This is a genomic window from Neisseria sp. HMSC069H12 (genome assembly GCF_001812735.1).
Taxonomy (GTDB): domain Bacteria; phylum Pseudomonadota; class Gammaproteobacteria; order Burkholderiales; family Neisseriaceae; genus Neisseria; species Neisseria subflava.
Map to the genome: position 1 here is coordinate 57,219 of NZ_KV810287.1, position 57,671 is coordinate 114,889.

A 57,671-nucleotide genomic window follows, 5' to 3' on the forward strand; every position below is an offset into this window, starting at 1 on the left:
TTTGATGTGTTGCATTGTGTGTGGCCATAACGCACCCTTAATCTGCATAGTTCTATAAATCCCTGATGAAGCCGAATAACTATTGACCCAAGTCAAAGTCGGCATATCATTATCAGGCATTCTACCAAACTATCGAAATTTTGACTAAAATTTTCCCTAATTTCCCTACTTTATACTACAAGCCCGACCATGAAAATCATCCCCATCTCAAATAACACCAACACAAACAACGAATTACCGGAATTTGACCGTGAATTGATTGCCAGTTTGCCATCAAGCGGCCCTCGTTATACCTCCTATCCGACTGCCGACCGCTTCCATGAAGGCTTTAAAGAAGCCGAATATATCCAAGCTTTAAGCCTGCGCAATACGGGAGCGCTTAACAAACCCCTTTCGCTCTACATCCACATTCCCTTCTGCAATACCATCTGCTACTACTGCGGCTGCAACAAAATCATTACCAAAGACAAAAGCCGTGCCGATGCCTATATCCAGTATCTGGAAAAAGAAATGGAATTGCTGGCACCGCATTTGGGCGGAAGACACCAGCTCGCGCAGCTCCACTTCGGCGGCGGCACGCCCACATTCCTGAGCGACGACCAACTCGAACGCGTCTTCGACATGATTCGTAAATACTTCCAGCTGATTCCCAACGGCGAATACTCCATCGAAATCGACCCGCGCAAAGTCAGCCGCAAAACTGTCCTCAAACTGGGCAAACTTGGTTTCAACCGCATGAGTGTCGGTATTCAAGACTTTGACCCTAAAGTGCAGGAAGCCGTCAACCGTATTCAAAGCTACGAAGAAACCAAAGAAGTGATTGATGCCGCGCGTGAAGCCGGATTTAAATCAGTCAGCGTCGATTTAATTTACGGCCTGCCGCACCAAAACACCGAAAGCATCAAAACCACCATCGACACGGTCTTGTCCCTCGATCCCGACCGCCTCGCCCTTTACCACTACGCCCACCTGCCGCATATCTTCAAACCGCAACGCCGTATCGACACCAATGTCGTACCCGGCAGCGAAGAAAAACTCGATATGCTGCAATATTGCGTTCAAACCCTGACCGAGCGCGGCTATGTCTTCATCGGTATGGACCACTTTGCCAAACCTGACGACGAACTCTCCATCGCCCTCAAAGAAGGCTTCCTGCAACGCAACTTCCAAGGCTATTCAACCTATGCCGACTGCGATTTGGTAGCGATCGGCGTGTCCTCTATCGGCAAAATCGGCAGCACCTACTCCCAAAACGAGCGCGACATCGATGCCTATTACGCCGCACTCGATGCCGGACATCTGCCGATTATGCGCGGCTACCAACTTAATCAAGACGACATCCTGCGCCGCAACATCATTCAGGATTTAATGTGCCGCTTCTCGCTTGATTATCAAATCTATGAAAGCGTGTTCGGCATTCCGTTTAGCCGCTATTTTGCAGCCGAACTGGAAGATATGAAGCAACTGGAAACCCTCGGCCTGGTCCGTCTCAAACCGCACAGCCTGACCGTTACGCCGAAGGGCCGTTTCCTGATCCGCAACATCGCCATGGTGTTCGACTACCATCTGCGCCATAAAGAAACCAAAGCCAAATACTCGCAAACTGTGTAAACAGGAATGGACAAGGTCGTCTGAAAATTTTCAGACGACCTTTGTTTTTATTTTCAATACTTTCGGGTAACATAAAACCATATTTCCCGCTTTATCAGGATTCAAAGTTAATTTGTATAGGCGCGTATCCTATGATTACCGAGCAGCAAAACGATATCCTCAGCATCAATCAAGTGCAGCTTCTCCTTGCTGAAAAACGCACGGCACTTGCTATCATGCGTACGGGCATTGCCGTTTTCGCACTCCCTTTGTCTATTTTCAGTGCGCTGATTGCGACATCGAAATGGTACGAAGCCGTTGATGTTTGGCCTTTGCTCGCACTGGTCAGTCTGATGAACATCAGTTTGATTATTTTCTCGGTCTATCTGATTACCCGCTCACTCCGTAGAATGCATCAATACGACCGAATGATTGCCGATATCAAATACAACAATCAGTCTTTGCGTAAACTGATTAAGTCATAAAGTGCAAATAGTTGGAGCTAGGCATAAGGTCGTCTGAAAATCAAAATATAGAGGAACTCCAGATTTGTATTAAAACATGATTCTGCCAAACATACCGTAATTGATCTTGGAGACCTTACTGTCCACTTTGCTCCCTCGTTTGGAATCGATACGATACCATTGCAGTACAAGATATAATCTGCGATATATTTATGGTTTCTCTTAGGTTTTTTATGCCCAGGGTGGCAGATATAAACTTATTGAAATGATCAACTCAATTGAATATTGGTAGGAACCCTGCTGGATACACCGATCGTGTTTAGGCGGAAGCGAAAGCAGTCTGAAATTTTGGTTTGTCCGGTCTCTTATCTCAAACGCTTTTAAAATATGGAACAACCCGATTTTTTCCCCATCCCCAGTCCCTGTATAGGTGTCTGCGAAGCCAATGCCAAAGGTTATTGCAAAGGCTGTCTGCGCAGTCGGGAAGAGCACTTGTACTGGCTCCAGATGACCGACAGCCAAAAGCATCAAGTCATGCACCTTCTGTCCCTCAGGAAGGCCAAAATCCGCAACCGCAAACTGGAAAAACCTGAAACGGGCGAACATCCGGTTCAAAACCTGCTCGATTTCTAAATTGCCCTTACCTACCGCACACTACAATAAGGAAAAATATGAAAAAACTGCTTGCCTGCCTGCTTGTACCATTGACCGCCCTTGCCTTGGGTGCCTGCAAACCCGCCGCAACTTCAACCGACAACAAACCTGCCGAACTTAACTGGCAGCAGCCTAAACTGACCAGCAATGTTTGGAAAATCAGCAAAGAAGGCCAACCCAATTCCTACCTGCTCGGCACCATCCACATGGGGCAAACCAATCAAACCTTGTCTTCCGATGCAGTCAAACTATTGCAATCCACCGACCAACTGACGACAGAAGTTGACCCACTGCCGGACAGCAGTCCGGAAACGAAAAAAATGTATCAAAAATACTTCAAAGAAGTCATGAGTACCGAACCGCTCAGCCGCAAGCTTGGCAAAACAGATTTCCGTCTTTTACAAGAAATCTATTCGCAAAATGAAGAAAGCCGACCCATCGCCCAAATTGCCGACAAACTCCATCCGTGGGCGGCATTAGTCTTTGCCGGCAGTACATTTCCCAAAGGGTATAGTTCAGAAACCGGTGCAGATATGTTGCTGACCAACGCGGCAGTCGGCATCAATAAGCCACGTGGTTCATTGGAAAGTTTGGACGATGTTACCGCGATCTTCAAAGCCCAGCCTGAAGAAACCATGCTCAACTTTCTGAAAGCAAGTATTAAAACCAATAAAGAAGAAACCGAAGATGTCAAAAAACTCCATCAAGCCTATTCAGACGGCCGCTTTGAAGAACTCATTCCACTTTTGGAAGAAACCGAACAACGCACCCTCAAACTTGTTGATGCCAAATACGCCAAAGCCATGTCCGATTGGCTGAAAAACGATCTCCTGATCCGCCGCAACTTGGCATGGTTGCCTAAAATCCGCAAACAATCCGCCAAACAAAGCACCCTCTTTGCTGTCGGCATTGCCCATTTACCCAGCGAAAAAGGCTTAATCGAACTATTGCGTCAAGAAGGCTATCAAGTAACGCCCGAACCCAAAGTCCTGATTTGGCAATAAACCCCAATTAAACGACAAGGCCGTCTGAAGTCTTTCTTTCAGACGGCCTTTATTTAATCTCTATTAAATGAAGCAGTAAGCAATGTTGAGCGCAAAACTCAATCGCCCAATGCCGCTACCATTACCGCTTTAATCGTGTGCATCCGGTTTTCTGCCTGATCAAACACGATGCTGGCTTCGCTTTCAAAGACTTCTTCCGTTACTTCCACACCATTCAGGCCGAATGTCTCATAAATCCATTCGCCGACCTTGGTTTCGCGATTATGGAAAGCAGGCAGGCAATGCATAAACTTGACTTGCGGATTTTCCGCCACCGCCATCAATTCGGGGGTAACGCGGTAATCTTTCAGCAAATCGATACGCTCTTGCCAAGCCTCTTTAGGCTCGCCCATGCTGACCCACACATCGGTATGGATAAAATCCACGCCTTTCACGGCTTTCTGCGCATTCTCCGTCAACAGAATCCGTCCGCCGGTCTCTTTGGCAACAGCCTGCACCGTCTCGATAATGTTTTCAGACGGCCACAAACTTTTCGGTGCACCGATACGCACGTCCATGCCTAGTTTCGCAGCCAACACCAGCAACGAATTGGCCATGTTGTAACGCGCATCGCCTACATAGGCAAACGCAATTTGGTTCAAAGGCTTGTCGCTATGTTCGCGCATCGTTAGCGCATCGGCGAGCATTTGGGTTGGGTGGAACTCGTTGGTCAAACCATTGAACACAGGCACGCCTGCATATTTGGCCATCTCTTCCACCATATCCTGCCCAAAACCGCGATATTCGATACCGTCAAACATCCGCCCTAAAACACGCGCCGTATCCTTAATGCTTTCCTTATGCCCGATTTGGCTGGCAGAAGGCTCCAGATAAGTTACCCCTGCCCCTTGGTCACGTGCGGCCACTTCAAACGCGCAACGGGTGCGGGTTGATGTTTTCTCGAAAATCAGGGCAATGTTTTTTCCCTGCATCCGCTGCACCTCGCGCCCTGCTTTTTTAGCGGCTTTCAATTCGGCGGCAAGGTCGAGATAGGCAGTAATTTCTTCCGGCGTAAAATCCAAAAGTTTTAAAAAATGGCGGTTTTTCAGGCTCATGTCTTATTTCTCTTTTTCTAGTGTGGGCATTGCCCAACATTTTTCTCCATGCAGATTTCGTCAGGCTTCCACCGACCTTCTGCTGCTCAATTTTTTTTAACGTGCGAAGCCTGCTCGAAGCATGACCCCTTATCCTCTATCAAAACTCAAAATAAGGCCGTCTGAACTTCGCCTCGCTCCAAGGCAAGCAACGATTGTTTGCGGTTCAAACCGCCTGCGTAGCCGGTCAGTTTACCGTCGCTGCCAATAACGCGGTGGCAGGGAATCAGGATAGACACCTTATTCTGTCCGTTTGCAGCGGCAACGGCGCGAATGGCTTTGGGATTACCCAACTGCTGCGCCTGCTCCTTGTAGCTGCGCGTTTCGCCGTAAGGAATGGTCAGCAGCGCATTCCACACCTGCTGCTGAAAAGCTGTACCTATCGTTTCCAAAGGTGTCACAAAAACTTTCAGACGGCCTTGAAAGTATAAATCCAATTCTTGACGCAAAAGTTGCGTTTGCTCATTTTCTTGGAAAATAAACTGCCCGCGTAAAGCTTTTTGGACAGCCATGATTTCCTGTCCCATATGTTTCTGCCCGACAAATTCCAGCAGACACAAACCCTTACTGCCGAACACCGCCAACATCTCGCCCAACGGCGTAGCAACCGCGGCCGCAGTCAGCTCGTTCGGACTATCAGGATAACGCGTTTCCAACAGTCGGATAGCACGGCGGATACGGACATATTCTTCAGGCGTACAACCGATACAGTCAATAAAATCCTGCTCAAGCTGCTTGGCTTCGTGTTCCGTAAACTGCTCGTGCAGCAAGGCTTCGAGGTCTGTGGAAAAATCGGTTTCCAGCCGCTCGCGGATTTCATTCCACTTTGATGGAAGCGCATTTAAAGAAGGCAGGGTAATCATATTTTGCCTTGTCCAATTATCGATAACTTAAGAGAAAACAAAAAGAACAAAAGAATCGTATCGCCCTATCGTTTTTCAAAGCCTACTACAGCCTTTTCACTTCAACAGGCGTTTCAACATATCTTCATACACTGCCGACAGCTTCGGAATATCTTCCAAATGTACGTTTTCGTTGATTTGGTGGATGGTCGCGTTGGACGGGCCTAACTCGATGAGTTCTTTGGCAATGGCTTTGATGAAGCGTCCGTCCGAAGTACCGCCGGTGGTGGACAATTCGGCCTCAACGCCACAAATCTCGGCAATGGCTTCGCGTGCCACATCGGTCAGTTTTCCTGCCTGAGTCAGGAAAGGTTGGCCTGAACAAGACCACTGCAAATCGTATTGCACGCCGTGTTTGTCCAAAATGGCGTGGACGCGTTGTTTTAGCCCTTCTTCGGTGGACTCGGTAGAAAAGCGGAAATTAAATTTGACGTTCAGCTCGCCCGGAATCACATTGGTCGCACCTGTGCCGCCGTTGATATTGGAAATTTGGAAACTGGTCGGCGGAAAGTATTCGTTGCCCTCATCCCAAACTTCCTGCGTCAGCTCCAACAAGGCCGGGGCAAAAGTATGCACGGGATTGATTGCTAAATGCGGATAGGCAATATGCCCTTGCTTGCCTTTGACGTTCAGGTTGCCTGACAGCGAGCCGCGACGGCCGTTTTTCAACATATCGCCCAATTTATCCACGGCAGTCGGTTCGCCGACGATACAGTAATCAATCAACTCTCCGCGCGCTTTCAACACATCGACGACTTTGGTCGTGCCGTCCAGCGCATCGCCCTCTTCGTCCGAAGTAATCAGGAGCGCGATACTGCCTTGATGATCGGGATGTTCGGCAACGAAACGCTCGCAGGCGGTAACAAAACAGGCAATGCTGGTTTTCATATCCGCCGCACCGCGGCCATACAGACGGCCTTCACGCTCGGTCGGTTCAAACGGCGGCGAATCCCATTTCTCAACAGGGCCTGTCGGCACGACATCGGTGTGTCCGGCAAAGCAGAACACCGGAGCCTGCGTACCGCGTCGCAACCAAACATTTTTGGTGTCGCCAAAATGAAGCTCTTCGACGGAAAAACCGATTTTTTGCAGGCGTTCGACCAGCAGTTTTTGACAATCTCGGTCGTCGGGGGTAACAGACGGGCGGGAAATCAGCTCTTTGGCAAGCTCTAGGGATTGGGTTTCGGTCATATTTGTTCACTTTGAGAAACAGGCCGTCTGAAACGTTCTGAATATGATTTTCAGACGGCCTTGAGTTTATTTGAAGATACTGAATAGGCAGTCTGCCTTTCAGTATTCTGAGTTATTTTCCATGGCAAGCTTCATAAAGCGGCAGTAATTCTTCCACTGTTTCCACTATCCATTTCGCGACATCCTGCTTGCCCAAATCATCGCGTTCGATGTGTTTCCCGATACAGAAGAAATCTTTATCGTCTCGAAGCTTTCTATCGCCGTCGCTTTGTTGGGCGACGGTGCGATAGTCGTCATATTCGCTTTCCGCACCGTGCCACATATCGAATGAAGCGTATTTTTCGGTATCAAAATTATCCAGCCAGCGGTTGTAATCAGGCAGCGCAATGGGGGAAACATCGGCTTTATAGCAGTGCCAGTCCAAGCTGACGCTCAGACGGCGGCGATTTAGCAAAATCGATAAAATCGCTGCGGAATTTTTATATTGTTCGTATTTGAAATACGCAAAGAAATGAGCGCGCACCTGCCAGCCGTTACACCAGCGTTCGATATGCGGCGGCGCAAACGGCGCACCCAATTCGGCGGCAACCTGCTGGATCAGCTGCTGCCATACCTGCCAGTTTTCTTTATAATCTGCCTTGATTTGCGGAATGCTTTCAGGCTGGTATTTTTTAAGCTGGGAAAACTGGAAAAAAGGGATATTGAACAAATCACAACTTTTTGGGGTCAGCATAGTGTATTCCTTGAGACGATTGTTTCAGACGGCCTTATTTGCGGCGGCGTGCGGCCATAATTTCACCGATTTCGGTCAATTTTTCTTTGGGGATAAAGGTTTTACCCATATCAAACAGCGGCTCTTCAATCGCCAGATGAACATCATATCCTGCGACAAAACGTTTGAATGCTTCGGCATCAGGGATATAGGCATTGTCCGCTTCAAGCTTGGCAAATTCAGCCGCTACGCCGTCCCAGTTGCCATGCAGGCTGACATGTTGGCGCAACAACTCGTCAACGCTTTCTTGAGCTTGCGGCGCATATTGCAACAAAAGCGGAAAGAAGTTTTCTTCTTCATCTTCATGGTGCAACGGCGCGGCAACGTTGAAATACTGTGCAATTTGGCGGATGGTTTGCAAAACAACCTGATTGCAGCCGTTTTCGGCGATATAGTCCGACAACATGGCAACCTGATTGCAGAAACGGCGCACTTTACCGTGGCAGGCATACAGCATTTCAATAGGTTCGGCAAAAGTAACGCTTTTGGTTTCAAACGGATTCATAGGATTTATTCTTAAATTAATGTTTCCAGATTATAACAAAACAGCCTGCGCAAGGCAGGCTGTCTGTTTTCGAGCTTTAGGCGGATTAGTCAACCAAAGTAACTTTACCGTTCATCAAAGCGCCGTGACCTGGGAAGGTGCAAGCGAATTTGTATTCTCCGTCAGCCAGTTTGGCTGGATCCAGAGTCAAAGAAGATTCTTCGCCGCCACCGATCAGTTTGGTGTGGGCAACAACGCGTGCATCATCAGGTTTAACGTAGTCAGTGTCAGCTGCGCCAACGCCATCTTTGAAAATACCGTCCATGTCTTCAGCTTTACCGATGACAATGTTGTGACCCATGCTGGTTTTAGGTTGGGTACCGGTGTGTTTCAGGGTGATGGTGAATTCTTTACAAGCTTTGCTTACTTGGATTTCTTTAGTGTTGAACTGCATAGCGTCGTTGGCTTCAACAGTAGTCGCGCAGTTGCCGGCAGCAGGAGCAGCGGCAGCGTCGGCCGGAGCGGCTTCAGAAGCAGGAGCTGCATCAGCAGGTGCAGTAGTTTCTGCAGGGGCAGCTTCGGAAGCGGCAGAAGCAGCAGGGGCTTCAGCAGGTTTTGCAGCTTCTTGAGAGCATGCAGCCAAGCCGATAACGGCAGCGGAAATCAGAGCCAGATAAGCTTTCATTGATGTATCTCCTAATGATGAGAGTTTTGTTAAGTTCTATTAACAGCACTACACGAATATATTAATAAAAGGCAAACGCCAAACTAAAATTTATCCGCATAGCGTGATGTGAAATTCAGGCGTTATTTTGCTACAAACTTCACACGAAATCAAAGTTTCAAGCCAAGTTTACATCAGTTTACCTAAAAGAAAACAGATACTTTCTAGGTCGTATTTCTTTAGTATTAGATGCTATCAGCCGAACGATATAAGTTTTAACATTTATTAACTGTAATCTCATCTAACATAATTTTAACGGCTATGCTTGCGTACCAATTCTGCCAATGCCGCCGCCAATTCGGGATGCTTGCCTTCCAATTTAGCTGCCGCCTCATCGAAACTGTCTAAAGCTGCCTCGCTCAATCGCAAACTATTGGTTTTCGGTTGAGTCGGAGGCTTGGGAACTACCCTGACCACCACTTCCCTGACGCCTGCATGCAATGTTTGCAATTTGGGCAACATGGCAGGCAGGATCATTTTCAAACGCGAAGCAGCCATATTATTGGCGGCAAGCAAGACCAATCTTCCGTCTTCTACGCAGGCTGTCTGAAAATGCGGATGCAGGTTGGCCGGCAAAACCGTTTTGATTTTTGCATCCAATTTCCGCCATTGTTGCGATTGTTGCAACAAGCCTGCCAATAAATGATCGCGCTTGCCTAATTGTGCTAAATCCATATGTTTCAGACGGCCTCTCAGTAAATTAACCAAACAATTACAATTGAAATACAGCAAAACCGCCTTTATTTCAAACAGCATTACCGCGTTATACAAGCGCTTGTGTTAAAATCCCAATTTCGCCCACTATTATATCAAGGCGCAGGAATTATTCATGCTGACAAACATTGCTAAGAAAATCTTCGGCAGCCGCAACGACCGCCTGCTGAAACAATATCGTAAATCCGTTGCCAAAATCAACGCGCTTGAGAAACAAATGCAGGCCTTGAGCGATGCAGAACTGCAAGCTAAAACAGCCGAATTCAAACAACGTCTCGCCGACGGACAAAGCTTGGACGACATTTTGGTCGAAGCCTTTGCCGTCTGCCGCGAAGCATCGAGCCGTGTATTGGGCATGCGCCACTTCGATGTACAGCTGATCGGCGGTATGGTCCTGCACAACGGCAAAATTGCCGAAATGCGTACCGGTGAAGGTAAAACTCTAGTGGCCACCCTTGCCGTTTACCTGAATGCATTGTCAGGAAAAGGCGTCCACGTCGTTACCGTCAACGACTACCTCGCCTCCCGTGACGCGAGCATTATGGAGCCATTGTACAATTTCTTAGGCTTGAGCGTCGGCGTGATCGTCGCCGATTTGCAACCTTTTGAACGCCAAACTGCTTACGGTGCCGACATTACTTACGGTACAAACAACGAATTCGGCTTCGACTACCTGCGCGACAATATGGTGACCGACCAATACGACAAAGTTCAACGCGAATTGAACTTTGCCGTTGTCGACGAAGTGGACTCCATTCTGATTGACGAAGCACGTACGCCGCTGATTATTTCCGGCCAGGCAGATGACAACATCCAGCTCTACCGCGTGATGAACGCCGTTCCTGCCCACCTTATCCGCCAAGAAACCGAAGAAGGCGAAGGCGATTACTGGGTAGATGAAAAAGCACACCAAGTCATCCTGAGCGAAGCCGGTCACGAACACGCCGAGCAAATCCTGACTCAAATGGGCTTATTGCAGGAAAACGATTCGCTCTACTCTGCCGCTAATATTTCCCTGATGCACCACCTCATGGCTGCATTGCGTGCACACACCCTGTTCCACAAAGATCAACACTACGTCATTCAAGACGGCGAAATCGTGATTGTGGACGAATTCACAGGCCGTCTGATGGCCGGCCGCCGTTGGTCCGAAGGCTTGCACCAAGCCGTTGAAGCCAAAGAAGGCGTAGAAATCAAACGCGAAAACCAAACGCTCGCGTCTATTACCTTCCAAAACTACTTCCGCCTGTACAACAAACTGTCCGGCATGACCGGTACAGCCGACACCGAAGCCTTCGAGTTCCAAAGCATTTACAACCTCGAAACCGTCATCATCCCGACCAACCGCCCTGTACAACGTAAAGACTTCAACGACCAAATCTTCCGTTCAGCCGAAGAAAAATTTGAAGCCGTCGTCAAAGACATCGCCGAATGCCACAAAAACGGCCAACCGGTTTTGGTTGGTACAACCAGCATCGAAAACTCCGAACTGGTTTCCCGCTTGTTACACGAAGCAGGTCTGCCGCATAACGTTCTGAACGCCAAAGAACACGAGCGCGAGGCATTAATTGTCGCTCAAGCCGGTAAAGTCGGCGCAATTACCGTTGCCACCAACATGGCAGGCCGCGGTACCGATATTGTCTTGGGCGGCAACCTCAAACATCAAATCGAAGCCATCCATGCCGATGAAACCTTGAGCGAACAGCAAAAACAAGCGCAAATTTCCGCCCTTGAAAGCGGTTGGCAAGCCGAACACGACCAAGTTGTGGCCGCAGGCGGTTTGCACATTATCGGTACAGAACGCCATGAAAGCCGCCGTATCGACAACCAATTGCGTGGTCGTGCGGGCCGTCAGGGCGACCCCGGCTCCAGCCGTTTCTATCTGTCGTTTGAAGACCCATTGTTGCGCCTCTTTGCGCTCGACCGTGCCGCCGCCATCCTCAACCGTCTGGCACCTGAACGCGGCGTTGCCATCGAACACGGCCTGCTGACCCGTCAAATCGAAGGCGCACAACGTAAAGTCGAAGGCCGCAACTTCGATATGCGTAAACAAGTTTTGGAATACGATGACGTTGCCAACGACCAACGTAAAGTGATTTACCATCAACGCAACGAAATCCTGACCAGCAAAGACGTCAGCGATTTGACCCGCGAAATCCGCGCTGACGTTATCAGCGACTTGGTTGATTACCACATCCCGCCTGACAGCATGGAAGAGCAATGGGACATTCCGGCACTGGAGCACCAACTTGCCGCCGATTTCCGCCTGCATGTCGATATCAAAGGCTGGCTAAAAGAAGACAGCACTTTGGACAACCAAGACATTAAAGAACGCCTCATCAAGCGCATCGAAGACGAGTATGCCGAAAAAGTCGAATTGGTCGGCAAACAGGCTATGTCAGACTTCGAACGCAATGTTATGCTGCAAGTTATCGACAATCAATGGCGTGAACACCTCGCCGCTATGGACTACTTGCGCCAAGGTATCCATCTGCGCAGCTATGCTCAGAAAAATCCGAAACAGGAATACAAACGCGAAGCTTTCGCCATGTTTGAAAACCTGTGGCGCGGTATCAAACAAAACATTGCCGCTTTGCTGACTGCCGTTCAAATTGAGCGCAACAGCGAATACGACCACACTGCCGCACAAAGCGTCAGCGATGTTCAAACCGTCCACTCCGATGCGCCTGATATGGAAGAATTGCTCGGTCAATCGCAAACAGATTTGGTTACCGAAGCGTTCGACCCTGACGGCACAGACTTCAGCCCCGAAGCGCTTGCACAAAACGGTCTGATTGTTCACCGCAACGATCCTTGCCCTTGCGGCAGCGGCCTGAAATACAAACAGTGCCACGGTAAATTGAACTAAGCAGTCATCTCAAAAGGCCGTCTGAACGGTGAAACGAGAATCTTTGATTTCGTTCTCACATCTGTTCAGACGGCCTGAGAATTATCCAAACAAGCAAAAAATTTCCAAACCCAATTTCAAAAGAGTATCCCTATGGCAGGCAATACCTTCGGACAAATCTTTACCGTTACCACTTTCGGCGAAAGCCACGGCGCAGGCTTGGGCTGCATTATCGACGGCTGCCCGCCCGGATTAGAATTGAGCGAAGCGGATATCCAGTTTGACCTTGACCGCCGCAAACCCGGCACCAGCCGCCACGTTACCCAACGCCGCGAAGCCGACCAAGTCGAAATCCTCTCCGGCGTATTCGAAGGCAAAACCACCGGCACACCCATCGCCCTCCTGATCCGCAATACCGACCAACGCAGCAAAGACTATGGCAATATCGCCACCAGCTTCCGTCCCGGTCATGCCGATTACACCTACTGGCATAAATACGGTACACGTGACTATCGCGGCGGCGGTAGAAGTTCCGCCCGCGAAACCGCTGCCCGCGTTGCAGCCGGAGCAGTTGCAAAAAAATGGCTGAAAGAAAAATTCGGTACTGAAATTACCGCCTACGTTACCCAAGTCGGTGAAAAAGAAATCCAGTTTGAAGGTTACGAATACATTTCCCAAAATCCTTTTTTTGCAGCAAACCAAAGCCAAATTGAGGGCTTGGAAAACTATATGGACAGCGTGCGCAAATCATTGGATTCTGTCGGCGCAAAACTTCATATCGAAGCAGCCAACGTCCCTATCGGCTTGGGCGAACCGGTTTTTGACCGCCTCGATGCAGAAATTGCCTATGCCATGATGAGCATTAATGCCGTCAAAGGCGTGGAAATCGGTGCAGGTTTTGATAGCGTAATGCAACGCGGCAGCGAGCATGGAGACGAGCTCACACCTCAAGGTTTTCTATCCAACCACTCAGGCGGCATCTTGGGCGGCATCAGCACAGGACAAGATATCCATGTGAATATTGCCATCAAGCCGACCAGTTCCATCGCCACACCGCGCCGCAGCATTGATATAGAGGGCAACCCTGTCGAACTTGCCACACACGGCCGCCACGATCCCTGCGTCGGATTACGCGCCGCTCCGATTGCAGAAGCCATGCTGGCCTTGGTATTGATTGACCACGCCTTACGCCATCGTGCGCAAAATGCCGACGTTCAGGTAAATACACCGGACATTGCCAAATTGGAAAAATAACCATTTATTTCTGAATATTCTCAGAAAAATTTAGCCAAATCACAGTCTTTATACTACAATAGCACCTTATTGCCGTATGACAAAAATACGGATTTATATTAGAGGAATACAACCGCAATGGCACAAGAAACCGCTTTGGGCGCTGCGCTGAAATCTGCCGTCCAAACCATGAGCAAGAAAAAACAGACAGACATGATTGCCGACCACATTTACGGCAAATATGATGTATTCAAACGATTCAAACCGTTGGCCGTCGGTATCGACCAAGACTTGGTTGCCGCCCTGCCCCAATACGACCCTGCACTGATTGCACGCGTACTGGCCAACCACTGCCGCCGTCCACGCTATCTGAAAGCCCTGGCTCGCGGCGGCAAACGTTTTGACTTGAACAACCGCTTCAAAGGCGAAGTCAGCGCAGAAGAACAAACCATCGCCCAACAGCACCCAGCCGTTCAACAGGCATTGGCTGCACAAGCCGAACACCAAGCCACTAAGGCTACCACTGAAGCAGAAGCGGCTCCTGCACAAGCTGAGATCAACGAAGCTGCTGAATAATATTCAGACGGCCTGATAAGGCTCATACTAAATAGAAAAAACCCCAGTTCAATACGACACTTAAACGTCGATGGATTGGGGCTTTTTATTGCCTTAACCTTATAGTAGGCTGATTAAAAATAGCTTTGTTTATATCCTCACCAAGCCAAGTTTTGAAACCAAAATTCTTTTCTAAGCTATTCCTAATAAGGTATTTCTCTATTACCTTGGTTATTCTTGTATCAGTTCAAACATTGAACAGCGTGATTTATGCATCGTTAAAATAAACTAAAATCTACCCCTTACAAAAATAAGCAAAGGCCGTCTGAAATCGATCTTTCAGACGGCCCTTTTAAATCAAATAATCAATTAAAACACTGCTTGCAAAATCAAATAGCTGACAACAGACAAAATGGCAGCAGCAGGCAAGGTAATAACCCAAGCAAGGCCGATCGGTTTCATCAATTTCCAGTTGGCATTGCGGTTAACCAAGCCGATACCCAAAACTGCACCCACCAAGATATGGGTACTGGAAACAGGCAAGCCCATAAATGATGCGGCCATCACGACGGCAGCAGCAGAAAGCTCAGCAGAAAAACCTGACGCGGGGTGCATTTCTGCCAAGCTGGTGCCTACGGTTTTAATCACTTCTTTGCCGACAAACCACAAGCCGACAATCAAAGCGATACCGAAAGTCAACATGGCAATCGGCGGCACGGCGTTTTGAGCAGTAATGCTGTTGGTACGCAACACATCCATAATTGCGGCAAACGGACCAATCGCATTGGCAATATCGTTCGCACCATGGCTGAATGCAAAACCGCAAGCGGTAAATACCTGCATCCATGAGAACATTTGAAAAGTCGATTTATCCAAATCTTTGCGTTTTAAACTTTTGGCAAATACAAACGTACCCATCCAAATAGCCGCGCCAATCATGAAAATGGTCAGGAAGCTGTTGACGTTGCTCATACCCAAATGCAGATTTTTCAGACCTTTGAAAATCAACATTGCCGCAATCATCATGCCGCCGACAGAAGCAATAAACGGCACCCAAGAATGCAGGGCTCTATAAGAATCTACTTCACCCTTACGGCTGTCAAAGCGGTGCAGACCGCGATAATACTCAGACTGCAATTCTTCAGGATCAAAGTCCGGCTCATCATAGATTTGGGCATCGTGCGCCATTTTGGTGGCGTATTCGACTTTTTCAGATTCACTTAAGGCTTCAAAAAACAGGCGATGCTCTTCTTTATAAGCTTTCTTCTCCAGCTTGATGCCTTTGAGCGTATTATCAGCCCAAGAGTTGTAGTCTAAAACATTTTTCTTAATTCGTGAAAACAACAGATAGGAAACGATGCCGCCCAAAACCGGAGACAATATCCAAGATAAGGCAATTTCGCCCAACTTGTCCCATTGAATCAACGCAACAGAATCCACACCGTTCAATGCCGCCATACACAGAGCACTACCGACGATACCGCCGATAATGGCATGTGTAGTGGAAACCGGCAGACCTTTGTGCGATGCGAAAAGCAGCCACAATGCCGCAGCCAAAAGCGCAGACATCATAATGAAGACAAACTGCATCGGATCCAGATGCATGCCATTCAAATCGACAATACCCTTACGGATAGTATCTGTTACCTCGCCGCCAGCAATCACTGCGCCGCTGACTTCAAATACTGCCGCAATCAGCAAGGCTTGCGGAATGGTCAAAGTGCCGGAGCCGACACTTGTACCGAAAGAGTTGGCAATATCGTTACCACCCACATTAAACGCCATGAAGACGCCGAAAAAGGTAGCAAGGATAAACAGGCCGGAGTGGTTGTAGTGGGTATAACCCAAGCCCCAATAAATAAAATAGCCGACCATGCTCACAAGCATAGCGGCAAAAACCGTATTAATCAGCTTCAAGTTCGCACTCGACTGAGTTTGAGCCATGGAAAGTTTCCTTTTGGAAAACATGTTGAGTCGCGTTATTTTAACCTTTTTGTAATCTTTCTTGCACCAACTATTTACATTAAATGCCGAAATTCCCGTAAAAACGTCAAAAGGCGTTAAAATGTCATTTTACCTTCTCTTTCTGTAACCGAAATGCAACCCCAATACTATATCGGCATCATGTCCGGAACCAGCATGGACGGTGCCGATGCCGTACTGATTCAAATGCAGGGCAAGCAATGGCAACGAGCCGTTGCTCACAGCTTTCTACCCTATTCAGACGGCCTGCGCCAAGAATTGTTGGCACTGCAAGACATAGGCGAAAATGAATTGCACAGAAGCAATATCCTGGCGCAAACACTCAGCCACCTATACGCCCAAACCGTCCAACAACTATTGACAGAACAAAACCTGTCGGCCAAAGACATTGCCGCGATCGGCTGCCACGGACAAACCATCCGCCATGCGCCTGAACACGGTTACAGCATTCAACTGGTCACCCTCCCCCTATTAGCCGAACTAACCGGCATTTTCACGGTCGGCGACTTCCGCAGCCGCGACCTTGCCTGCAACGGTCAAGGTGCGCCCCTCGTCCCCGCTTTTCACGAAGCGCTGTTTCAAGATGCGAATGAAACCCGTGCCGTACTCAACATTGGCGGCATTTCCAATATCAGCATCCTCCCGCCCGACAACCCTTCTTTCGGCTTCGATACCGGCCCCGGCAATATGTTGATGGATGCATGGATGCAACATATTTGGCAGCAGCCTTACGACAAAAATGGGGAAAAAGCCGCACAAGGCGAAATCCTCCCTGACCTGCTCGTTTCCCTGCTCGACCATCCTTACTTCAGCCGCCCTTATCCGAAAAGTACAGGCCGAGAGTTGTTTTCCCTAAGCTGGCTTCAAGGCCGTCTGAAAGGTGATGAAAAGCCAGAAGATGTGATACGTACATTGGTCTTTTATACCGCACAAACCATTTTTGATGCGACCAAACAAGCTGCTCCGGCGATTCATAATCTTTATATCTGCGGCGGCGGCATCCGCAATCCGATTTTGATGCAAGACTTGGAAACCCTGTTTTCTCCCAACACCAAATTGCACAGCACAGCCAAGCTCCATCTTGACCCGCAATGGGTCGAAGCAGCCGCTTTTGCCTGGCTTGCAGCCTGTTGGTGCAATCAGGTCCCAAGTAATCCTCACCATGCAACCGGCGCACATTCACACCGAATCTTAGGCTCAGGACATTACGGCAACTAAAGTTGAACAAATAAAAAGGCCGTCTGAACATTTTCAGACGGCCTTTACTATATTAGCCTTTACTTATTCTTCTTCCGGCAAACGGTTGATTTTCACACGGGCAATACGTTGCCCATCCTTCTCAACCACTTCAAAACGCCAGCCATGATAATCAATGAAGTCGCCCACATCAGGAATACTTTGCAATTCTTCCATAATCAAGCCGGCAACGGTATGGAAGTCCGCGTCTTCCTCTTGAGTAGGCAGATTTAGCTGAGAAGCCAATTCCACATACTCCAATGCACCATCCACAGACAGCGTTTCATCCTGACTGGCCGGAGCAGCTTCTTCTTCCTCACGCTCGAATTCCTCGGGGAATTCACCAGCGATGGTTTCCAACAAATCTTTCATGGTCACCATGCCCAAGACCGCGCCAAATTCATCCACCACCAACGCATAATCCGCGCTGCTTTGACGGAACAATTCAATCGCATTCAACGCCGTCGTACTATCCGGCAAAATCAATGGTTGGCGCAAGGCCGTCTGAATATTGATTTCTCCCGATTCAAGCAGCTGGTTCAGCAAATCTTTTTTACTGATATAGCCCAAAGGCTCATCTACACCTGCCTTACCGACAACCAACAAACGGCTATACGGCGTATTTTTCAACTGCGCATTTTGCTCTTCTCGACTTTGGGAAATATCCAATTTCTCGATCTCCCGACGCGGAATCATCACGCCCATAATCGGACGCTCCGCCAAAGTCAGCACGCTGCGAATCATGGATTTTTCGTTTTCTTCAAAATGCTCGTCATCGCCGCCATTATCACCTGCTTTTGCCAAAATACTTTCGCGGATACCCATCATGCCCAACACATTTTCAGCGGTACGCTTACGCCAAGAAGTGCTGATGTAGTCATTTTTACGGGCATTCTTTTGCGAAACCTGATTAAACAGTTCGATCAAAATCGAGAAGCCGATCGCCGCATACAAATAGCCTTTCGGAATATGGAAATGGAAGGCTTCCGCAATCAGGCTGAAACCAATCATCAACAAGAAACCCAGACACAACATCACGACGGTCGGATGCTTGTCGACAAAAGCAGTCAACGGTTTGCTGGCGGAAATCATCACCGTCATCGCCACAACAACCGCACCCATTGCCACCACAATATGATCCACCATCGCCACTGCCGTAATAACAGAATCGATAGAGAAAACCGCATCCAAAATCAAGATTTGTGCCACAACGCCCCAAAAAGCGGAATGCTTCTTCTGCCCTTCAGCAACAGCAAATTGATTGTGGCCTTCAAGGCGTTCGTGCAACTCAGTAGTCGCTTTATAAAGCAGGAAAATACCGCCGGCAAACATAATCATATCTTTACCGGAAATCTCCAAGCCTCCCAGCTCAAACAAAGGACGCGTCAGCGTCATGATGTGCGCCATAAAGCCCAGCATGAAAATCCGAATAACAACGGCCAAACCCAAGCCCGTTATCCGCGCCTTATCACGTTGCGATGGTTTAACCTTGTTTGCCAAAATCGCTACGAAAACAAGGTTATCAATACCTAAAACAACTTCCAAAACCAGAAGCGTGGCAAAGCCTATCCAAGTATGCGGCTCTGCCAACCAACTGAAATCCATAATGATTGTGTTCCTTTAAAATACAAAAAGGCAGCCGTTCCGCTTAAAACGGACAGACTGCCAAAGTTCGGACATAAATAAAGGGAAAGAAGCGGTATAACAACTACTCTGCTCTGCGTCTTTCATGAAAAATTTATGCCTCGGTCAAAAATAATGGCAAACAGTTTATCAGTTTGACGAAAGAAAGGCAAAGTCTGACAGCATATTTTCTTTTAAAAACAGCCTATACCATTACTTACCAGCTTTCAGACGGCCTTTTCTTACTTGATAAAACCATCAATCGGCGCATAACCCAAGAAATCTGCCTGATCATTCAATATCACAACCCATTCTTTACTTCGCGCACTGGTAAATGGCAAGAAATACAACTTTTTCCCATCGTTTTCCAGCGAAGCCTGTTTAAAAATTGACTCCTCACTCATGCCATGGGCTTTTGCCAAGACAAATAACGGTTTCATTGCCTTACGAATTTTCTCACGTTCCTGCTGCGAATCTGGCAACCACCAAGAAGGCCTCATACTCGGTTCAACACCTTTCAAAGACAAATCAAGACTTTGGTTAGCTTCATCCGGACCCGTTGCTTCACGCAACCCAACACGACGCGCGCCAAACCAAGATAAATCCTGCAAATCCTTCGGGGCATGGCTCAAATCATTTACATCAATTTCTGCAGCAGTTACCACATTTATCCTATCGGTTTCAAATGCAGCAACCACTGGACGTGCCAAAGATACACTATATAAACCATAAATCAAAGCAGCAAGCTGAATCATGCCGATTAAGGAAAAATCAACAATCCTCTCTTTAAGTTTCTTGCTCGGACTGGCAAGAATCAAAGTCAGCAACGGACCACAAACAATATCTACTGAAATGACCAGTTTATATAAAGCCAATCCACCTGTCAGCTCGGCATACGGATAAGGATACCAAACTCCAAATACCAACAAAGCGGCCAATCCTGCCAAAATCAGACTAATCAACAAATGCCATGCCGCATTTTTTAATGCGAACCGAAAGCGTGATGAAGAATGTAATGTATGTGAGTTTTCCATAGATAACAATAAGATATTATTTTTCTATAAATATTATGTATAGCTTAAAAAATAAATGAGATATTTAAATATGCTGGTAGGCCGTCTGAAAATTGAAGCATTAAGTACAACCATCTCACCACGCATTATCAATATGTTAAAAATACTAATAAATAGATAAAATAAAAACCACCATGCAACATGGTGGTTTTAAAATTTGGCTCCCCGACCTGGGCTCGAACCAGGGACCTGCGGATTAACAGTCCGTCGCTCTACCGACTGAGCTATCGGGGAATTAAAAATGGAATTATATAGAAAATATCAGAAATCTGTCAAGCAACAATCTATATAAAAACAAAAATATTTTTAGGGGCTGTACTAGATAACTAGAATAAATTCTGCTTTACTAATTGTTTTAAAATAGAAATTTGAACTTTTATTTCACCGTGGTTAAAACGCCATTCACATTCCTTCAAATACAGCTCAAAATGCTCTTTGGGAATACCGTTAAACTTACGTAAGTGACGTTTTGCCTGATTCCTAAAGTTCTCAATTCCGTTGATGTGATTTTGTCGATCAGCAAAATGTGTGCTGTGATTAATGCGAAAGTGGCTAAACTCACTCACATCAAGTACGTCATAGCTTTTGTAACAATCAGTATAAACAATACTGTCAGGCTTTACTTGCTCACGTATTATCGGCAATAAAGTGGCAGTTTGTGTATTGGGCACAGCAACGGTGTAAACCTTGCCGTTGCGCTTCAGAAGCCCGAATACAACCACTTTGCTGGCTGCACCGCGACCGCGTTTGCCTTTGCGCTGCCCGCCAAAATAGCTTTCATCAACTTCTACTTCGCCATCAAACATTTCCAGATGCGGGCTGTTATGAAAAATCAGTACACATAAGCGATGAAAGTAATAGGCTGCTGTGTTTTTATTAACACTGACTAATTGCGCTGCTGTGCGTGCGGTAACACCTGCAATAAACAGCTCAATCAGTTTGTTTTGTTTGTACTGACTTAAACGGCTTCTTCTCATAGGGATTATTCTAACCTGAAATTAGATTTCCCTAGTTATCTAGTACAGCCCCTATTTTTATATCTTTTTAATTTATAAAACTTTTATAAGATTTCAGCAATTTGTTTGGCTGCACGTTTCGCATCTAACAAAATCAAGCCCAATTTACCGCTTTCTTTTGCCATCAATGCCAACACTGCATTTTCACCTGCTTGACTCAACAGAATATAGCCGTTTTTACCTTTAACCATTACCTGATCCAACTCACCGCAAGCCAACTCACGCACGGAACGATTGCCCAATGCCAAAAGCGTTGCCGACATCGCGCCTACACGGTCTGCATTCAGGTGGGAAGGCAGCATGGTTGCGATCGGCAGGCCGTCTGTAGAAATAACTGCAGAAGCAGTGATATCAGCAGAGGTATTGTTCAAATCGCTTAATACAGAGATTAATAGTTGTTGCATAGTCGCTCCATTCTAAAATAAATATCGGTCAGGCAAAAATCAACGGCTGCCGTATCGGTGGTACAGCACTTTAACCAAAGTAACAAAAGCCTCTTTATTTAAGTCAGGCATTCCGCCAATTACCAAAATCAGCTTGGTCATGCCAATATACAGAGGGAAAAAGGTCAATTCACTTTGGCCTGATGGATCACAAATACCCCATGCGCTATTATTGATATGCAGGTTATTGCGAATCAAAAGACGGTGATTGTCTTCCATTTTGGCCACTTCGCTCGCCAAAAGGCCCAACTCTTCCGCAGCCTCGTGATGGAAATTGGCATTGGCAAAATACAAACCGTTTTCATCAGCCAATAAAGCTTTGCCAGAACTAGACAACTGTTCCAACAATGTAGGCAATTGCTCGTCAGTCAAATGGATATCGTCTGTGCTGATTTCCTCATCACCATACAAGAATTCCAAGCGTTGGAGACGGTACAGCAGATTCAAAGCGGTATTGATGTCGCTGGTATCCGCCCACGCCAAGATTTTTTCGCTGCTGATGGTTTCAGACGGCTCTGCACGCAACAGACCATACAATAAAGTTCTGCTGGCACTGGGCGTATCACTTGAAACAGCATAATACGCACCCGCCGGTGTAATCTTAGGATATAAATTTGCTTGTAAAGAGAGTGTCGCTTCCATCTTATACCTCTAATCCGGGGTCAATTGAGAACAACATGGCAGTAACCAATTGTCTTACATCGTCTTTTCGACGCGCATCAATCTCAAAAACCGGTACATTAAAATTATTCTGTGCTAAATATTTTTGATAAACATCCACGCTTGGTAAGGATCGGATATCCATCTTCGTCACCCCTACAACCAGAGGCGCTTTTTTCAGCAACTCCCGGAATGCATCCAAGAAGAATTGCAAGTCTTTCAATGGATTGCTTCTTGTATTATCCAAAAGAAGCACCAAGCCCATACTGCCTTGGCTCAGAATTTCCCACATGAAATTAAAACGCTCCTGACCAGGTGTACCATACAGGTGAACCTTAGTTTCCTCATCCAAATGAATGACACCGTAGTCCATCGCCACAGTCGTGTACCCCTTACGGACAAGTGTAATATCGGATGCGGATGCATCGGTTTGAACCGGAGGTTCATCAGATAAAGCTGAAATTGCAGTGGTTTTACCTACGCCAACAGGACCGGTAAAGATAATTTTATTTTCTTTCATGACGTGTCCTTTACGATTTACCCAGCAACTTACGCATCAGGCGTTGCAACAGGCCGCGAGGTTGTTCTTTCGACGGACCGGCAATTTTTTGAGCCTCTTTGCTCATTGCTGTTTCAGGTACGTCTTTGCTATTCACATCAATCTGTTCGTTCAATGAAGGCGTATTGTTCGCATCAGTTGCAAACTCTGTATCTGTCGCCAAAAAGCCTGTCATATATGTTGCCGATAAATAGTTCAAAATATCAGGCATTTCTAAAGGCATGACTTTATAGAGGATGTTCAGATTAACAGACGTTTTCGTCAGAAATGCCGACAAACGCATAGATTCTGGAACATGTGCTAAACGGGTTAAGTTTGGCCACCGCTTGAGTGTAAAGACAGTTTGCGGCGTCATCGGATAAATCAGACGGCCTGATGCAGTCCAAATAGCCATTTGCCACAAGCATGACATAATGGTAACTTTGGCTTTTTCTTTCCATTGAGGATTATCAGGAACAGCCTTACACACGACAGCCAAGTTATCGTTCTTACACAATTTCTCCAACTCGTTGGCACTGACTGTCAACAGTACTCGCTGGATGCTAGGAAACACGATTAATATCGGCTTGCCTTCATGCAAGACAGCAATATCTTGGTGTCCTTGACTGGCAAATTTTAGCGCGCCCAACAAGCCTTTATTTGGATTAAATCGGCGAATGGTTGCTTTTCTTGTGCCATCTGAATTTGATTGTCTTTTATTCTCTTCAGCCGCTTGTTGTTCAGACGGCTCAAAAACATTGCCGCCTTGAGCCAGGCTGCGCAAAACAGGAAACAAGGTATCGAATTTGACCGGCTTAGCCAAATAAGGAGTCGTTACTGTCGGCAACTCGGAAGAAAACATAGCCACAGGTACTTCCGGATAAGTTTTCTTCGACTCTTTCCAAGCTTCTAAACCTGCCGGAGTATCGGTATCAACCAATACCAAATCCGGTTTTTCATCAGAGTCAGGGGAAACGATGACGTAATTCGTCGTATTGTGCATTTTAAATGCCATACGGAATACCGCCTGCTGTTGCTCGCCCATCTCCTGTAACATAACCCGTATGGTTTTAATTTTTGGTAAATGATTATTCATCACTCGTACTTTCTACGATTATCTTATTTTTTTGAATATTGGTTCATTCGTTGCAAGAGACGGCTCATTGCCAAGACAACCTCTTCAGGCAGGCTGACAACACGCTCACGCAACAAGCGCAGAAATTGTTCTAAACGTCCCCAATCTTCAACGCGTTCGTACAAATCAAACAAGATAATGTACAACTGCGATTCTTGAGGATACTGCAAAACAGCCTGTTCCAAAGTACCGATGGCCAAATCCAATTGACCATAAGCCAACAAAGATTCCACTTCTTTCAGAGCCTCATCAGCTGGTGAAGAGCTGGCGCTGATAACTGAAGAGTCTTTTTGAACCAACTCACGATATTTGGCTTTCATCTGCAAAGAACTTGGCTGAATGTAACCGCGTTTCAAGCCAATCTCTTTAATTTGCTGTTCAGACGGCCCTTTTTCCAAATCATCAAAAATTTCGTGATAACCAAGGTTATAACCCCAACCAAGCATACGTTCTTTTACTTGACGGCCATATTGACCCAAAGAGTGGTAAAGCTTCCACAGATGCTTGGCAAACTGCCCTACTTCTTCATTCTGATAATCCAGACGCAAGGCATCGATAATGAGACCAGCGGGCTTCGCAGAAGTTTGGATTGCTTTGTTGTATTGATGCAAAGCAGTCTCGTAGCTAATCTTGTCTTTCAAGATTTTTGCACTACGCTCCGGTTTGGCAAAACCAATAACCGCGCCCATCTCTTCAGGGCTGATTTCGCCAAAATCTTTCTTGCCTAATACGATAGGCGCACGTTTGCCCATGCCTGGAACGACAATGCGCTCAACCGAGTCGTTCTCAAAGGCAATATGCTCGTCGGAAGCAACTTCCAAACCGCTTTGTTCGCCAATTTGACGGTCCACTTCCTGCATATTCCAACCAAGATGATGCTCGGCAAAAACACGCAGGCGCAGGTTAGTAGAATCCAAAGCCAGACCGGCTTTCAGGTATTCGGCTATGCTGTCTTCAGAAAGGGAGGCACTATGACGCTCAAGCGTATCCGCCAGCATGTCGATATTGCCGACACGCAGATTCAAACCGATTAATTCATGAACCAGCTTTTCCGGAGCACCGTCTTCCAAAGTATTGAGATAACCGGCCAAAGACTCCGCTGCTTTGCTCTCATAGCCGAACTGTTTATAAACCTGATATTCGGTCAACGGATCGACTTCTTGTGCGGAAACAGAAGCTGTTGCATCGTTTGAGCCGCTTCCACCCCATTCCCAGTCTTGATTATCCGCATTGGAAACTGTCTGGTTGACTTTCTCAATCCAGTCGTTTCCATCCTCAGAGGAGGCTGTATGAGCAGCAGACGTACGGCCGCTTTTTGATGCATGTGCGCTTTGTTTGTCTGAATTGTTACTTTGTTTATGACGAACAAAAACCAACACCAGCAAAAAAAGCACCAGCAAAAAAATAGTTAAAAGTTGATAGTTCAAGAACACCTCCCGGTCTTGTGCTGCAAACTGCATTTATTAACATCTGTTGCTTTACACGCAACTTCAACGTTATTAATTCCCCAAACGAATGATGATAACATGAATGCACTCATTTTTACATTAAAAACCCTACTCACATAAAGGACTTGATACCAATTTACAACTCAAACACACCGATGGATTCAACATGCGAGGTTTGCGCAAACATATTCATGATTCCTGCCGCCTTAAACTTATAGCCCTTATCAACCAAGACACCGGCATCTCGTGCAAATGTTGATGGATTACACGAAACATACACTATCTTCTGAGGCAAAAACGGCTTGTGTAGCGATTTGACAACAGCATAAGCCCCGTTTCTCGGCGGATCCAGCAACATCTTGTCAAATCGTCCCCACGACTCAACAGTCTTTTCATCGGTATCGAATAAGTCTGCAACAGAAAACGTCATATTCTCGGCACAACGATTCAGGCGTGCATTTTCCCTTGCCCTATCTACCAGATAATCGGCACCTTCAATACCGACAACCGATGCGCCACTTTTTGCCAGCGGCACACTGAAATTGCCCAAACCGCAAAACAGATCGGCAATCCGCTCCCCTTTTTGAGGGTTTAAAAGCCTGACGGCCCTTGCCACCATCACTTCGTTCAGCTGAGCATTAATTTGCGTAAAATCACCAGGCTTATAAGGCATTTCCACATCAAATTGAGCAAAAGTATAGTTCAGGGCAGGCGCATTCTCAGGGTAAAACGGCAAGGACTCGGCATGATCCTGCAGCCATATGTGCCATGCCTTTTCAGCACCTGACAATATCTTATCAAACCAATTACGCAATTCGCTTGATATTTGTCCAAACGGCTGATTTACGAAACGAATGTTGAGCACCGTCACATTTTTTCCGCAATAAAACTCAACAAATTTTACTTTTACACCGTCATCATGCAGCTTTTGCAGCAAATTGCGGACATCAGGCAATCTATCGGACACATGCTTAGGCAAAATATGGCAATGGCGGATATTGACGACATCATGGCTTTTTTTGGCCTGAAAACCGAGTTTCAGACGGCCTTTTTTATCGACCGAAACACTCAAACGTGCTCTATCGCGATAATACCAGGAGTAACCATACAAAGGAGGTAAAATTATCTCCGGCTTGACCTTACCTATCCGCTCCAACTGCTCTTCCAAAATACGTTGCTTTAACGCAACTTGTGCTCCAAAAGAAACATGTTGAAGTGAACAGCCACCACATGTATCAAAATAGCAACATGCCGGATCAACACGTTCGGAAGAGGCCTTCAAAACCTTTTCAACTTGAGCCTCTGCAAACTGCTTTTTCTCTTTATGTATGACAAACGTTACACGCTCTCCAGGCAGCGCACCGCCGATAAATACGGCCTTCCCATCAACTCTGGCAACACCCCTGCCCTCATAATCCAAAGAAAAAACTTCCGTTTCTTGATACTGTTCTTTCACACCCATACCGTTTCCGTCACTCAGCCGCTCCCCGACCATTTAACTGTCTTCCAATACCGAAGCGCATATTTTCTCACAAAAACACAGAGTTTCAGGTATCATGCGCCAAAAACTTTCATTTCAAACCGTACAAAAAAAGACGACATGAAAAAAATACTATTCGGCCTGACAGCCGCCCTTTTAACTTCAGCCGCTGCTGCAAACACGCTTATTCCAGACGTCTCCCCCGCCTCTTCCGGACAACACGTCGTTATCAATATTACGCAACAGCGTTTGTTCCTCTACGACAACGGCAAACTGAGCAAAATTTATCCTGTTGCCGTCGGCAAAGCCATGACCCAAACCAATCTGGGCGAACATAAAATCGGCGCAAAAGCCTACAACCCAGTTTGGCATATCCCTAAATCCATTCAAAAAGAACGCAATGACGGCGTAAAAAGCGTACCGGCTGGTCCAAATAATCCGCTGGGCCCCGTATTTGTCCGTCTTGGCGACCCTAAATTAAGCCTTGGCATTCACGGCACCAATGCCCCTGCCAGCGTACCCGGCGTCCGCAGCCATGGTTGCGTGCGCATGAAATCGCCTGATGCATTGGAATTCGCCAAAACCATCGCAACAGGTTCTCCTGCCTCCGTTATTTACCAAATGGCAAGCCTGAACGAAGATGCCAACCAAAACTTGTGGCTGGCTGCCTATCGTGACCCTTACGACAAGAAAAACCTTGATACGGCTGCCCTGAAAAAAAGCATTGCCGCCTGGGCAAAAGCGCACGGTAAAACCATCCCTGCCGCTCGTGTGGATGCAATCCTGAAAGGACGCACCGGCGCAGCAAACTGTCTGACCTGCGCCAAAGGCGTAAAACTCAAATCGCCCTTGAAATCTTTGGCATGGACCAGCGGCACAGATGCTTACAGCAAACCTAAAGTCATGCCGAAACCGGCTCCTGCTAAAGATGTGGTATTGCCTCAAGGTACTGAAATCGAAGTCGATGCTACCGACGATACAAACAAGGCAGCATCCGAACCGAAACAAAGCGTTCGCCCAACTCCGGTGAAACCAGCAAAACCTGCGGCCAAACCGGTAACCACTCCGGCCGATGCTCCTGCCTCTGCACCTAAAGCCGCTTCCGAACCGGCTACTGCCCCAGCCTCTTCTCCAGTGAAAGATGCTCCGGCAAGCAGCGAACCGGTAGATTTGTTGTTCTAAGCAGAACAAAATACATAGCCAAAGGCCGTCTGAAATGAATTTTTCAGACGGCCTTTTCGTACAACTGGATATTGGAAATAGATGCCCCTCTTAATTCAGACGGCCTTTTTACTGTCCAAATATTCCGACAAACCGCGCTCACGCAAAATACAGCTCGGGCATTCATGGCAACCACCGACCACGCCGTTATAACAGGTATGCGTGTGCTCGCGAATGTAATCCAACACACCCATTTCATCCGCCAATGCCCAAGTTTGCGCTTTGGTTAAATACATCAAGGGCGTATGGATTTGAAAAGCGTAATCCATGGCCAGATTCAGCGTGACATTCATCGACTTGACGAACACATCGCGGCAGTCGGGATAACCGGAAAAATCGGTTTCGCACACGCCGGCAATGATATGGCGTATTCCCTGCCCTTTGGCGTAAATAGCGGCGTAAAGCAAAAACAAAGCATTGCGTCCATCTACAAATGTATTGGGCAGGCCGTCTGAAGCTGTTTCAATGGATGCCGTATCATCCATCAAGGCATTGTGTGTAATCTGTTGCATCAGGCTCAAATCGAGTATGGTCTGCTTCACACCCAAATCTTGGGCAATCCAACGCGCTCGCTCCAATTCGATAGCGTGGCGTTGTCCATATTGAAAAGTGATGACCTGCACATTTTCACGGCCATATGTTTGAATTGCCTGAATCAAGCAGGTTGTTGAATCCTGCCCGCCCGAAAAAATAACGAGTACCTGCTGTTTTTCCATAGTAAATTCCTAGTTTTGTTAACGCGGGAGGTTTGCGAACCGCGTGATTCGAAGATTGACGGATTATAACGGATTTCGTCTATAATCACGGCACTTCATTTTCTTTTATATAGCATAATTATGAGCATCTACGCCCTGAAACCAAAATTTCAAAACCTGTTGCTCCCCATGGTTAAGCGGCTGTATCAAAAAGGTATTACTGCCAATCAGGTCACCCTGTTTGCCTGCGCCGTTTCCATTTTGATCGGTTTGCTTTTAGCACTGTTTGCAGGTGTATCCACATTATTCTGGCTTTTGCCGATCTGGTTGTTTGTCCGTATGGCACTGAATGCAATGGACGGCATGCTGGCACGGGAGTTCGGCCAGCAATCGGCATTAGGCGGTTATTTGAATGAAATCACCGATATTGTCGCCGATGCTGCTTTGTATCTACCTTTTGCCTTCATCGCGCCCTTCGGCGGCGTGCAAATCGCCCTGTTTATTTGGCTGGCGGCAATGACTGAGTTTTGCGGCGTTTTGGGACAAGTCCATGGCAACGGTCGTCGTTATGACGGACCCTTCGGCAAAAGCGATCGCGCATTCTTTATCGGCGCATTGGCCGTATGGTATGCAATCGCCGGCAGCTTCCATTCGCTTTTCTATATCCTTATGTGGCTGGCCTGCGCGGCATTGTTTTATACCTGCTACAAACGTGTCATCAATGGCTTGAAGGCCGTCTGAAACCTGTCCGCGTTCCTGGGTTAATCACCGTTTCAACCCATCAACCTGTTTTACTGAAAACAAAAAAGGCCGTCTGAAACCATAAAGTTTATGGTTTCAGATGGCCTTTTATCCAGTAGCCAAGATAACTTACTGTTTACCCAGCTGACTGTAATCTACCAACATATACTTGGCAGTAATTTTCTGCGAAGCATTACCTTCGTCACCCATCAGAATCATCTGCGGCTTGCCATTAACAGTAATCGAATCGACGGCTTCAACGTTGGTGATGTGTTGCAGGTTAGGCAGAGAGATTTTTTGCGGTTCATCGGTCGGATTACCGCTCCAAGTCCACAGTTGTGAGAATTTTTGTCCATTCTCATCCTTCACTTCATTGGCAATCACGTAGGTTTTCAACACAGGATCATAGTTGAGGGAACGGATACCGCCGCCATCAATATCAATCACGGCCACTTCATCAAACTCAGGCTTGGCATTGCGCTCAAACACATCTTTCGAATTGCTGATAAACGCAACTAAAGCCATGTTGTTGAACTCAGGATCACGGAATCCCAAAACAAGACGTTTTTTCACCGGATCAAACGCCATGCCCTCAATATTGATTTCTTCAAAAGAAACCTCTGCCTTGGTTCGCTCACGAATCAAATCATGCAGCTTGTGATCGGTTTCCAAAACCTGCGTCAGATTGTCGTAGCTGGTCAGCCCCAACACATTGCCGTCTTGGATTTTAAAGCGCATCAGATGTTCGCGGTCAGGCGAGCGGTTGCCTTTACGGGTGCGCGAGTGTGAAGTCAGTGCGTAGATAAAGCCTTCATCGTCGCGAGCCAAAGCCTCCAAATCGCTGAGACGACGTTTGAAACCGGTAATCACGCGTGTATCCAATGCCTCGTCTTCCACAAACCTGCCGGTTTTATCAATGCTGATGATACTGAACGCATGGTTGGGTTCGTCTTCCGCGATCAGCAACTTACCATCCGGGAGCTGTTGTACGGCAGAAGGCTCAAATACTCCGTTAAACATATTAATACCCAGCGAACGCAGCTCTGCCGCATTGTTGGCCGGAGGCATCAGCAATGACGGCAGTGTTTTCACACCGATAAATGCCGCCAGCGAAGCCAGCAAACCCCAGCGGAATACCGCATAAGATAAATTAATGTATTTGAACTGCTTATCCGCCAACAAACCGAGCCAGTAAAGATGGTCGCTCATCTTTTCATAGATTTGTTTACGGTCGCCCATAATTTCCTGCATCATCTCCCAATATTGATCTTTTTGCAGTTTCACACGGTCTTCATAAATCAAAATATTGGGTTGGCTGCCGCCAAAAAAGCGTGTTTCGGTACTGCTGAGGCGGGTTTTCAAATCCCGCAGTTTCGAACGGCCGCGGATAAAATCCTTAAACCATGTACGCGCTGCCTGCATTTTGCCGATACGTTCCGGCGAAGCAGAAAGCAATGCAAACACGATAGACGCGGCGGCAGTAATCATAAACGTACTGGCCGGAATCAAAAATTCGGGCGACGATGAAAAAATAAACGCGCCCGAAATCATCAGCGCAGAAACAATAAAACCATTCAGCGAAATCATAATGTTCGCTTTGGTTGCCGCTAGCGCCAACAATTCCATCTCCGAGCGTACGGCGTTACGGAACATGGTTTCCACGCCCTTATTCGTACCCAACAGATCAGACGCATTCAAATCCTCGGCTTTATTTTTTTTCTTCTTCGCCTTATCTTTTTTACGTTTGGCCTTCTTCTCGTTTTTTTCAGACGGCATTTCAGGATGTTCAACTACTCCCTGACCTTCTACCGCTTCCTGAATTTCTACCGCGTCAGCCAAAACCTCAACTTCGTTTTCAACAACACTGTTTTGATTGTGATCCCAAAAATCACCATCCTGTTGGGATTCGGCAGCTGCGCCGTCGTTTAAAGGTTGTTCTTGGTCGCCTATCTGCTTCGGCTGACCATCTTCCTTCCAATCATTCAAACTCATATTATGACTCCCAACATCAAACACTTTGAACTACATGGAAAATAAAAAACATATTTAGTTCATTTATTTCAGGTAATTTACATGCTGTTTACATTCTTTAAATGCCTAAATAGCAAACTGTCGCAGGACCAAAAGCCCTGCGACAATCTACTTTATATCGAAATATTAATAATCGATGCGTTCTTTGATAATTTGCAAATCAGGATACGACAAAACAATGTCGTACTCACGGCCATTTTTAAAAGCCTCAACCTCCAACACAGGCTGACCTCGACGGCTATCGGCATCAACATCGTGAACTTGATAGCCGCGTTGTTCCAACATTTTTACGGCTTTAGCACGGTTTTGCTCGAAGTTTTTGTCGCTGTAAATTTTGTGTTCGATATAATCGCTGGCACCGGCAGTAGCAGCAGACAAAGCAACGATGGTGGTCAATAAGAATTTTTTCATGTTTGATTTCCTTTTAAAATGTGTATTCGGGTTTCGATGGATGTATTAAAACATGACAAAATTAGCAGTTAATTAGTGCTTGGTTAAACACAGTAAAGGCCGTCTGAAAACTGTTCAGACGGCCTTGATCCTTAATCATTAAATTTCAAACATATTACACAAGTGTAAATCCGGAGGGTTAGAAACGATGAAAAGCCTGCAGCGAATATTCACCCAACAAATGGACAAATCATGAACAAATTTTGCGAAATCACCTTTTGCCAACAAATCGGCAGCAACCAACAACACAACCAAGATGCCCTTTTTAACGGCGAACAAGTGTTTCAATATAAACTCAAAACCGCTGAAACACGCCTTGAAACCCGTCCACGCTTTATCATCGGGATAGCCGACGGCATTTCCAATAGCAATCATCCCGAAAAAGCCAGCAAATCAGCCATGCACCTATTAAGCCGTACAGCCAAACTCAGCCGTCAAACCATCAATCATGTACAAGCCGCTTTATCTCAAGAGTTGGCAGAGGATTATTTTGGTTCATCAACCACTTTTGTTGCCGCAGAAATCGACCAAACCACCGGCCAAACCAAAATCATCAGCGTAGGCGACAGCCGCGCCTATTTGATTGATACACAAGGAACATGGAAGCAACTGACCCAAGATCACTCGATACTCTCCGAATTGCTGGATGGTTTGTCGGATAAATAAAGAAGAAGGGTTCGCCACCATATATGGCGGCGTTTCTTCTTATCTAGTAGCAGATTATTCCGAATTCCAAGACAAAATGTGCCATATCGAACTTACGCTTAAAGCAGGAGAAAGCCTGCTGCTTTGTTCAGACGGCCTAAGTGATGCTCTTTCAGAAGCAATAAGAGAAAAAATTTGGCAACAATATGATAACGATAAGTCCCGTCTGACTGTGTTTCGTAAATTAATTGCGAAACAAAGAGTTTATGATGATATGTCGGTAGTAGTTTGTAAGATTATCCAAACACCCTCTATCCAACCTTTTAACAATCACTGTCATCAGTTTTAAGTGAAATTTGAAACCATCTTTTACCATTTCTCTCCATCATTGCATTCGTCCGATATGTCATGATACTGTTCAAAAAACATGACTATTAGGAGTTTCTCATGTCCGAACAGCAAAAATACTTTTCTACCCAAGACGGTACTTCGCTTTTCTACCGCTATCGCCCTGCTGCCGATGGTTCTTCCGACAAAGCCATTGTGCTGTTCCATCGCGGGCATGAGCACTCAGGCCGGATGATGTTTGTGGCGGATGAGCTAGGTTTTGATGATTTTGCCTATTTTGCTTGGGATGCGCGTGGTCATGGTTACAGCCCCGGTGAACGCGGCGATAGTCCGAGTATCGGCACTTCGGTTGCAGACGTAGATGATTTTATCCGACACATTCAAAACGAATACGGCATCAAACCTGAAAACATATGCGTGATTGCGCAAAGTGTCGGTGCGGTATTGGTTTCTACTTGGTTGCACGATTACGCACCGAAAATCCGTTGCGCCGTATTGGCTTCGCCTGCATTCAAAGTCAAACTCTATGTTCCGTTTGCCCGTACCGGTTTGAAAATGATGCAAAAATGGCGTGGCAATTTCTTTGTCAACAGCTACGTCAAAGCCCACTATCTGACCCACAATGTCGAGCGTCAAAAAAGCTACGACAATGATCCGCTTATTGCCCGCGCTATTTCTGTGCGCATCCTGCTGGGTTTATATGAAGCGGCCGAACGCGTCGTTGCCGATGCGCAAGCCATTACTACGCCTGTACAACTGTTGATTTCAGGCAGCGATTGGGTTGTTCATCACAAACCGCAACACGATTTCTACAACCGTTTGGGCAGCCATATTAAAGAACGCCATATCCTGCCCGGTTTCTACCACGATACTTTAGGCGAGCAAAACCGTGAAATCGCGTTTGTTGAAATGCGCCGTTTTATCCGCGAGCGTTTCAATCAGCCTTTGCAACAAGTCGATCTGACTCAAGCGCACTTATTTGGAGACAGCCGTCGCGAAGCTGACGAACTGGCTACACCTTTGCCTGTTTGTACGCCTCGCGGCGCATTTTGGGCAACATATCGCGCCTCGCTCAAACTGGGTTCGCGCTGGAGTGAAGGTTTGAGAATCGGTCAAGAAACAGGTTTTGATTCGGGTAGCACGCTGGATTACGTCTACCGCAATCAACCGCAAGGCAGCAATGCTTTCGGTGTATGGGTGGACAAATACTATCTCAACGCCATCGGCTGGCGCGGCATTCGCCAACGCAAAGTCAATATCGGCAAAGCCATTCAGACGGCCTCAGCCAAACTGCGTGAAGCAGGCAAACCGGTACACGTTTTGGATATCGCGTCCGGTCATGGCCGCTATGTATTGGATGCCCTAACTGCCGACACATTGCCTGATTCCGTACGCTTGCGCGATTACAGTCCGATTAATGTCGAAGCCGGCCGCAAGCTGATTGCCGAGCGTGGCTTGCAAGAGACGGTAACCTTCAATGAGGTCAATGCCTACGACCGCGCCAATTATCACGATTTACAGCCGCGTCCAACGCTGGGCATCGTCTCCGGCCTGCACGAATTGTTTGCCGACAATGATTTGATTTTGAACTCACTCTACGGTTTCGGCGAAGTCATTGAAACCGGCGGCTACCTGATCTACACCGGCCAGCCGTGGCATCCGCAACTGGAAATGATTGCCCGCGCCCTAACCAGCCACAAAGCAGGCAGCCCAAACTGGGTAATGCGCCGCCGCAGTCAGCAGGAAATGGATCAGCTGGTTGAAAAAGCCGGTTTTGAAAAAATCCATCAATGGATAGACGAAGACGGTATTTTCACCGTGAGCTTGGCAGTGAAGAAATAATAAAGATAATAGCAAAAAGAAGGCCGTCTGAACCTTGTTCCGGTTTTCAGACGGCCTCAATGATGCTTAAATCGTTCGCTTTGAATGAAAGATTGGTGTAAACAGATTCGTCGTTTTTCATGATGAAGTGGTTATGTTTTGTCAATACCTATGACTTCAGAAGTAGTGTAGTTATTTCTATTGAAATAACTGCCAAATATGAGTTTTATTTGGTATTACTCCACAAAATAAAAAAAGTGATTTTTGGAATAGACTATCCAGAGCCATCATTACATCACTTTTAAAGTAGAACATATATCTTACCTATTCCGAAAAAATCTACGATATACCAATATACAAAGAAATTTTCGGGAGCGCTTGCTCAAATTTCAATAAGTTGAAATCCCATAATGCTAAAGTTACTTACATTACTGCTTGTTTCCACATTTTCAGCTATCTGCCATGCTGCTGCGGTTGACTGGACACCGTTATTGCAATCTATGAAACGAGATTGTGCTTTTGATTTAGAAGCCCTGCCTTATGAAAAGTCTGAAATAGACAGACTACCTACGAAATACCGTACATCCGTTCTCCGTAGCCATAACAAGCAGACGGCATCAGGAAGTGAAGTATTAACTATCGAATTGAAAAATTCTGTTGCTTTCGGACAACCCTTATCTGCTTTGACCATCGAGTCCAATGAAGGATACGGCTACGTCAAAATGAAATTTTCCCCAAATGCTGATGTGTCTAAGCTTATTGCCTTATTTACAACACCGATCAATAGACAACGCGGAATATTGGCAGCAGGCAAGGTACAGAATTTTTGTATCAAAGGAGCACACGGCACGTTGAAACAATACCAATCTTCACAGCATCACTGGCGAGCCGTTTCAACAGATGGTCCGTGGCAGGAATTCCGCTACCATCCAAAAGAAAACGCTTTATCCTGCCTTCGCTCCGATCAATACGGCGATGAATTGAGATGTTCAAAATAAGTCCATGAAACCCTCTCTCAAAACCTCCCTGCTCAAGCTGATCTTAGTCGGTATCCTGTTTTACACCAGCTACGGCCTCTCCAATCATTATGCGGCATCGCTGGACTATGTGCCTGAAATCGCTTTTTCATGGGAGAGCAATATTCCGTTTTGGGCATGGACGATTGTGCCTTATTGGTCGCTGAACCTGATGTATGCCACGGCATTTTTTCTTTGTCGTGATACACATGAACAAAACCGATATGTAGCGCACCTTGTAGCCGCCCAACTGATTGCGACTGTTTGCTTTGTGCTGTTTCCACTGCGTTTCGGGGGGCCCAAACCGCCTGCCGATGGGCTGTCAGGCTGGCTGTTTGATTCATTGGCTGCATTTGATTTGCCGTACAACCAAGCGCCATCTTTGCATATCGCATTGGCAATTATCGTGGGTGCATTTTATTGGACGCGCTTTCCCAAAATCCGCCTGCCACTTTTCTTATGGCAAAGCCTGATTGCCTTGTCGGTACTGACGACTTATCAACATCATTTTATTGACATGCCGACCGGAGCATTGCTTGGCTGGCTGGTGTTGTGGGCTTTCCCGCGTCAGATGACTTCGCCGTTAAGACTGGACTCAAGTGATGTACGCTCAAGAAAGATTGCGCTGCTGTATTTGCTTGGCGCGTGTTTAATGGCTTTACCTGCGCTGCTGGGTGGCGCGTGGCTGTGGTTGATATGGATTAGCGTGTCTTTGCTGATGGTGGCCTTTGCCTATTTGACTGGAAATGCAAACGTATTCCAAAAACAGGCTAACGGTAAATTATCGACGGCAGCGACGGTTTTGCTGTTGCCTTATCTGGTGGGCGTACGGCTAAACATGGCGTATTGGTTACGCGGTAAAGCGAAAACGGCACAAGTCCGCAATGATGTATGGATTGGCAGCGTTTTGGGGATTTCAAACCATCTGCCTGCCGTATTGGATGTATGCGCCGAATATCCCTGCCGTAGCTATCAAGGAGCATATCGCGCCCTGCCTTTACTGGATATGGTAACGCCGTCTGAAAACGATTTGGTTCAGACGGCCTTGATATTGGAAACCTTACGCCAAAAACACGGCAAAGTGCTGGTATGTTGCGCTTTGGGTTATGGAAGAAGTGCCGCAGTGGTACTGACGTGGCTGCTGGCCTATGGTGGCTGCAAAGACTTGACGCAAGCGAAGGCTGAACTCAAACAGGCTCGGCCGCAAATAGTATTATCGCCGGCTACTGCCAAAGCAGTCGAAGCTGCGGCCAACCGTTTAAAACAAGGATAATGATGAACAACGCAACCGACAGCTGTATTACTGCCCACCTGCTCTCTACCACACATTATGTTGCCGCCTGCAACGCCTTGCTGCTCGCCTTGTCGGCAAAATATGGCGGCGCATGGTTTGCGGTGCAACTTGTTTTGGCTGCGGTTTTGCTGTACTGCCATATCCGCATTCACTTCGACCACCGCGTGTTCCAAGACTTTGCCGACAACCGCTACTCTCCTGAAGACTTCGACCAATCCTTACAACAAAACGGTTTACATCAAATTTCAGGCAGCCGTACGTTGACCCAACGGATAAACGGCGCACTTTCCTTATGGCGCAAAAGCTTATACCTGACTGCCGCACAATTTTTAATTTTGCTTATCCAAAGCATTTGATTATTTTTGCTGATTTACCCAAACCGAATCCTTAGCGGTATCTCACTCCCAAAGGCAGAAACAATGAAAAACTTCCTCAAAAAACAACTTGCCTGGCTGACCGACCAAGCCTTGTGTCTATCGGTCTCTTTTCTTACGGGCGTACGCCCCAAAAGCCCGCGCGAGCTGACATTCAATCAGCACCAAAAGGTCTATTACGCTAATCACGGCAGTCATGGTGATTTTGTGCTGGTGTGGATTTCCCTGCCCCGCCGCTGGCGCTTGTCCACGCGCCCAGTCGCCGGTTCGGATTACTGGCTGACAAGCAAACTCAAACGCTTCATCATTCAAAACGTTTTCAACGCCTTGCTGATTCCGCGCCATAGCGATAATCCGCAAGCGATTACCGAGCAGATGAAAGACGCACTGAACGCAGGCGATTCCCTGATTATTTTCCCTGAAGGTACGCGTAACACTGACGACAACACTATCCTGCTGCCGTTCAAGTCCGGCATTTATCATCTGGCAAAAAGCAAACCCAATACCGAATTTGTGCCAATTTGGATAGACAACATCAACCGCGTACTGCCCAAAGGCAAAATCCTGCCTATCCCGCTTTTGTGTGAAGTTCATATCGGACAGCCGCTTACTTTGCAGGAAAACGAAGACAAAGACAGCTTTTTGACACGCATCCGTGAAGCGTTGCTGGCACTCAGGCCGTCTGAAAACGACCGCAGCGAACTTCGCCAAAATGAATCTGAAGTTCATCAAAACAAAGGAGGACAAGCATGAGCCTTTCTACGACTTCCCAACAAATCATTGTCGAACAGGCCGCCGCTCATCTGACTCCGCAAGCCAGCTATATTTTTGTCGGCGTATTTGCCGTATTGTGTTTTGCCAGCATCATCGGACAATGGCTCAAGCGTAAAAACGGCGCAGATAATGCCACCATCGCCAACCTTAACGCCCGCATTTACGCATGGTGGCTGATGACGCTGGTGTTGCTGGGCGCGTTTTGGTTCGGAAAAATCGGGACAGTTGTACTGTTTTTCCTGATTTCATTTGCCGCACTACGCGAATTTATGACCCTCGTCTATCGCCGCCGCAGCGACTATTACAGCATGGTTGTCTGCTTTTACCTGCTGCTGCCGGTGCAATACTATTTCGTCTATGACGGCTGGTACGGCATGTTCAGCATTTTTATTCCGGTTTACGGCTTTTTGATACTGCCGATTATTGCCAGCCTCAGCGGCCAAACCGCGCACTTTTTGGAACGCGCCGCCAAAACGCAATGGATGGCGATGATTTGCATCTTCTGTCTGTCCCATGTTCCGGCACTGATGTTTCTAGACCTAAACGGCTTCGAAAATAGCAACAATATCCTATTGCTGATCTTCCTGATTGGCGTGGTGCAAGTATCGGATGTATTGCAATACGTTTGGGGCAAACTGATTGGCGGTGCAAAAATCATGCCCTCGCTTTCCCCGTCCAAAACCATTTCCGGCACTGTCGGCGGTATTTTGTCGGCCACAGCCATTGCCGCGTTGATGGCGCCGATTACGCCGTTCTCCCACGGACAAGCGGCCGTTATCGGCTTTATCGTCTGCCTGATGGGCTTCTTTGGCGGCCTGGTTATGTCTGCCATCAAACGCGATTACGGTGTCAAAGACTGGGGCAATATGATACGCGGCCACGGCGGTATGCTTGACCGCGTAGATTCGATTTGTTTTGCCGCACCCGTGTTTTTCCACATCACCCGTTATTTCTGGAACGGCTAAACTTCAGGCCGTCTGAAAGCTGTTTTTCAGACGGCCTTGAATGTCTAAAACTACCAGCCCTGCCGATTCGTTATACAATACGCAACCATTATTACTACATACACACAACATGAACAAACCCTCTCCAATCTTTCCCATTTTTCTTGCGACGATTATCTTCGCCCTCATTGTTTGGTCAGGCATCAATCCCCATGACCGCGCAGTCTGGTACGCCGAAATCGTTCCCGTAGCATCCGTATTCTTCCTTTTGGTTGCCACCTACCGCATTTTCCGCTTCAGCAACCTGGCCTACTTATTCATGAGTTTTTGGCTGATCATGCATTCCATCGGTGCATACTACACTTTTGCCGATGTACCGTTTGAATCCATCAACCGCTTTGTCAAGCCAATTTTGGGCGAAAACCGCAATCATTACGACCGTATTGCCCATTACATCATCGGCTTTTATGCCTACCCGATGGCTGAATGGCTGCTGCGCCGCAAGCTGTGCAATTTGCCGTTGGCCTTATTTTTCTCCCTGTTCTTCATTATGAGTGTGGCCGCCGCCTATGAAATCATCGAATGGCAATATGCCGTCATCGATGGTGGAGAGGCCGGACTGGAATTCTTGGGTTCTCAAGGCGATATTTGGGACGCGCAAAAAGACATGCTTGCCGATACTTTGGGCGCGTTAACTGCTCTGTTTATTTTTGTATTTACCCGACCCGATAAACGCTTGGGTTTCTCTTAAATCTACCCCTTTACAGCAAAAGGCCGTCTGAAACCAGATTTTCAGACGGCCTTTTTCATTTTTCTATTGGTATGTTGGAACATTGGTTGACAATAATTGGAGTGGGTTGTCGACCATCAAGTTGAATATAAAGTTTTAAATATCGACATCAAAGTGCGCTAGTACCAATACAGAAAGCTTCATTAATAACAATTTTGTCGGCCAGCCTGATCTAAGATTTGCCGACAACGGTATAGATTCTATGCGCATGATGATGCGTATAGAAGATCATGACACCTTTTTTAACCGCAAATTGAAAGTAATACGAAATTGGGAACAATCACCCAAAACTACTCGACAGCGTCGAATAATCTTTCAGTGAGTAGTTCCTGAACCGTAGTACATCTACTTTAAATTGAATAATCTAGGTTTAAAACAAAAGGCCGTCTGAATGTTTCAGACGGCCTTTTGTATGTTTTTTCCATACGGTTTTATCAAATATAAAAAAGCGTACCTTTCTAGGTACGCTTTTTTTCAATCTGACTCAAAATTAGAATTTCGCGCCAGACTCGTTTGCCATAAAGTCTACAGCTGCTTTAACTTCATCATCACTCAGGCTGCCATTACCGCCTTTAGCCGGCATAGAATTAAAGCCTTCAATAGCATGTTTGTGCAAAGTGTCTTTACCTTGCTTAATTCGAGGAGCCCAGTCTTCTTTTTTACCTACGACAGGAGCGCCTGGAATCATACCGCCATGACATGTTTTACAGTTGGCTTCAAAAACAGCTTTGCCATCTACCTTAACCGGAGCCGCTTCTGCTTTTTCAGCAGGTTTGGCTTCAGCAGCCGGAGCAGCTTTAGCATCTGAAGCAGGAGCGGCAGATGCTGCGCTGTCAGCTGCAGGGGCTGATGCTTCGGCTGCTGGAGCAGCTTGAGCAGGCTCAGCTTTTTTAGCAGGAGCTTTTTTACCGTCTTTGTTAGACATACCCCAAACGTAAGCAGTCATGATGTGCAGCTTGTCTTTGTCGAGGAAGTGACCCCAAGCAGGCATTTGGCTGCTGCGGCCGTTGGTAATGGTTTCGGTAATCGCTTTTTGAGTACCGCCCCACAACCATACATCGTCAGTCAGGTTCGGACCAAGACCTTGGATACCTTGACCTTTGTCGCCGTGACAAGTGAAACAGTTGGCAGGTGGGCCGCTAAACAGGGCTTTACCGCGTTCTGCACGTTCTTCGTCGTATTGACCTTTAGGTTTAGAAAGAGACATAACATACTGTGTTACGTTTTTCACGCCTTCTTCACCCAAAGCAGGACCCCATGCAGGCATGGCGGCAGTACGGCCTTTTTCAATAGTTTCCTGAATTTTTTCAGGTTCACCACCCCACAACCAGTCGTCGTCAGTCAGATTTGGAAAGCCTTTAGAGCCTTTGGCATCTGAACCGTGACATTGGATACAGTAGGTATTGAAAAGGTTTTGACCGATAGCTTGTGCTTCAGGATTTTTAGCCACTTGATCAATCGGCATTTTGGCAAACTTAGCATACACTTGGCTGTATTTCTGTTCGGCTTTGGCAACCTCTTCTTCATACTGACCGTGGCTAGTCCAGCCCCAGATACCTTTAAAGTCACCGACACCCGGATACATGACCAGATAGCCGATACCGAAGGTCCAAGTGCAGACATACAGCCAAAACCACCAACGCGGCAGCGGGTTGTTGTATTCTTCAATACCGTCCCATTCATGACCTGTCGTTTTGACTTCTTCGCCCTTTTTAGGACGCTTCACAACGTTTTGGGAAAGCAGCAGCCATGCCAAGCCGATAAAGCTGAGCATGACAATAACTGCAATGTATATATTCCAGAAATTGCTGGTAAATTGGGATGTTGTGTTCATTCTTTTGCTCCGTGATCACGGACTAAACTGTTATCGCCCGTCTTTTTCAGACGACCCTTTATCATCATTGTCAAAAATACTGTTGGCAGCATCATCGTAGTTCTTTTTATTACGTCGATTAAAAACAATATAAAGCACTAAGATGAAACTGATAAAAACCCAAACAGTAAAGAGCGAGCGAGCCCAGTTCACGTCCATGATGTTACCTTACGTTTTTCAATGCCAAGCCTAAGCCTTGCAGGTATGCGATCACCGCATCCAGCTCTGATTTGTTTGCCAAAGCTTCAGGAGCTTTTTCAATTTCTTCATCGCTGTAAGGCGTACCGACTTTACGCAGGGCTTTCATATGTGCCACTGTTGCTTCGGCATCGACTTTGTTGCGGGCAAGCCATGGGAAAGCAGGCATATTGGACTCTGGCACAACGTCGCGCGGATTCAGCAAGTGGATGCGGTGCCATTCGTCGGAATAGCGGCCGCCTACACGAGCCAAGTCCGGACCGGTACGTTTGGAACCCCATTGGAACGGATGGTCATAAACAGACTCACCGGCAACGGAGTAGTGGCCGTAACGTTCGGTTTCTGCACGGAACGGACGAATCATTTGAGAGTGGCAGTTATAGCAGCCTTCGCGTACGTAAATATCACGACCGGCCACTTGCAAAGCGTTATAAGGTTTCACACCTTCAATAGGTTGGGTTACAGCCTTGGAGAAGAACAGCGGCACGGCTTCAATCAACAGACCTACGCTGACTACAAGCAGGGTAAATACAATCAGGACGCCGACTTTTTCTTCAGCTAATTGTTGTAATTTCATTTTGGTAGCCTTTTCTTATGTTTTTAGTGGTGCTGGGTTTGAGACACCGCGGGAATCTCGGCATCAACCGCTTTGCCACTGATGGCTGTACGGTAAACGTTGTATGCCATGATACACATACCGCTCAGGTACAGCAGGCCGCCGGTGAAACGAATCATGTAGTAAGGCATGGTACGTTTAACTGACTCTACAAACGAATAAGTCAAAGTACCGTCAGCATTCAGAGAACCCCACATCAGGCCTTGCATCACACCGGCAATCCACATCGCGGCGATATACAGAACCACACCGATGGTTGCAATCCAGAAATGCGCTTCAACCAATTTGGTGCTGTACATTTCGTTTTTACCGAAGAGGCGTGGGATCATATAGTAAACGGAACCGATGGTTACGAAGCCTACCCAACCCAATGCACCGGCGTGAACGTGTGCAACAGTCCAGTCAGTGTAGTGGCTCAGAGCGTTAACAGTTTTGATAGACATCATCGGACCTTCGAAGGTAGACATACCGTAGAAGGACAGAGATACGATCAAGAATTTCAAAATCGGGTCAGTACGCAGTTTGTCCCATGCACCAGACAGAGTCATAATACCGTTGATCATACCGCCCCAAGAAGGTGCGAACAGGATCAAAGACAATACCATACCCAAAGATTGAGTCCAGTCAGGCAATGCGGTGTAGTGCAAGTGGTGAGAACCTGCCCACATATAAGTGAAAATCAAAGCCCAAAAGTGAACAACGGACAAGCGGTAAGAGTAAATAGGACGGCCTGCTTGTTTTGGTACGAAGTAATACATCATACCCAAGAAGCCGGCTGTCAGGAAAAAGCCTACTGCATTGTGGCCGTACCACCATTGAACCATCGCATCAATCGCACCAGAGTAAACTGGGTAAGATTTCATCAAACCGGCAGGGATGCTGATATTATTGACGATGTGCAACAGCGCAACAGCCAAGATAAAGCCGCCGTAGAACCAGTTGGCAACGTAAATATGTTTGATTTTACGTTTGGCAATTGTACCGAAGAATACGATAGCGTAGGCAACCCACACCAGCGTAATCAAAATGTCGATAGGCCATTCCAACTCGGCGTATTCTTTACCTTGGGTGTAACCCATAGGCAAGCTGATAGCCGCAGCCACGATGACGGCCTGCCAACCCCAGAAGGTAAATGCAGGCAACCAACCGCCAAACAGACGGGTATTACATGTACGTTGAACAACGTAGTATGATGTACCAATCAGACCGCAACCACCGAATGCAAAAATAACCGCATTGGTATGCAGCGGACGCAGGCGACCAAAGTGGAACCAAGGTCCAATTTCAGATAAATCAAGGGATGGAGCAAATAATTGGGCGGCTACAATTACACCGACCAACATGCCCACAATACCCCAAACTACAGTCATGATGGCGAACTGGCGCACCACTTTGTAGTTATAAGTTTGTGTGTCCATGGAAGTCTCCATAAATTATGGGTATAAAAAATTTTTATCTCACCCCAACCCTTACGTTTATGAAAAGCGCAATACGGCTAAGGCTCAAATTTTTCTAAATTTAACATAGACACCACAACATGCCAAGCAAAATTACATTCCATATTGCATAAAACCTTTAGTGAGACATCATCTCATTTCTTTTATAATCAATAATTTATTTAAACATATTCAATAAATAGGGCACGGCATTTTTTCAAGCCTCCTTTTTCGTACAGATTTATTGATATAGATTAAACCCAACCTTTTAAAACACTTATTCTTAATAAACTTTAGCAAACTATACGATAGCTATGATTAATTACAAAATTACCCCCAACTTTCTGTCTCATGAATGGCACATCACCTTATCGTTCACCCAACCCAATGATTATGAAACAGAAATCAGCCTACCAAACTGGGTTCCCGGCAGCTACCTCATCCGTGACTTTGCCCGCCACATCACACACATCAGCGCACGCTGCGACGACAAAGCCCAGCCGCTAACACAAACCAGCAAAAACCATTGGCAAACCCCGGCCCTCAGTGGAGCGTGGGAAATTTACTACACCGTCTACGCATTCGACTTGTCTGTACGCGGCTCGTTCCTCAGTACAGAGCGCGGCTTTTTCGACGGCGCATGCCTCTTCTTAAAAGTACACGGACAAGAGGAACAACCACACCAAGTCGAATTTCCTGCCCTGCCACACACATGGCAGATAGCCACAACACTACCCCAAATTTCGGCGACCATTTTTCAGACGGCCTCATATGCCGAGCTTATTGATCACCCCGTTGAAACAGGCATCATCGAATTCCTCGACTTTGCAGCACAAGGCATTCCCCACCGTATTGCATTAAGCGGTATCTACCTCGATTTCGACCGCGCCCGCTTCCTCGCCGATATTCAAAAAATCTGCGAAACCGAGTTGGCGATGTTCCCCTCCCCTGCCCCGTTTACCGAATACCTTTTCCTACTACATCTGGGCGACAACCTCTACGGCGGACTGGAGCACATCAGCAGCACCGCCCTACTCGCCGACCGCCACAGTCTGCCTTCTTACGATATGAGCGAAGCCGACAAAGCCTATACCGAACTGCTCAGCCTCTTCTCCCACGAATACTTCCACGCATGGAACGTCAAATCCATCAAACCGGCCGTCTTCGCACCTTACAATCTCGACCAAGAAAACTACACCGAGCAACTTTGGGCATTTGAAGGCATTACCTCCTACTACGATGACCTCTTTCTTGCCCGAAGCAAAACCATCAGCCCCGAAGCCTACCTTACCCTGCTTGCACAAGGCATCACACGCGTACAGCAGACACAAGGCCGTCTGAAACAAACACTTGCCCAATCCAGTTTCAGCGCATGGGACAAGTTCTACAAACAAGACGAAAACAGCCCCAACGCCATCGTCAGCTACTATCAAAAAGGCGCACTGGTCGCACTTTGTCTCGACCTCATCATCCGTGAAAAAAGCCAAGGCAAATACACCCTCGACAGCGTGATGCAGCAACACTATCGCGACTGGTGCGACACCCATCAAGGCATACCCGAAAAACACTGGCAAACCCGTTGCCAAGAAATAACCGGTTTAGATTTAGCAACCTTCTTTCAGACGGCCTTATACAGCACCGAAGACCTTCCGCTCGCAGAATGCCTGCAAAGCGTAAGTGTCAAACTCGACTTCATCCCCCTGCCACGCCAGCATGGCGGAGCATTTGCCAGCGAACCCCAATTGGTTGCCCCCGCCAATGATTTGGGCGCACGTTTCAAACAAAACAGCGACCATGCTATCCTGACTCATGTATTTAATGGTGGCAGCGCAGAAAATGCCGGACTCTGCCCGCAAGACAAAATCATCGCCTTAGGCGGATATGCCTGCAACGACCTTGCAGCGCAGTGGGGAAAACTGCCTATCGGCACGCGCACCACCATCCATTTCTTCCGCCAAGGCCTGTTGCGCGAAACCAGCATCACAGTTCAAGCAGCAGAAGCCAATACTGCCCTGCTACACATTACCGATCGCCCAAAACTCGAAAACTGGCTTTATAATGACTAAATCTTATTTTTAACCAACTATCTCTACACAAGACAATTTGAAAATATCTCACTTGAAAGAACAGCCATGAAAAAACTTCTTATCGGGACACTTGTCCTATTTATCAGCTTGCATTCCGCGGCTGAACCTACCACTACCTCGACAGAAAAGCTTCCAACCGAGAAGCTGGGCAAAGAAGTTGCCGTCTTCTACAAAAACCCTTCTGATACACGCGCGGTTAACTTACTGGACGGCATAGTCAAAGCCAATCTCACGCGCCATACCACTATTGCTTGGGCCAGCCAAGTCTTACAAAAGTATCCTCAAGTCAGCACAGCTTGGTGTAACAAAATTCGTACTTACCACGATAATGCACAAACTTTTGCTGCCTATACTCTCGCCATGACAGGTACACCTCAAGCCCAAACATGTCTTAATAGCCTGACATTAGATGCCGCACTTAAAAATGAAATTGAACAAATCAAAACCTTCCATCCACTTCAAGAACCAATGGTTTCTCCTGCATCACTAGATTTTCTATGGGTAACCTACTATGCAACCGGCAATCCTAAAGCTGTTGAACGCATTCTCGACTACATTATTAAAGCCCAAACAGCAGCCGAACAGCATCCAAATCATGTAGACCTCATGCTTGCTTCTGCCATTTGGTCAACTCGCTCCAATATGGAGCAAGACTCGACGATCGACAATATTGTCCGTAAATATATACAAAACCAATCCAAAGCAAATAAAAAACTATTGGAACAAGCCTTATTGAAACCTCAAAAGCAATAACATCCATCATCAAACTTAGAAAAGGAAAAACTATGCCCATCCGTAAACTGACCGACTCCCTCTATATCGCCCCCCAACTGACCGAAGCCGATGTCCAAGAAGCCGTACGTCTCGGCATCCAAACCGTCATCTGCAACCGCCCGGACGGCGAAGAAGAAAACCAACCAACTTTTGCCGAAGTGCAAAACTGGTTTAAAGAGGCCGGCATCAACCAATTCTCACACCAGCCTGTTGTTGCGCCTCAAATCAACGCAGCCGATGTTGCAGCCTTCCAAAATCTGTTACAACAATCTCCGGCTCCTATCCTTGCCTTCTGCCGTACCGGCACTCGCTGCTCCTTGCTTTGGGGTTATCATCAAGTGCAACACGGCGCATCCGTAGCCGAAGTAGTTGCCGCAGCCGAGCAGGCGGGCGTCAACCTCAGCAGCTTTGAAGCCCGCCTGCAAGAAGCCAAAGATAAAGGTTTGGCTTAATACTTAATTTATATAAGTAGCAGCCTTTAAACCAATCAGGCCGTCTGAAACCCATTTTTCAGACGGCCTAATGACTTTTATTCACAATCAAACCTTATTTTTAATTTATTTCCACTATCCTAAAAATATATTTTCTAAATCAAGCCCGAATTGACCTGTATCAATACCCCAACCCTATTTTCATTTATAATGCCTTTCAATACTTCAGGATCAAGCCCGAATCATCCAGTTTTCCTCTATAAGAGCCAGCTCTCTTATTAAATGATTTTTCTTTCCTCTTGATGTGTGTGTGTTTGGGTGTGGCCGAAAGCCACCCCCTTTTTTTTTATACCTACCCTCTTTAAGGCCGTCTGAAAACTTTTAGACGGCCTTTCCTTTCCCCTCACAAAAATAGTATAAAATCCCCTTATCGTTCAAACCACAAACTCAAAATACCATGGTCAATAAACTCACTCCCCCTCCAAGCCTGCCCGATCCGCAAGACCTCCGCGCCGTTATCGCTTACAACATGCGCCTCTATCGCGTCAATCACGGCTGGTCGCAAGAAGAACTGGCGCGCCAATGCGGACTTGACCGTACCTACGTCTCCGCCGTCGAGCGCAAACGCTGGAACATCGCCCTTTCCAACATCGAAAAAATCGCATCCGCGCTTAAAATCGCCCCTTACAAACTCCTCCTTCCGCCGCAAGAAATGCTCCGCCAAATGACCGAGCCTGCCGATACCCAAGCCTAATTTACAGCCAGATACCATCATGACCGCCGCCCAACAAGCCATCCAAACCTACCAGCAGCAAAAAGCAGCAGCAGAAACTGCCTACCGCCAAAACAACCGCCCTACCGCTTACTTCCGCGACCATATCGCCGCTGCCGAAACCCTGCTGCAAACCCTCTGGCAAATCCACTTCCCCGACAGCAACGACATCAGCCTGATTGCCATCGGCGGCTTTGGGCGTTGCGAACTCTATCCCCATTCCGACTGGGACTTAGCGATTATTTCTTTGGCCCCATTTTCAGACGGCCTGCAACAACAAACCGCCCAATTTATCCAAACCCTTTGGGACGCACGCCTCAATCCCGCCATCAAAAGCGGCAGCATAGAAGAAATCCTCCAAAGCACCCAAAACGACATTACCGGTGAAACCGCCTTTCTTGAAGCACGCCACCTACAAGGCAATGCCAACCTTACCGCCCAACTTCTAAACAAACTCAACACACGCCGCGACACAGCCGCCTTCATCGAAGCCAAACTCCTCGAAATGGAGCAACGCCATACCAAATCCCAAGGCACAGGCGCACAACTCGAACCCAACATCAAAACCTGCCCCGGCGGCCTGCGCGACATCCACACCCTGATTTGGACAGCCAAAGCACAAGGCATAGACAGCAACCCCACCGCCCTCGTTACTGCCGGCGTCCTCACACGCACCGAAGCCGGCATGCTGGCCCATGGCTATCGCCGTCTTGCCAACATCCGCATTCATCTCCACCTTACTGCTGACCGCCCTGAAGACAGACTGCTTTTCGACTACCAGTCCCAAGTTGCCGAAAGCTTAGGCTATACCCAACCCGACATCCGCGGCCGAAGCGAAGCCCTAATGCACACCTTCTACCGTGCCACCAAAGCCATCAAACAACTCAACGGCATCCTCATTCCGGTTCTCAAAAACCATCAAACCTCCAGCCGTCCCCGACATATCCACCCCATCGACAGCCGCTACAAACGCATCGGCCACCAAATCGCCGCCAACGACCTTGCCCTGTTTGAACAAAATCCTGAACACATCTTCACCATCATCCAAACCATGCAGGAGCAAAACATCACCACCATCGAGCCGCAAACCCTGCGTGCATGGTGGGCGGCCACACGAAAAATCAACACCCGTTTCACCCAAAATCCAGAAAACCGTCGCCGCTTCATCCAATTCTTCAAACACGGCACCGGCCTTACCCAAACCCTCCGTTTTCTCAACCTCTACGGCGTACTTGGCCGCTATCTCCCCGCATGGGAAAAAATCACCGGCCTGCTCCAACACGACCTCTTCCATATTTACCCCGTAGACGACCACATCCTGACCGTCGTCCGCAATATGCGCCGTCTCGCCATCGAAACCCACAGCCACGAAATGCCCGAGGCCAGCGCCATCATGCAGGCCTATCCGCGACCATATGTCCTCTACACCGCCGCCCTGCTGCACGACATCGCCAAAGGCCGTGGCGGCGATCACGCCAAAGAAGGCATCAAAGACGCACAACAATTCGCCGCCAACCACTACTACACCGAAGAAGAAAGCCACCTCCTCGCATGGCTGGTTGAAAACCACCTGCTCATGTCCACTGTTGCCCAAAAAGAAGACATCCAAGATCCCCATGTCCTCCAAGCTTTCTGCCGCCGCATTCCCACACGCGAATACCTCGACGCACTCTACCTGCTTACCATTGCCGACATCCGCGGCACCAACCCCAAACTTTGGAACACATGGCGCGCCAGCCTGCTCCAAACCCTCTACCACAGCACCGCCGCCGTTTTAAACAGCAAACACCACGATCCCGAACGCCTCCCCAACCGACGCGAACAAGCCTCGACCGATCAGCTCACGCGCGCGGCCGTTCCCCTCAAAAACCAACAAAAACTCCGCCGCATACTCGGCAGCGCATACTACGTCCGCCATCAGACACGGGAAATCCTCTGGCACACCGCAAACCTCGCCTACGACACCGAAAGTCCGGCCGTCCGCAGCCGCATCCTTCCCCAAAGCAACAGCCTTCAAGTCATGGTATTCATGCCCAATGGCGACCGCCTCTTCGCACGCCTCTGCCGCATCTTCAGCAGCCACCGCTTCGACATCCAAGCCGCCCGTGCCTTCATTACCGAGCACGACTACATCCTTGACACCTTTATCCTGCAACTTCCCGACAATCTCCCGCCCGAAGAATATCCCGACCGTCAAAGCGCACTCGAAGCCGAACTCAACAGCTTCATCCACGGCAATACCACCGTCCAAAAACAAAGCGGCCGCCCGCACATCAGCCGCCGCATCCGCCACATTCCCATTCCGCCTACCGTAATCATCACCCCCGAAGAAGATTATCCCGGCTGGCACACCATAGACATCACCGCCGTCAACCGCCCCCATCTCCTCGCCGATATCGCCGAGACCTTCTTTGCACACAACATCAGCCTGCGCTACGCCAAAATAACCACCTTGGATCAGCGCATTGAGGACAGCTTCATTACCTACAGCCCATCCCTACAAGACCCGCAAACCCAAAACACCCTAAAACAGGCATTGATCGAAGTCTTGACCCCATAAAGGCCGTCTGAACATCTTAAAAACATAGGGTGAGCATTTTTTGCTCACCCTAATCGCACCCAAAAATATAAACATCTTGAATATACCCTTCTAAAACACTCAAGAAATCCAAAGCCTTAAAATTTAAAACCAGAACTTCCTTCTGACATAAAACTACATTCTAAAATCATAATACAAATGGATATAATTCCAATAACAAATTTTCATTCACCTATTACACCAAACCTTCTTCAAAAATCCTTCCTTCCAAATTTTCTCCTTATCCGTATTCAAACAAAATACGCATACAAAATAAAACCCATAAAAAACAAAAAAATAAAATCACAAAATATTAAACTCACCGATTAATCCATAAAAATACCGTCTATCTAAATCAATTAACATATTATTGAGTCAAGCTTAATTTCTGACGAAAAACGTCACATGCCCAAACTTGCACACACTCTCTGTCACAAAAAACACAAAACTGACAAAAAACGTCAACCCCCTAATTTCCCTAAAATCCTGAAACTTTCAAACAAAACCTCACAAAATTTAAAATTAAAAAATAATCCCAATAAAAACAATAAACAAAAAATAAAAAATAAAATTTTCAGCCTAATTTCCACACTTGGCACACTGACTGCTTGAAACAACACATCCGATAAGGCCCAAGCCTCAAAGCAGCAAGCCCGACGGAAGCTGTATATTCCTTCTTACTTATGGTTTACTCATAATACATAGTGCCAAGCACATTACGGACTTTTTACTTAAACACAATTATTCACATTTTTAAACTGGAATTTTAAACAATGAAAGCAATCCAAAAAGGTTTCTCCCTGATCGAATTGATGATCGTCATCGCGATTCTCGGCATCTTGGCAGTTATCGCCCTGCCTGCATACCAAGACTACACTGCACGTGCCCAAGTTTCTGAAGCCATCTTATTGATGGAAGGTCAAAAGTCTGCTGTTGTTGAATACTATGCAGATAAAGGTAAATGGCCTACTAGTAATACAGAGGCTGGTATTGCAGCTGCTGCCGATATTACAGGTAAATATGTTGAAAAAGTAGAAGTTGGTGGTAACGGTGTTATTACTGCCAAAATGAAAAGTAATAACGTAAATAAGCAAATTGAAGGCAAAACCGTATCCCTTACTCCTCATGCCACTACTGCCACTGCCAGTGCTACTCCTGGTACAACTGCCAGTGCAACTGCTAACGGCTCCTTTACTTGGACTTGTAGTACTCCAGGCGGAACAGATGGCGTAGCTACAAAATTCTTGCCTTCCTCTTGCCGTCCTGATGCTACTACAGGTGGTTCTGGAACAGGTGGTTCTGGAACAGGTGGTTCTTGAACAGGTGGTTCTTGAACAGGTGGTTAATTTAAATATCTAACAAAAGATATTCGACTCAAAGCAAATCCCATAAGGATTATGGGATTTGCTTTATAAAATAAAAATAAGAAAACGACATACTCAAAAAAATGAAAAAACTACGCAAAGCCCAAATCGGCTTTAGCCTGATTGAGTTGATGATTGTTATCGGCATTATCGGCATTTTGGCAGTAGCGGCTCTTCCTGCATACCAAAACTATGTTGCCAGAGCACAAGTAGCAGAAGGCATTATGCTGGCCGGCAGCATGAAAAGCTATGTTGAAGAAGCCTATGCAAATAAAGGCAGCTTGCCGCTTGACCTCAATATCAAGCAACTCGCTTCAGACGACAATAAAGTCGGTAACTATGTAAAGATTGTCCGTATTGAAGATAACGGCACTATTGTTGTCGCCATCGGTAATCAAGCTGCTGTTCCTGTGAAGAATACTGAAATCCACCTGACACCAAGTTTTGCAAAAACAGGTGCTACTAAAGGCACAACAGTTTGGTCTTGCGGTGGCACCATGGATACACAATTCCTTCCTGTATCCTGCAAACAGAGCCTGTAAGCTTATTTCCCAAAACACAAAAATACATTGCGAAGAAAACACCCCAAACAAAGCCAAATACAAACGCGGAAAACGAATCAAAGCAAAAGAACAAAACTCTCCAAAACACGGTCATTAAGAGCCTGAATGATCACATTACGAAAATAAATGCCGTCTGAAATTCATTTTCAGACGGCCTCTTTATATCCAATCCTAATATGACATAAAACTTTGATCTAGATTAGTTTCAGACGGCCTTCATCTTTTCACCACTACATAAAACAAATTCGCAACACTCCTTATAAGACAATTTGTCGCCTATCTGAACTCAATATATAATTTAACCATACAAGTCTTTATTTTTAAGCATTTTTCATTTTTAAAACATACATTACCTACATTGGGAGAACCATCATGCCTCATCTAAACTTGGATAAAACGGATTTAAAGATTCTGCAGGTTTTGCAGGAAAATGGGCGGTTGAGCAATGTTGAACTTTCTGAAAAGGTGGCGCTCTCCCCTTCTCCCTGCCTGCGCCGTCTCAAACAACTTGAAGATGCGGGCATTATTCAAAAATACGCGGCCCAGCTTTCTCCCGTATCTTTAGGCTTGGGTTTGCAGGCTTTTATCCGTGTTTCAATTAGCAAGGCAAAAGATGCGCGCGAGGATTTTTCAGAATCTGTCCGCGCTTGGCCGGAAGTATTGAGCTGCTTTGCTTTAACGGGCGAAACCGATTATCTGCTCCATGCGTTCTTTACCGATATGAACGCGTTTTCACATTTTGTTTTGGACACGTTGCTTTCACACCACGGCGTGCAAGATGCGCAATCGAGTTTTGTGTTGAAAGAAATTAAAAACACGACTGCTCTGCCTTTGGTTCATTTGGTTCAGGATTAATGATTTGAAACTGATAAAGGCCGTCTGTTGTTCAGACGGCCTTTTGAATTCCAATGGTTTGCTTTCAAGCCCATACACTTGTATACTTTTTAAGAATAATTCACATAAGCTTTTACTATGACTGACACTGCCCATCTCGATATCGATACTGTTTCAGAACATACCAAACAATGGCTGGAAAAAGCCGTTATCGGGCTGAATCTCTGCCCGTTTGCCAAAGCGCCGCACGTTAAAAACCTGGTTCGCATCGTTGTCAGCGAAGCCCGTCATTTGGACGGTTTCCTTGAGGACTTGGATCGTGAATTGCAGCTTCTGGGCAATACACCCGCTTCGGAATTGGAAACCACTTTACTGGTTCATCCGACGCTATTCCCTGATTTTGAAACCTTCAACCAAATGCTGGAAATTGCCGACGATGCGGTTATAGAAAACGAATTGGAAGGCATTGTCCAAATTGCGCCGTTCCATCCCGATTTTCAATTTGAAGGCACTGAAGCCGGCGACATCAGCAACTACACCAACCGCTCGCCCTACCCGACCTTGCATCTGATTCGTGAAGACAGTATTGCCAAAGCGGCTGAAGCATTTCCTGATGCCTCGGCAATTTTCGACCGCAATATCGCACTACTGGAAAAAATGGGGCATGAGGGCTGGGATAAATTAGACATTCCGCGTTGTCCATTTCCACATCACAAGCCGTCTGAAAATAAATAATTGGTGACGGGAAGATGGTTCGCTATTTATTGATTTTTTGCGGCGCATTGTCGCTTGTCTTGGGCATTATCGGCATTTTCCTGCCATTACTGCCGACTACGCCTTTCATTTTATTGACCGCCGCCTGCTGGGCAAAAGCTTCGCCGCGCTTTCACAATTGGCTGTATCATCACCGCCATTTCGGCCCGATCATACAAAACTGGGAAAATAATGGCGCCGTGCCGCGCAAGGCAAAGTTCTTCGCTATCGGCATGATGGCCCTTTCTTGCCTGTTTATGTTTTGGCAATTTCCAGAACGCTGGTGGATTGGTGCTGTATCATCAGTCTTCTGTAGCTGCGTGGCTGTGTGGATGTGGTTACGGCCGGAAGCATAAATTAAAACAGGTGGGCATTTTTGCTTACCTGTTTTTTTTTGTTTTCATACCCAATTTATCCATTAAAACAATCAGTAAGAACTAAAACACACTATTCAACCCTCATTTTTCAGACGGCCTCCATTTATTCAATTAAATGTAAATTTTAGCTAAAATTAATTCAAAACATTTTTTCGATAGTATTATTTTCAAGGTTTCAAGCTCCTGTTTCAAAAACATTTTTTTACTACTTCCAACTACTCCCATTGCTTTTATTCCTTTATTTGTATCAACATTTCTTTTGATTCCAACACTCTAAACCGTCCCTTAACACTTGCTTTGCGTTATACTTTCCCCTGACACAACCGCGCAGTTCGTCTGGATATTTTCAGACGGCCTGAATATTTCACCGCCGTGCTCTCTCAACGAAGTTCCTCACGGCGCAACAGAATAAAAAGGAAATACCATGCGCTATCTCTCATTTTCACTGCTTCTTGCCGCCCTTCCTGCTGCGGCATCCGATTTTAACGGCTCATCCGCAAGCCTGCTTTGGGGTCTGCCGTTTGCACTGATTCTCTTGTCTATTGCACTCGGGCCTCTGTTTTTCTCCCATATTTGGCACCATCACTTCGGCAAAATTACAGCGTTTTGGACGCTGCTGTTTTTAACGCCGTTTATCGTAACCTTTGGTTTCGGAGCCGGCGTACATACCGTTGCCCATGCGTTGGTTGAAGAATATATCCCCTTTATCCTGTTGCTTTTGGCACTCTATACCATTTCAGGCGGTATTTTTGTCAGCGGCGACTTGCACGGCTCGCCCAAATTGAACACAACCCTGTTGGCAGTCGGCACGGCTTTGTCGTCCATCATGGGGACGACAGGCGCGGCGATGTTGATGATTCGTCCGCTTTTGAAAGCCAACCATAAACGCCACTACCGCGTTCACATCGTGATTTTCTTCATTTTCTTGGTGGCGAATATCGGCGGCGGTCTGACTCCTTTAGGCGATCCTCCTCTGTTCTTAGGATTCCTGAAAGGCGTAGATTTCATGTGGACGGTCAAACACATGCTGATGCCTGTATTGATCAGTTCTGTGGTTTTGCTGGCCGTTTTCTACATCATCGACAGCCAACACTTCAACCGTGAACAAAGCGAACACCTTGCTCCTGCTCCTTCCGATAAAGAAGACAAAGTCAAAATTTACGGCAAATGGAATTTTCTGTTACTGGCCGGTGTAGTCGGCGCGGTTTTGCTGTCCGGTTTGTGGAAACCAAATCATCCGGGCTTTGAAATCTTAGGCAGCCATTACGCCTTGCAAAACCTGATGCGCGATGGCATTTTGCTGGCTTTGACCGCCGTATCTTGGATTATTACGCCCAAACAGGTACGCGCAGGTAATGAGTTCAACTTCGAGCCGATTGCCGAAGTGGGCAAACTGTTTTTGGGTATTTTCATTACGATTTCACCTGTTTTGGCGATTTTGAAAGCCGGCGAAACAGGCGCATTGGCTTCCGTTGTTTCTTTGGTTCACGACGCGGCAGGCAATCCGATTAATGTAATGTATTTCTGGATGAGTGGCATTTTGTCGGCATTCTTGGATAACGCGCCGACTTATTTGGTGTTCTTCAATATGGCCGGTGGCGATGCCCAAGCCTTGATGACAGGCCATCTGTTCCATTCGCTGCTGGCAGTATCCATGGGTTCCGTATTTATGGGTGCGCTCACTTATATCGGTAATGCGCCGAACTTCATGGTCAAAGCTATTGCCGAACAACGCGGCGTACCGATGCCTTCCTTCTTCGGCTACATGGCATGGTCGGTAATTGTATTGGTACCACTGTTTGCCCTGCATACGATGATTTTCTTCGTTTGGCAGCTCTTTTAAACTTAGAGGCCGTCTGAAATTCAGACGGCCTTTTATTTTCAGCTATATCATCAAACATAGCGTTTAAATATCAATCAGTTAAAAATTATTTCTCTTAACACTCGATTACACATTCCTACTTTTTTCCCACTTTTCCCGTAAAAATAAGCGTAAAACTGACATAAAGCAGCCTATACCTGATAAAATCTAAAGCTTTGTTGTTTGCGTTTATTCGTTGTTTTTATAGCAAACCTCTGCTTTTTTCAGACGGCCCATCCTTTGTTTCAAAGCATTACATGCCGTCTGAAAAAACAATCCGACATCCGAATCTCAACCCACCAAAAAGTAACGCATCCTTATGATTAAGATAAAAAAAGGCTTAGACCTGCCTATCGCGGGCAGACCGGAGCAAGTCATTTATGACGGCCCGGCCATTACCGAAGTCGCGTTGCTTGGCGAAGAATATGTCGGCATGCGCCCCTCGATGAAAATCAAGGAAGGCGAAGCCGTCAAAAAAGGCCAAGTGCTGTTTGAAGACAAAAAGAATCCGGGCGTAGTATTTACTGCTCCGACTTCAGGCAAAATCGCCGCGATTCACCGTGGCGAAAAGCGCGTACTTCAGTCAGTCGTAATTGCCGTTGAAGGCAACGACGAAATCGAGTTCGAACGCTACGCACCTGAAGCGCTGGCAAAATTGAGCAGCGAAGAAGTGCGCCGCAACCTGATCCAATCCGGTTTGTGGACTGCACTGCGTACCCGTCCGTTCAGCAAAATCCCTGCCGTCGATGCAGAACCATTCGCCATCTTCGTCAATGCGATGGACACCAATCCGCTGGCTGCCGATCCTACAGTCATCATCAAAGAAGCCGCCGAAGACTTCAAACGCGGCCTGTTGGTATTGAGCCGCCTGACCGAACGTAAAATCCATGTGTGTAAAGCAGCAGGCGCAGACGTGCCGTCTGAAAACGTTGCCAACATCGAAACACATGAATTTGGCGGTCCACATCCTGCCGGTTTGAGTGGCACGCACATTCATTTCATCGAGCCAGTCGGTGCGAACAAAACTGTTTGGACCATCAATTATCAAGACGTGATTGCCATTGGCCGTTTGTTTGCAACAGGCCGTCTGAACACCAAGTGCGTGAT

General features: G+C 46.9%; 57 protein-coding genes, 1 tRNA gene and 1 riboswitch (2 of these 59 cut by a window edge). Of the genes, 32 read left to right on the plus strand and 26 right to left on the minus strand.

What is annotated here, in order from left to right; all coding sequences use genetic code 11:
• Window positions 1-28, minus strand: the beginning of a protein-coding gene (gene fnr / locus HMPREF2872_RS07270; RefSeq protein WP_039862092.1) for a fumarate/nitrate reduction transcriptional regulator Fnr. 707 nt of this gene lie to the left of the window's left edge; the window shows 28 of its 735 coding nt (coding positions 1-28); the start codon lies at window positions 26-28; its stop codon lies off the left edge, out of view.
• Window positions 29-189: 161 nt separating this feature from the next.
• Here fnr and hemN point away from each other — a divergent pair, with 161 nt between their 5' ends.
• The 4 genes from hemN (at window position 190) to HMPREF2872_RS07290 (ending at window position 3,712) form a co-directional block, all read left to right on the plus strand.
• Window positions 190-1,611 (plus strand): oxygen-independent coproporphyrinogen III oxidase, encoded by a 1,422-nt coding sequence (hemN, locus tag HMPREF2872_RS07275; RefSeq protein WP_070632554.1) that lies wholly within the window; start codon window positions 190-192, stop codon window positions 1,609-1,611.
• 131 nt (window positions 1,612-1,742) lie between these two features.
• Complete coding sequence (locus HMPREF2872_RS07280) at window positions 1,743-2,075, plus strand: hypothetical protein (RefSeq protein WP_049329518.1); 333 nt, start codon at window positions 1,743-1,745, stop codon at window positions 2,073-2,075.
• Window positions 2,076-2,441: 366 nt separating this feature from the next.
• Complete coding sequence (locus HMPREF2872_RS07285) at window positions 2,442-2,687, plus strand: DUF1289 domain-containing protein (RefSeq protein WP_070632556.1); 246 nt, start codon at window positions 2,442-2,444, stop codon at window positions 2,685-2,687.
• Window positions 2,688-2,725: 38 nt separating this feature from the next.
• Window positions 2,726-3,712 carry a TraB/GumN family protein gene (locus HMPREF2872_RS07290; protein ID WP_070632559.1) on the plus strand — a complete coding sequence of 329 codons (987 nt, stop codon included), beginning with the start codon at window positions 2,726-2,728 and terminating at the stop codon, window positions 3,710-3,712.
• A 98-nt stretch (window positions 3,713-3,810) separates the two neighbouring features.
• Here HMPREF2872_RS07290 and argF read toward each other — a convergent pair whose 3' ends face one another.
• The 7 genes from argF to HMPREF2872_RS07325 all read right to left on the minus strand — a co-directional run bounded on the left by argF (window position 3,811) and on the right by HMPREF2872_RS07325 (window position 9,593).
• Entirely contained in the window at window positions 3,811-4,806 is a 996-nt protein-coding gene (argF, locus tag HMPREF2872_RS07295) for an ornithine carbamoyltransferase (protein WP_070632563.1), read from the minus strand.
• A 146-nt stretch (window positions 4,807-4,952) separates the two neighbouring features.
• On the minus strand, window positions 4,953-5,708 hold the full coding sequence (locus HMPREF2872_RS07300; RefSeq protein WP_070632566.1) for a methylated-DNA--[protein]-cysteine S-methyltransferase: 756 nt from the start codon (window positions 5,706-5,708) through the stop codon (window positions 4,953-4,955).
• 96 nt (window positions 5,709-5,804) lie between these two features.
• On the minus strand, window positions 5,805-6,938 hold the full coding sequence (gene dapE / locus HMPREF2872_RS07305; RefSeq protein WP_070632569.1) for a succinyl-diaminopimelate desuccinylase: 1,134 nt from the start codon (window positions 6,936-6,938) through the stop codon (window positions 5,805-5,807).
• 112 nt (window positions 6,939-7,050) lie between these two features.
• Complete coding sequence (locus HMPREF2872_RS07310) at window positions 7,051-7,671, minus strand: glucose-6-phosphate 1-dehydrogenase family protein (protein ID WP_003748707.1); 621 nt, start codon at window positions 7,669-7,671, stop codon at window positions 7,051-7,053.
• A gap of 34 nt (window positions 7,672-7,705) precedes the next feature.
• Window positions 7,706-8,215 carry a hemerythrin domain-containing protein gene (locus tag HMPREF2872_RS07315; RefSeq protein WP_063075615.1) on the minus strand — a complete coding sequence of 170 codons (510 nt, stop codon included), beginning with the start codon at window positions 8,213-8,215 and terminating at the stop codon, window positions 7,706-7,708.
• Between the two features lie 85 nt (window positions 8,216-8,300).
• Window positions 8,301-8,879, minus strand: a complete 579-nt coding sequence (gene azu / locus HMPREF2872_RS07320) for an azurin (RefSeq protein WP_003684449.1) — start codon at window positions 8,877-8,879, stop codon at window positions 8,301-8,303.
• 291 nt (window positions 8,880-9,170) lie between these two features.
• The gene (locus HMPREF2872_RS07325) at window positions 9,171-9,593 is read right to left on the minus strand and encodes a DciA family protein (RefSeq protein ID WP_049329568.1); all 423 of its coding nucleotides are present in this window, start codon (window positions 9,591-9,593) and stop codon (window positions 9,171-9,173) included.
• 154 nt (window positions 9,594-9,747) lie between these two features.
• On the opposite strand from HMPREF2872_RS07325, the gene secA reads away from it, so the two are divergent.
• From secA to HMPREF2872_RS07340, 3 genes are all read left to right on the plus strand, one after another.
• Entirely contained in the window at window positions 9,748-12,501 is a 2,754-nt protein-coding gene (gene secA / locus HMPREF2872_RS07330; RefSeq protein ID WP_049350992.1) for a preprotein translocase subunit SecA, read from the plus strand.
• 132 nt (window positions 12,502-12,633) lie between these two features.
• Window positions 12,634-13,734 carry a chorismate synthase gene (aroC, locus tag HMPREF2872_RS07335; protein ID WP_070632571.1) on the plus strand — a complete coding sequence of 367 codons (1,101 nt, stop codon included), beginning with the start codon at window positions 12,634-12,636 and terminating at the stop codon, window positions 13,732-13,734.
• A 117-nt stretch (window positions 13,735-13,851) separates the two neighbouring features.
• Entirely contained in the window at window positions 13,852-14,289 is a 438-nt protein-coding gene (locus HMPREF2872_RS07340) for a ProQ/FINO family protein (protein WP_070632574.1), read from the plus strand.
• A 348-nt stretch (window positions 14,290-14,637) separates the two neighbouring features.
• On the opposite strand, the gene HMPREF2872_RS07345 is transcribed toward HMPREF2872_RS07340, so the two are convergent.
• On the minus strand, window positions 14,638-16,212 hold the full coding sequence (locus HMPREF2872_RS07345) for an inorganic phosphate transporter (RefSeq protein ID WP_070632577.1): 1,575 nt from the start codon (window positions 16,210-16,212) through the stop codon (window positions 14,638-14,640).
• 153 nt (window positions 16,213-16,365) lie between these two features.
• On the opposite strand from HMPREF2872_RS07345, the gene HMPREF2872_RS07350 reads away from it, so the two are divergent.
• Entirely contained in the window at window positions 16,366-17,469 is a 1,104-nt protein-coding gene (locus HMPREF2872_RS07350) for an anhydro-N-acetylmuramic acid kinase (RefSeq protein WP_070632581.1), read from the plus strand.
• A gap of 63 nt (window positions 17,470-17,532) precedes the next feature.
• Here HMPREF2872_RS07350 and HMPREF2872_RS07355 read toward each other — a convergent pair whose 3' ends face one another.
• The 10 genes from HMPREF2872_RS07355 to rlmD all read right to left on the minus strand — a co-directional run bounded on the left by HMPREF2872_RS07355 (window position 17,533) and on the right by rlmD (window position 26,885).
• Window positions 17,533-19,092, minus strand: coding sequence for a TerC family protein (locus HMPREF2872_RS07355; RefSeq protein ID WP_070632584.1), 1,560 nt, complete (start codon window positions 19,090-19,092; stop codon window positions 17,533-17,535).
• Window positions 19,093-19,352: 260 nt separating this feature from the next.
• Complete coding sequence (locus tag HMPREF2872_RS07360) at window positions 19,353-20,144, minus strand: fimb protein (protein WP_070632587.1); 792 nt, start codon at window positions 20,142-20,144, stop codon at window positions 19,353-19,355.
• 197 nt (window positions 20,145-20,341) lie between these two features.
• Window positions 20,342-20,417, minus strand: a tRNA-Asn gene (locus tag HMPREF2872_RS07365).
• A 92-nt stretch (window positions 20,418-20,509) separates the two neighbouring features.
• Window positions 20,510-21,160 (minus strand): IS1595 family transposase, encoded by a 651-nt coding sequence (locus HMPREF2872_RS07370; RefSeq protein ID WP_070632590.1) that lies wholly within the window; start codon window positions 21,158-21,160, stop codon window positions 20,510-20,512.
• Between the two features lie 83 nt (window positions 21,161-21,243).
• Entirely contained in the window at window positions 21,244-21,603 is a 360-nt protein-coding gene (locus HMPREF2872_RS07375; protein WP_070632593.1) for a roadblock/LC7 domain-containing protein, read from the minus strand.
• Between the two features lie 39 nt (window positions 21,604-21,642).
• On the minus strand, window positions 21,643-22,284 hold the full coding sequence (locus tag HMPREF2872_RS07380; protein ID WP_070632596.1) for a peptidase M23: 642 nt from the start codon (window positions 22,282-22,284) through the stop codon (window positions 21,643-21,645).
• A 1-nt stretch (window position 22,285) separates the two neighbouring features.
• A complete protein-coding gene (locus HMPREF2872_RS07385; RefSeq protein ID WP_003684400.1) occupies window positions 22,286-22,822 on the minus strand; it encodes a GTP-binding protein in 537 nt (178 codons plus the stop codon).
• Between the two features lie 10 nt (window positions 22,823-22,832).
• The gene (locus tag HMPREF2872_RS07390) at window positions 22,833-23,936 is read right to left on the minus strand and encodes a response regulator (RefSeq protein ID WP_003684312.1); all 1,104 of its coding nucleotides are present in this window, start codon (window positions 23,934-23,936) and stop codon (window positions 22,833-22,835) included.
• A gap of 23 nt (window positions 23,937-23,959) precedes the next feature.
• The gene (locus tag HMPREF2872_RS07395; RefSeq protein WP_070632597.1) at window positions 23,960-25,435 is read right to left on the minus strand and encodes a 23S rRNA methyltransferase; all 1,476 of its coding nucleotides are present in this window, start codon (window positions 25,433-25,435) and stop codon (window positions 23,960-23,962) included.
• A 124-nt stretch (window positions 25,436-25,559) separates the two neighbouring features.
• The gene (rlmD, locus tag HMPREF2872_RS07400; RefSeq protein ID WP_070632600.1) at window positions 25,560-26,885 is read right to left on the minus strand and encodes a 23S rRNA (uracil(1939)-C(5))-methyltransferase RlmD; all 1,326 of its coding nucleotides are present in this window, start codon (window positions 26,883-26,885) and stop codon (window positions 25,560-25,562) included.
• Between the two features lie 138 nt (window positions 26,886-27,023).
• Between rlmD and HMPREF2872_RS07405 the strand changes: the two genes are divergently transcribed.
• Complete coding sequence (locus HMPREF2872_RS07405; RefSeq protein ID WP_070632604.1) at window positions 27,024-28,085, plus strand: L,D-transpeptidase; 1,062 nt, start codon at window positions 27,024-27,026, stop codon at window positions 28,083-28,085.
• Between the two features lie 95 nt (window positions 28,086-28,180).
• Here the strand turns inward: HMPREF2872_RS07405 and queC are convergent, their stop codons facing one another.
• Window positions 28,181-28,840, minus strand: a complete 660-nt coding sequence (gene queC / locus HMPREF2872_RS07410; protein ID WP_070632606.1) for a 7-cyano-7-deazaguanine synthase QueC — start codon at window positions 28,838-28,840, stop codon at window positions 28,181-28,183.
• A gap of 3 nt (window positions 28,841-28,843) precedes the next feature.
• A riboswitch (PreQ1 riboswitch) is annotated at window positions 28,844-28,889 on the minus strand.
• 71 nt (window positions 28,890-28,960) lie between these two features.
• Between queC and HMPREF2872_RS07415 the strand changes: the two genes are divergently transcribed.
• On the plus strand, window positions 28,961-29,560 hold the full coding sequence (locus tag HMPREF2872_RS07415; RefSeq protein WP_070632609.1) for a CDP-alcohol phosphatidyltransferase family protein: 600 nt from the start codon (window positions 28,961-28,963) through the stop codon (window positions 29,558-29,560).
• 129 nt (window positions 29,561-29,689) lie between these two features.
• On the opposite strand, the gene HMPREF2872_RS07420 is transcribed toward HMPREF2872_RS07415, so the two are convergent.
• Window positions 29,690-31,552: a Pycsar system effector family protein gene (locus HMPREF2872_RS07420; protein WP_070632611.1), complete on the minus strand. Its 1,863-nt coding sequence runs from the start codon at window positions 31,550-31,552 to the stop codon at window positions 29,690-29,692.
• Window positions 31,553-31,717: 165 nt separating this feature from the next.
• Complete coding sequence (locus tag HMPREF2872_RS07425; RefSeq protein WP_070632613.1) at window positions 31,718-32,002, minus strand: PepSY domain-containing protein; 285 nt, start codon at window positions 32,000-32,002, stop codon at window positions 31,718-31,720.
• A gap of 231 nt (window positions 32,003-32,233) precedes the next feature.
• Here HMPREF2872_RS07425 and HMPREF2872_RS12060 point away from each other — a divergent pair, with 231 nt between their 5' ends.
• The 9 genes from HMPREF2872_RS12060 (at window position 32,234) to HMPREF2872_RS07460 (ending at window position 40,008) form a co-directional block, all read left to right on the plus strand.
• Complete coding sequence (locus HMPREF2872_RS12060) at window positions 32,234-32,707, plus strand: PP2C family protein-serine/threonine phosphatase (RefSeq protein WP_283119007.1); 474 nt, start codon at window positions 32,234-32,236, stop codon at window positions 32,705-32,707.
• Between the two features lie 76 nt (window positions 32,708-32,783).
• Entirely contained in the window at window positions 32,784-33,035 is a 252-nt protein-coding gene (locus HMPREF2872_RS12065) for a hypothetical protein (protein ID WP_283119008.1), read from the plus strand.
• Window positions 33,036-33,133: 98 nt separating this feature from the next.
• Window positions 33,134-34,876 carry a bifunctional alpha/beta hydrolase/class I SAM-dependent methyltransferase gene (locus HMPREF2872_RS07435; RefSeq protein ID WP_070632614.1) on the plus strand — a complete coding sequence of 581 codons (1,743 nt, stop codon included), beginning with the start codon at window positions 33,134-33,136 and terminating at the stop codon, window positions 34,874-34,876.
• A 389-nt stretch (window positions 34,877-35,265) separates the two neighbouring features.
• On the plus strand, window positions 35,266-35,853 hold the full coding sequence (locus tag HMPREF2872_RS11370) for a hypothetical protein (protein ID WP_083311761.1): 588 nt from the start codon (window positions 35,266-35,268) through the stop codon (window positions 35,851-35,853).
• 4 nt (window positions 35,854-35,857) lie between these two features.
• On the plus strand, window positions 35,858-37,144 hold the full coding sequence (locus tag HMPREF2872_RS07440; protein WP_070632616.1) for a phosphatase PAP2/dual specificity phosphatase family protein: 1,287 nt from the start codon (window positions 35,858-35,860) through the stop codon (window positions 37,142-37,144).
• 2 nt (window positions 37,145-37,146) lie between these two features.
• Window positions 37,147-37,521, plus strand: a complete 375-nt coding sequence (locus tag HMPREF2872_RS07445; RefSeq protein WP_070632618.1) for a hypothetical protein — start codon at window positions 37,147-37,149, stop codon at window positions 37,519-37,521.
• A 63-nt stretch (window positions 37,522-37,584) separates the two neighbouring features.
• Window positions 37,585-38,292, plus strand: a complete 708-nt coding sequence (locus tag HMPREF2872_RS07450) for a lysophospholipid acyltransferase family protein (protein WP_070632621.1) — start codon at window positions 37,585-37,587, stop codon at window positions 38,290-38,292.
• Window positions 38,289-39,278 carry a phosphatidate cytidylyltransferase gene (locus tag HMPREF2872_RS07455; protein ID WP_070632625.1) on the plus strand — a complete coding sequence of 330 codons (990 nt, stop codon included), beginning with the start codon at window positions 38,289-38,291 and terminating at the stop codon, window positions 39,276-39,278. The genes HMPREF2872_RS07450 and HMPREF2872_RS07455 overlap by 4 nt, the downstream gene beginning before the upstream one ends.
• A 109-nt stretch (window positions 39,279-39,387) precedes the next feature.
• Window positions 39,388-40,008 (plus strand): DUF2238 domain-containing protein, encoded by a 621-nt coding sequence (locus HMPREF2872_RS07460; RefSeq protein ID WP_070632692.1) that lies wholly within the window; start codon window positions 39,388-39,390, stop codon window positions 40,006-40,008.
• 529 nt (window positions 40,009-40,537) lie between these two features.
• Here the strand turns inward: HMPREF2872_RS07460 and ccoP are convergent.
• From ccoP to ccoN, 4 genes are read right to left on the minus strand one after another with little or no spacing between them, the layout of a single operon-like run.
• The gene (ccoP, locus tag HMPREF2872_RS07465; protein ID WP_083311762.1) at window positions 40,538-41,881 is read right to left on the minus strand and encodes a cytochrome-c oxidase, cbb3-type subunit III; all 1,344 of its coding nucleotides are present in this window, start codon (window positions 41,879-41,881) and stop codon (window positions 40,538-40,540) included.
• 30 nt (window positions 41,882-41,911) lie between these two features.
• Entirely contained in the window at window positions 41,912-42,079 is a 168-nt protein-coding gene (locus HMPREF2872_RS07470; RefSeq protein ID WP_003684417.1) for a cbb3-type cytochrome oxidase subunit 3, read from the minus strand.
• A gap of 4 nt (window positions 42,080-42,083) precedes the next feature.
• Window positions 42,084-42,695 (minus strand): cytochrome-c oxidase, cbb3-type subunit II, encoded by a 612-nt coding sequence (gene ccoO, locus HMPREF2872_RS07475; RefSeq protein WP_003680866.1) that lies wholly within the window; start codon window positions 42,693-42,695, stop codon window positions 42,084-42,086.
• Window positions 42,696-42,718: 23 nt separating this feature from the next.
• Window positions 42,719-44,152, minus strand: a complete 1,434-nt coding sequence (ccoN, locus tag HMPREF2872_RS07480; protein ID WP_193699282.1) for a cytochrome-c oxidase, cbb3-type subunit I — start codon at window positions 44,150-44,152, stop codon at window positions 42,719-42,721.
• A gap of 332 nt (window positions 44,153-44,484) precedes the next feature.
• Between ccoN and HMPREF2872_RS07485 the strand changes: the two genes are divergently transcribed.
• The 13 genes from HMPREF2872_RS07485 to HMPREF2872_RS07545 form a co-directional block, all read left to right on the plus strand.
• On the plus strand, window positions 44,485-46,236 hold the full coding sequence (locus HMPREF2872_RS07485) for a M61 family metallopeptidase (RefSeq protein WP_070632629.1): 1,752 nt from the start codon (window positions 44,485-44,487) through the stop codon (window positions 46,234-46,236).
• Between the two features lie 66 nt (window positions 46,237-46,302).
• Window positions 46,303-47,010: a hypothetical protein gene (locus HMPREF2872_RS07490; protein WP_070632633.1), complete on the plus strand. Its 708-nt coding sequence runs from the start codon at window positions 46,303-46,305 to the stop codon at window positions 47,008-47,010.
• A 32-nt stretch (window positions 47,011-47,042) separates the two neighbouring features.
• A complete protein-coding gene (locus HMPREF2872_RS07495; protein WP_070632635.1) occupies window positions 47,043-47,483 on the plus strand; it encodes a TIGR01244 family sulfur transferase in 441 nt (146 codons plus the stop codon).
• Window positions 47,484-47,919: 436 nt separating this feature from the next.
• Window positions 47,920-48,216 carry a helix-turn-helix domain-containing protein gene (locus HMPREF2872_RS07500; protein WP_003680870.1) on the plus strand — a complete coding sequence of 99 codons (297 nt, stop codon included), beginning with the start codon at window positions 47,920-47,922 and terminating at the stop codon, window positions 48,214-48,216.
• 19 nt (window positions 48,217-48,235) lie between these two features.
• Window positions 48,236-50,794, plus strand: coding sequence for a [protein-PII] uridylyltransferase (gene glnD, locus HMPREF2872_RS07505; protein WP_070632639.1), 2,559 nt, complete (start codon window positions 48,236-48,238; stop codon window positions 50,792-50,794).
• 423 nt (window positions 50,795-51,217) lie between these two features.
• Complete coding sequence (locus HMPREF2872_RS07510; protein ID WP_070632642.1) at window positions 51,218-51,424, plus strand: hypothetical protein; 207 nt, start codon at window positions 51,218-51,220, stop codon at window positions 51,422-51,424.
• A gap of 161 nt (window positions 51,425-51,585) precedes the next feature.
• A complete protein-coding gene (locus tag HMPREF2872_RS07515; protein WP_070632645.1) occupies window positions 51,586-52,131 on the plus strand; it encodes a pilin in 546 nt (181 codons plus the stop codon).
• Window positions 52,132-52,259: 128 nt separating this feature from the next.
• Window positions 52,260-52,718: a pilin gene (locus HMPREF2872_RS07520; RefSeq protein WP_070632648.1), complete on the plus strand. Its 459-nt coding sequence runs from the start codon at window positions 52,260-52,262 to the stop codon at window positions 52,716-52,718.
• A 393-nt stretch (window positions 52,719-53,111) separates the two neighbouring features.
• Entirely contained in the window at window positions 53,112-53,594 is a 483-nt protein-coding gene (locus tag HMPREF2872_RS07525) for an Lrp/AsnC family transcriptional regulator (RefSeq protein ID WP_003684427.1), read from the plus strand.
• A gap of 117 nt (window positions 53,595-53,711) precedes the next feature.
• Complete coding sequence (locus HMPREF2872_RS07530) at window positions 53,712-54,308, plus strand: DUF1415 domain-containing protein (RefSeq protein ID WP_070632652.1); 597 nt, start codon at window positions 53,712-53,714, stop codon at window positions 54,306-54,308.
• Window positions 54,309-54,322: 14 nt separating this feature from the next.
• Window positions 54,323-54,682, plus strand: coding sequence for a YbaN family protein (locus tag HMPREF2872_RS07535; RefSeq protein ID WP_070632654.1), 360 nt, complete (start codon window positions 54,323-54,325; stop codon window positions 54,680-54,682).
• A gap of 445 nt (window positions 54,683-55,127) precedes the next feature.
• Window positions 55,128-56,546: a sodium:proton antiporter gene (locus HMPREF2872_RS07540; protein ID WP_070632656.1), complete on the plus strand. Its 1,419-nt coding sequence runs from the start codon at window positions 55,128-55,130 to the stop codon at window positions 56,544-56,546.
• Window positions 56,547-56,883: 337 nt separating this feature from the next.
• Window positions 56,884-57,671, plus strand: partial view of a Na(+)-translocating NADH-quinone reductase subunit A gene (locus HMPREF2872_RS07545; RefSeq protein ID WP_070632659.1) — the 5' portion only. It continues 556 nt past the right edge of the window; 788 of the gene's 1,344 nt are visible here — the first part of the coding sequence; it begins with the start codon at window positions 56,884-56,886; the stop codon falls past the right edge of the window.

Bases quoted from the DNA above. Each gene is read 5' to 3' on its own strand.
- HMPREF2872_RS07280 (WP_049329518.1), top strand. From the start codon at position 1,743: ATGATTACCGAGCAGCAAAACGATATCCTCAGCATCAATCAAGTGCAG.
- HMPREF2872_RS07460 (WP_070632692.1), top strand. From the start codon at position 39,388: ATGAACAAACCCTCTCCAATCTTTCCCATTTTTCTTGCGACGATTATC.
- HMPREF2872_RS07300 (WP_070632566.1), bottom strand. From the start codon at position 5,708: ATGATTACCCTGCCTTCTTTAAATGCGCTTCCATCAAAGTGGAATGAA.
- HMPREF2872_RS07310 (WP_003748707.1), bottom strand. From the start codon at position 7,671: ATGCTGACCCCAAAAAGTTGTGATTTGTTCAATATCCCTTTTTTCCAG.
- HMPREF2872_RS07440 (WP_070632616.1), top strand. From the start codon at position 35,858: ATGAAACCCTCTCTCAAAACCTCCCTGCTCAAGCTGATCTTAGTCGGT.
- dapE (WP_070632569.1), bottom strand. From the start codon at position 6,938: ATGACCGAAACCCAATCCCTAGAGCTTGCCAAAGAGCTGATTTCCCGC.
- HMPREF2872_RS07325 (WP_049329568.1), bottom strand. From the start codon at position 9,593: ATGGATTTAGCACAATTAGGCAAGCGCGATCATTTATTGGCAGGCTTG.
- HMPREF2872_RS07415 (WP_070632609.1), top strand. From the start codon at position 28,961: ATGAGCATCTACGCCCTGAAACCAAAATTTCAAAACCTGTTGCTCCCC.
- HMPREF2872_RS07515 (WP_070632645.1), top strand. From the start codon at position 51,586: ATGAAAGCAATCCAAAAAGGTTTCTCCCTGATCGAATTGATGATCGTC.
- HMPREF2872_RS07395 (WP_070632597.1), bottom strand. From the start codon at position 25,435: ATGCAGTTTGCAGCACAAGACCGGGAGGTGTTCTTGAACTATCAACTT.
- HMPREF2872_RS07355 (WP_070632584.1), bottom strand. From the start codon at position 19,092: ATGGATTTCAGTTGGTTGGCAGAGCCGCATACTTGGATAGGCTTTGCC.
- HMPREF2872_RS07375 (WP_070632593.1), bottom strand. From the start codon at position 21,603: ATGCAACAACTATTAATCTCTGTATTAAGCGATTTGAACAATACCTCT.
- HMPREF2872_RS07535 (WP_070632654.1), top strand. From the start codon at position 54,323: ATGGTTCGCTATTTATTGATTTTTTGCGGCGCATTGTCGCTTGTCTTG.
- HMPREF2872_RS07360 (WP_070632587.1), bottom strand. From the start codon at position 20,144: ATGGAAAACTCACATACATTACATTCTTCATCACGCTTTCGGTTCGCA.
- ccoO (WP_003680866.1), bottom strand. From the start codon at position 42,695: ATGAAATTACAACAATTAGCTGAAGAAAAAGTCGGCGTCCTGATTGTA.
- HMPREF2872_RS07490 (WP_070632633.1), top strand. From the start codon at position 46,303: ATGAAAAAACTTCTTATCGGGACACTTGTCCTATTTATCAGCTTGCAT.
- HMPREF2872_RS07495 (WP_070632635.1), top strand. From the start codon at position 47,043: ATGCCCATCCGTAAACTGACCGACTCCCTCTATATCGCCCCCCAACTG.
- HMPREF2872_RS07445 (WP_070632618.1), top strand. From the start codon at position 37,147: ATGAACAACGCAACCGACAGCTGTATTACTGCCCACCTGCTCTCTACC.
- HMPREF2872_RS12060 (WP_283119007.1), top strand. From the start codon at position 32,234: ATGAACAAATTTTGCGAAATCACCTTTTGCCAACAAATCGGCAGCAAC.
- HMPREF2872_RS07470 (WP_003684417.1), bottom strand. From the start codon at position 42,079: ATGGACGTGAACTGGGCTCGCTCGCTCTTTACTGTTTGGGTTTTTATC.
- HMPREF2872_RS07290 (WP_070632559.1), top strand. From the start codon at position 2,726: ATGAAAAAACTGCTTGCCTGCCTGCTTGTACCATTGACCGCCCTTGCC.
- HMPREF2872_RS07345 (WP_070632577.1), bottom strand. From the start codon at position 16,212: ATGGCTCAAACTCAGTCGAGTGCGAACTTGAAGCTGATTAATACGGTT.
- HMPREF2872_RS07385 (WP_003684400.1), bottom strand. From the start codon at position 22,822: ATGAAAGAAAATAAAATTATCTTTACCGGTCCTGTTGGCGTAGGTAAA.
- HMPREF2872_RS07485 (WP_070632629.1), top strand. From the start codon at position 44,485: ATGATTAATTACAAAATTACCCCCAACTTTCTGTCTCATGAATGGCAC.
- HMPREF2872_RS07390 (WP_003684312.1), bottom strand. From the start codon at position 23,936: ATGAATAATCATTTACCAAAAATTAAAACCATACGGGTTATGTTACAG.
- secA (WP_049350992.1), top strand. From the start codon at position 9,748: ATGCTGACAAACATTGCTAAGAAAATCTTCGGCAGCCGCAACGACCGC.
- HMPREF2872_RS07380 (WP_070632596.1), bottom strand. From the start codon at position 22,284: ATGGAAGCGACACTCTCTTTACAAGCAAATTTATATCCTAAGATTACA.
- HMPREF2872_RS07510 (WP_070632642.1), top strand. From the start codon at position 51,218: ATGCCCAAACTTGCACACACTCTCTGTCACAAAAAACACAAAACTGAC.
- glnD (WP_070632639.1), top strand. From the start codon at position 48,236: ATGACCGCCGCCCAACAAGCCATCCAAACCTACCAGCAGCAAAAAGCA.
- HMPREF2872_RS07370 (WP_070632590.1), bottom strand. From the start codon at position 21,160: ATGAGAAGAAGCCGTTTAAGTCAGTACAAACAAAACAAACTGATTGAG.
- ccoP (WP_083311762.1), bottom strand. From the start codon at position 41,881: ATGAACACAACATCCCAATTTACCAGCAATTTCTGGAATATATACATT.
- hemN (WP_070632554.1), top strand. From the start codon at position 190: ATGAAAATCATCCCCATCTCAAATAACACCAACACAAACAACGAATTA.
- azu (WP_003684449.1), bottom strand. From the start codon at position 8,879: ATGAAAGCTTATCTGGCTCTGATTTCCGCTGCCGTTATCGGCTTGGCT.
- HMPREF2872_RS07450 (WP_070632621.1), top strand. From the start codon at position 37,585: ATGAAAAACTTCCTCAAAAAACAACTTGCCTGGCTGACCGACCAAGCC.
- HMPREF2872_RS07520 (WP_070632648.1), top strand. From the start codon at position 52,260: ATGAAAAAACTACGCAAAGCCCAAATCGGCTTTAGCCTGATTGAGTTG.
- ccoN (WP_193699282.1), bottom strand. From the start codon at position 44,152: ATGGACACACAAACTTATAACTACAAAGTGGTGCGCCAGTTCGCCATC.
- HMPREF2872_RS07285 (WP_070632556.1), top strand. From the start codon at position 2,442: ATGGAACAACCCGATTTTTTCCCCATCCCCAGTCCCTGTATAGGTGTC.
- HMPREF2872_RS07340 (WP_070632574.1), top strand. From the start codon at position 13,852: ATGGCACAAGAAACCGCTTTGGGCGCTGCGCTGAAATCTGCCGTCCAA.
- HMPREF2872_RS07525 (WP_003684427.1), top strand. From the start codon at position 53,112: ATGCCTCATCTAAACTTGGATAAAACGGATTTAAAGATTCTGCAGGTT.
- HMPREF2872_RS07455 (WP_070632625.1), top strand. From the start codon at position 38,289: ATGAGCCTTTCTACGACTTCCCAACAAATCATTGTCGAACAGGCCGCC.
- HMPREF2872_RS07540 (WP_070632656.1), top strand. From the start codon at position 55,128: ATGCGCTATCTCTCATTTTCACTGCTTCTTGCCGCCCTTCCTGCTGCG.
- rlmD (WP_070632600.1), bottom strand. From the start codon at position 26,885: ATGGGTGTGAAAGAACAGTATCAAGAAACGGAAGTTTTTTCTTTGGAT.
- queC (WP_070632606.1), bottom strand. From the start codon at position 28,840: ATGGAAAAACAGCAGGTACTCGTTATTTTTTCGGGCGGGCAGGATTCA.
- HMPREF2872_RS11370 (WP_083311761.1), top strand. From the start codon at position 35,266: ATGCTAAAGTTACTTACATTACTGCTTGTTTCCACATTTTCAGCTATC.
- HMPREF2872_RS07420 (WP_070632611.1), bottom strand. From the start codon at position 31,552: ATGAGTTTGAATGATTGGAAGGAAGATGGTCAGCCGAAGCAGATAGGC.
- HMPREF2872_RS07350 (WP_070632581.1), top strand. From the start codon at position 16,366: ATGCAACCCCAATACTATATCGGCATCATGTCCGGAACCAGCATGGAC.
- HMPREF2872_RS07315 (WP_063075615.1), bottom strand. From the start codon at position 8,215: ATGAATCCGTTTGAAACCAAAAGCGTTACTTTTGCCGAACCTATTGAA.
- HMPREF2872_RS12065 (WP_283119008.1), top strand. From the start codon at position 32,784: ATGTGCCATATCGAACTTACGCTTAAAGCAGGAGAAAGCCTGCTGCTT.
- HMPREF2872_RS07500 (WP_003680870.1), top strand. From the start codon at position 47,920: ATGGTCAATAAACTCACTCCCCCTCCAAGCCTGCCCGATCCGCAAGAC.
- argF (WP_070632563.1), bottom strand. From the start codon at position 4,806: ATGAGCCTGAAAAACCGCCATTTTTTAAAACTTTTGGATTTTACGCCG.
- HMPREF2872_RS07425 (WP_070632613.1), bottom strand. From the start codon at position 32,002: ATGAAAAAATTCTTATTGACCACCATCGTTGCTTTGTCTGCTGCTACT.
- HMPREF2872_RS07405 (WP_070632604.1), top strand. From the start codon at position 27,024: ATGAAAAAAATACTATTCGGCCTGACAGCCGCCCTTTTAACTTCAGCC.
- aroC (WP_070632571.1), top strand. From the start codon at position 12,634: ATGGCAGGCAATACCTTCGGACAAATCTTTACCGTTACCACTTTCGGC.
- HMPREF2872_RS07530 (WP_070632652.1), top strand. From the start codon at position 53,712: ATGACTGACACTGCCCATCTCGATATCGATACTGTTTCAGAACATACC.
- HMPREF2872_RS07435 (WP_070632614.1), top strand. From the start codon at position 33,134: ATGTCCGAACAGCAAAAATACTTTTCTACCCAAGACGGTACTTCGCTT.